The 57671-nt window shown below is 67.2% G+C and carries 45 protein-coding genes and 1 riboswitch (2 of these 46 cut by a window edge); of the genes, 23 read left to right on the forward strand and 22 right to left on the reverse strand.

Going from position 1 to position 57671, the window contains the following annotated elements:
- Positions 1–1000, forward strand: partial view of a [protein-PII] uridylyltransferase gene (gene glnD, locus AC3QL3_RS06070; RefSeq protein ID WP_492897465.1) — the end only. Its footprint begins 1670 nt before the window's first position; 1000 of the gene's 2670 nt are visible here — the last part of the coding sequence; the start codon falls outside the window, past its left edge; the stop codon is at positions 998–1000.
- 33 nt (positions 1001–1033) lie between these two features.
- On the opposite strand, the gene AC3QL3_RS06075 is transcribed toward glnD, so the two are convergent.
- The gene (locus AC3QL3_RS06075) at positions 1034–1681 is read right to left on the reverse strand and encodes a GNAT family N-acetyltransferase (protein ID WP_492897467.1); all 648 of its coding nucleotides are present in this window, start codon (positions 1679–1681) and stop codon (positions 1034–1036) included.
- Between the two features lie 161 nt (positions 1682–1842).
- On the opposite strand from AC3QL3_RS06075, the gene dapD reads away from it, so the two are divergent.
- The 8 genes from dapD (at position 1843) to AC3QL3_RS06115 (ending at position 13484) form a co-directional block, all read left to right on the forward strand.
- On the forward strand, positions 1843–2664 hold the full coding sequence (gene dapD, locus AC3QL3_RS06080) for a 2,3,4,5-tetrahydropyridine-2,6-dicarboxylate N-succinyltransferase (protein ID WP_492897469.1): 822 nt from the start codon (positions 1843–1845) through the stop codon (positions 2662–2664).
- Positions 2665–2680: 16 nt separating this feature from the next.
- Complete coding sequence (locus AC3QL3_RS06085) at positions 2681–3040, forward strand: Spx/MgsR family RNA polymerase-binding regulatory protein (protein WP_492897471.1); 360 nt, start codon at positions 2681–2683, stop codon at positions 3038–3040.
- Between the two features lie 155 nt (positions 3041–3195).
- Positions 3196–4335, forward strand: a complete 1140-nt coding sequence (gene dapE / locus AC3QL3_RS06090) for a succinyl-diaminopimelate desuccinylase (RefSeq protein WP_492897473.1) — start codon at positions 3196–3198, stop codon at positions 4333–4335.
- Positions 4336–4496: 161 nt separating this feature from the next.
- Positions 4497–6461, forward strand: a complete 1965-nt coding sequence (locus tag AC3QL3_RS06095; protein WP_492897475.1) for a hypothetical protein — start codon at positions 4497–4499, stop codon at positions 6459–6461.
- 160 nt (positions 6462–6621) lie between these two features.
- On the forward strand, positions 6622–8637 hold the full coding sequence (locus AC3QL3_RS06100; RefSeq protein WP_492897477.1) for a hypothetical protein: 2016 nt from the start codon (positions 6622–6624) through the stop codon (positions 8635–8637).
- Positions 8638–8692: 55 nt separating this feature from the next.
- Positions 8693–10630 carry a hypothetical protein gene (locus AC3QL3_RS06105; RefSeq protein ID WP_492897478.1) on the forward strand — a complete coding sequence of 646 codons (1938 nt, stop codon included), beginning with the start codon at positions 8693–8695 and terminating at the stop codon, positions 10628–10630.
- Positions 10627–11220: a hypothetical protein gene (locus AC3QL3_RS06110; protein ID WP_492897480.1), complete on the forward strand. Its 594-nt coding sequence runs from the start codon at positions 10627–10629 to the stop codon at positions 11218–11220. The genes AC3QL3_RS06105 and AC3QL3_RS06110 overlap by 4 nt, the downstream gene beginning before the upstream one ends.
- Positions 11217–13484 (forward strand): COG1470 family protein, encoded by a 2268-nt coding sequence (locus AC3QL3_RS06115; RefSeq protein ID WP_492897482.1) that lies wholly within the window; start codon positions 11217–11219, stop codon positions 13482–13484. Before AC3QL3_RS06110 ends, AC3QL3_RS06115 begins: the two co-directional genes overlap by 4 nt.
- A gap of 45 nt (positions 13485–13529) precedes the next feature.
- On the opposite strand, the gene AC3QL3_RS06120 is transcribed toward AC3QL3_RS06115, so the two are convergent.
- Positions 13530–15905 carry a penicillin acylase family protein gene (locus tag AC3QL3_RS06120; RefSeq protein WP_492897484.1) on the reverse strand — a complete coding sequence of 792 codons (2376 nt, stop codon included), beginning with the start codon at positions 15903–15905 and terminating at the stop codon, positions 13530–13532.
- Between the two features lie 468 nt (positions 15906–16373).
- Here AC3QL3_RS06120 and AC3QL3_RS06125 point away from each other — a divergent pair, with 468 nt between their 5' ends.
- On the forward strand, positions 16374–22556 hold the full coding sequence (locus AC3QL3_RS06125) for a beta strand repeat-containing protein (protein ID WP_492897486.1): 6183 nt from the start codon (positions 16374–16376) through the stop codon (positions 22554–22556).
- A 129-nt stretch (positions 22557–22685) separates the two neighbouring features.
- On the opposite strand, the gene parC is transcribed toward AC3QL3_RS06125, so the two are convergent.
- The 4 genes from parC to AC3QL3_RS06145 all read right to left on the reverse strand — a co-directional run bounded on the left by parC (position 22686) and on the right by AC3QL3_RS06145 (position 27520).
- Positions 22686–24926: a DNA topoisomerase IV subunit A gene (gene parC, locus AC3QL3_RS06130; protein ID WP_492897488.1), complete on the reverse strand. Its 2241-nt coding sequence runs from the start codon at positions 24924–24926 to the stop codon at positions 22686–22688.
- A gap of 185 nt (positions 24927–25111) precedes the next feature.
- Positions 25112–25267 (reverse strand): hypothetical protein, encoded by a 156-nt coding sequence (locus tag AC3QL3_RS06135; RefSeq protein WP_492897489.1) that lies wholly within the window; start codon positions 25265–25267, stop codon positions 25112–25114.
- 129 nt (positions 25268–25396) lie between these two features.
- Positions 25397–25792: a glutaredoxin family protein gene (locus tag AC3QL3_RS06140; protein ID WP_492897491.1), complete on the reverse strand. Its 396-nt coding sequence runs from the start codon at positions 25790–25792 to the stop codon at positions 25397–25399.
- A gap of 180 nt (positions 25793–25972) precedes the next feature.
- Positions 25973–27520 (reverse strand): hypothetical protein, encoded by a 1548-nt coding sequence (locus tag AC3QL3_RS06145; RefSeq protein ID WP_492897493.1) that lies wholly within the window; start codon positions 27518–27520, stop codon positions 25973–25975.
- Between the two features lie 340 nt (positions 27521–27860).
- On the opposite strand from AC3QL3_RS06145, the gene AC3QL3_RS06150 reads away from it, so the two are divergent.
- Positions 27861–30176 carry a choice-of-anchor Q domain-containing protein gene (locus AC3QL3_RS06150; RefSeq protein ID WP_492897495.1) on the forward strand — a complete coding sequence of 772 codons (2316 nt, stop codon included), beginning with the start codon at positions 27861–27863 and terminating at the stop codon, positions 30174–30176.
- 18 nt (positions 30177–30194) lie between these two features.
- On the opposite strand, the gene AC3QL3_RS06155 is transcribed toward AC3QL3_RS06150, so the two are convergent.
- A complete protein-coding gene (locus tag AC3QL3_RS06155) occupies positions 30195–31160 on the reverse strand; it encodes a LysR family transcriptional regulator (protein WP_492897497.1) in 966 nt (321 codons plus the stop codon).
- Positions 31161–31324: 164 nt separating this feature from the next.
- Between AC3QL3_RS06155 and AC3QL3_RS06160 the strand changes: the two genes are divergently transcribed.
- From AC3QL3_RS06160 to AC3QL3_RS06170, 3 genes are read left to right on the forward strand one after another with little or no spacing between them, the layout of a single operon-like run.
- Entirely contained in the window at positions 31325–31726 is a 402-nt protein-coding gene (locus tag AC3QL3_RS06160; RefSeq protein WP_492897498.1) for a DUF805 domain-containing protein, read from the forward strand.
- A complete protein-coding gene (locus AC3QL3_RS06165) occupies positions 31723–32016 on the forward strand; it encodes a hypothetical protein (RefSeq protein WP_492897499.1) in 294 nt (97 codons plus the stop codon). Before AC3QL3_RS06160 ends, AC3QL3_RS06165 begins: the two co-directional genes overlap by 4 nt.
- Positions 32016–32987, forward strand: a complete 972-nt coding sequence (locus tag AC3QL3_RS06170; protein WP_492897500.1) for a DUF8740 domain-containing protein — start codon at positions 32016–32018, stop codon at positions 32985–32987. The genes AC3QL3_RS06165 and AC3QL3_RS06170 overlap by 1 nt, the downstream gene beginning before the upstream one ends.
- A 397-nt stretch (positions 32988–33384) precedes the next feature.
- On the opposite strand, the gene cfa is transcribed toward AC3QL3_RS06170, so the two are convergent.
- The gene (gene cfa, locus AC3QL3_RS06175; RefSeq protein ID WP_492897501.1) at positions 33385–34503 is read right to left on the reverse strand and encodes a cyclopropane fatty acyl phospholipid synthase; all 1119 of its coding nucleotides are present in this window, start codon (positions 34501–34503) and stop codon (positions 33385–33387) included.
- Between the two features lie 103 nt (positions 34504–34606).
- A complete protein-coding gene (crcB, locus tag AC3QL3_RS06180) occupies positions 34607–34993 on the reverse strand; it encodes a fluoride efflux transporter CrcB (protein WP_492897502.1) in 387 nt (128 codons plus the stop codon).
- 87 nt (positions 34994–35080) lie between these two features.
- A riboswitch (Fluoride riboswitch) is annotated at positions 35081–35141 on the reverse strand.
- Positions 35142–35229: 88 nt separating this feature from the next.
- Here crcB and AC3QL3_RS06185 point away from each other — a divergent pair.
- From AC3QL3_RS06185 to AC3QL3_RS06200, 4 genes are all read left to right on the forward strand, one after another.
- Positions 35230–36441: a multidrug effflux MFS transporter gene (locus AC3QL3_RS06185; RefSeq protein WP_492897503.1), complete on the forward strand. Its 1212-nt coding sequence runs from the start codon at positions 35230–35232 to the stop codon at positions 36439–36441.
- Between the two features lie 78 nt (positions 36442–36519).
- Entirely contained in the window at positions 36520–37128 is a 609-nt protein-coding gene (locus AC3QL3_RS06190; protein ID WP_492897504.1) for a hypothetical protein, read from the forward strand.
- Positions 37125–37739, forward strand: coding sequence for a hypothetical protein (locus AC3QL3_RS06195; RefSeq protein WP_492897505.1), 615 nt, complete (start codon positions 37125–37127; stop codon positions 37737–37739). Before AC3QL3_RS06190 ends, AC3QL3_RS06195 begins: the two co-directional genes overlap by 4 nt.
- Positions 37736–38317 (forward strand): hypothetical protein, encoded by a 582-nt coding sequence (locus AC3QL3_RS06200; RefSeq protein ID WP_492897506.1) that lies wholly within the window; start codon positions 37736–37738, stop codon positions 38315–38317. The genes AC3QL3_RS06195 and AC3QL3_RS06200 overlap by 4 nt, the downstream gene beginning before the upstream one ends.
- Here AC3QL3_RS06200 and AC3QL3_RS06205 read toward each other — a convergent pair.
- The 12 genes from AC3QL3_RS06205 to AC3QL3_RS06260 all read right to left on the reverse strand — a co-directional run bounded on the left by AC3QL3_RS06205 (position 38307) and on the right by AC3QL3_RS06260 (position 52543).
- A complete protein-coding gene (locus AC3QL3_RS06205; protein WP_492897507.1) occupies positions 38307–39626 on the reverse strand; it encodes a hypothetical protein in 1320 nt (439 codons plus the stop codon). The genes AC3QL3_RS06200 and AC3QL3_RS06205 overlap by 11 nt on opposite strands.
- Before the next feature lie 40 nt (positions 39627–39666).
- Positions 39667–41034 carry an alpha,alpha-trehalose-phosphate synthase (UDP-forming) gene (gene otsA, locus AC3QL3_RS06210; protein ID WP_492897508.1) on the reverse strand — a complete coding sequence of 456 codons (1368 nt, stop codon included), beginning with the start codon at positions 41032–41034 and terminating at the stop codon, positions 39667–39669.
- A 7-nt stretch (positions 41035–41041) separates the two neighbouring features.
- Entirely contained in the window at positions 41042–42877 is a 1836-nt protein-coding gene (locus AC3QL3_RS06215) for a glycoside hydrolase family 15 protein (RefSeq protein WP_492897509.1), read from the reverse strand.
- Entirely contained in the window at positions 42874–43671 is a 798-nt protein-coding gene (gene otsB / locus AC3QL3_RS06220; RefSeq protein ID WP_492897510.1) for a trehalose-phosphatase, read from the reverse strand. The genes AC3QL3_RS06215 and otsB overlap by 4 nt, the downstream gene beginning before the upstream one ends.
- An 85-nt stretch (positions 43672–43756) precedes the next feature.
- Complete coding sequence (locus AC3QL3_RS06225; RefSeq protein WP_492897511.1) at positions 43757–44248, reverse strand: hypothetical protein; 492 nt, start codon at positions 44246–44248, stop codon at positions 43757–43759.
- On the reverse strand, positions 44248–44538 hold the full coding sequence (minE, locus tag AC3QL3_RS06230) for a cell division topological specificity factor MinE (RefSeq protein ID WP_492897512.1): 291 nt from the start codon (positions 44536–44538) through the stop codon (positions 44248–44250). The genes AC3QL3_RS06225 and minE overlap by 1 nt, the downstream gene beginning before the upstream one ends.
- Before the next feature lie 2 nt (positions 44539–44540).
- Complete coding sequence (minD, locus tag AC3QL3_RS06235) at positions 44541–45353, reverse strand: septum site-determining protein MinD (RefSeq protein ID WP_492897513.1); 813 nt, start codon at positions 45351–45353, stop codon at positions 44541–44543.
- A 125-nt stretch (positions 45354–45478) separates the two neighbouring features.
- Positions 45479–46270, reverse strand: coding sequence for a septum site-determining protein MinC (minC, locus tag AC3QL3_RS06240; protein ID WP_492897514.1), 792 nt, complete (start codon positions 46268–46270; stop codon positions 45479–45481).
- 13 nt (positions 46271–46283) lie between these two features.
- A complete protein-coding gene (locus AC3QL3_RS06245; RefSeq protein ID WP_492897515.1) occupies positions 46284–46895 on the reverse strand; it encodes a GNAT family N-acetyltransferase in 612 nt (203 codons plus the stop codon).
- A 132-nt stretch (positions 46896–47027) separates the two neighbouring features.
- Positions 47028–48215, reverse strand: coding sequence for an MFS transporter (locus AC3QL3_RS06250; RefSeq protein ID WP_492897516.1), 1188 nt, complete (start codon positions 48213–48215; stop codon positions 47028–47030).
- A complete protein-coding gene (locus tag AC3QL3_RS06255) occupies positions 48215–51301 on the reverse strand; it encodes an efflux RND transporter permease subunit (RefSeq protein ID WP_492897517.1) in 3087 nt (1028 codons plus the stop codon). Before AC3QL3_RS06255 ends, AC3QL3_RS06250 begins: the two co-directional genes overlap by 1 nt.
- Before the next feature lie 27 nt (positions 51302–51328).
- A complete protein-coding gene (locus AC3QL3_RS06260; protein WP_492897518.1) occupies positions 51329–52543 on the reverse strand; it encodes an efflux RND transporter periplasmic adaptor subunit in 1215 nt (404 codons plus the stop codon).
- A gap of 23 nt (positions 52544–52566) precedes the next feature.
- Here AC3QL3_RS06260 and AC3QL3_RS06265 point away from each other — a divergent pair, with 23 nt between their 5' ends.
- The 4 genes from AC3QL3_RS06265 to AC3QL3_RS06280 all read left to right on the forward strand — a co-directional run bounded on the left by AC3QL3_RS06265 (position 52567) and on the right by AC3QL3_RS06280 (position 56982).
- Complete coding sequence (locus tag AC3QL3_RS06265) at positions 52567–53598, forward strand: LysR substrate-binding domain-containing protein (RefSeq protein WP_492897519.1); 1032 nt, start codon at positions 52567–52569, stop codon at positions 53596–53598.
- A 74-nt stretch (positions 53599–53672) separates the two neighbouring features.
- Complete coding sequence (locus AC3QL3_RS06270; RefSeq protein WP_492897520.1) at positions 53673–54860, forward strand: sensor histidine kinase; 1188 nt, start codon at positions 53673–53675, stop codon at positions 54858–54860.
- An 11-nt stretch (positions 54861–54871) separates the two neighbouring features.
- Positions 54872–55513, forward strand: coding sequence for a response regulator (locus tag AC3QL3_RS06275; RefSeq protein WP_492898876.1), 642 nt, complete (start codon positions 54872–54874; stop codon positions 55511–55513).
- A 311-nt stretch (positions 55514–55824) separates the two neighbouring features.
- Positions 55825–56982 (forward strand): SRPBCC family protein, encoded by a 1158-nt coding sequence (locus tag AC3QL3_RS06280; RefSeq protein WP_492897521.1) that lies wholly within the window; start codon positions 55825–55827, stop codon positions 56980–56982.
- A 103-nt stretch (positions 56983–57085) separates the two neighbouring features.
- Here the strand turns inward: AC3QL3_RS06280 and AC3QL3_RS06285 are convergent, their stop codons facing one another.
- A complete protein-coding gene (locus AC3QL3_RS06285) occupies positions 57086–57472 on the reverse strand; it encodes a winged helix-turn-helix transcriptional regulator (RefSeq protein WP_492897522.1) in 387 nt (128 codons plus the stop codon).
- Positions 57473–57555: 83 nt separating this feature from the next.
- Here AC3QL3_RS06285 and AC3QL3_RS06290 point away from each other — a divergent pair, with 83 nt between their 5' ends.
- A protein-coding gene (locus tag AC3QL3_RS06290; protein ID WP_492897523.1) for an ester cyclase crosses the window boundary here: on the forward strand, positions 57556–57671 show its start. 376 nt of this gene lie beyond the right edge of the window; only the first 116 of its 492 coding nucleotides appear in the window; the start codon lies at positions 57556–57558; its stop codon lies beyond the right edge, outside the window.

A 57671-nucleotide genomic window follows, 5' to 3' on the forward strand; every position in this document is an offset into this window, starting at 1 on the left:
CGCGCAGCGGCAGGACATCACCGATCCGGAAGTGGTGCATCGCTTCGCCAGCCAGGTCGAAGAGGTCGAGCGGCTCGATCATCTTTATCTCCTGACCATCGCCGACATCGCCGGCACCAATCCGAAGCTGTGGAACGAATGGAAGGCGCGCCTCCTGGCCGATCTCTACGTCGCGGCGCGCTATGCGCTGCGCGCCGGACTGGATCGTCCGCCGCACGAGGAAGCACGCGCTGAGGCTTGTCGTGCGCGCGCGCTCGAGCTGCTCGCCGAAAGCGGCTTCGCGCCGGCGCGTGCCGAGGCCTTGCTGGCCGATTTCCCGGACGCGAGCTTCCTGCGCCATCGGCCCGAGCAAATCGCGGCGCAAGCGCGAACGATCGAGCAGGACAGTGGGGCTGAACTCGTCGTCGCGGTGCAGCCGCGCTCGATGCGCGGCGGCAGCAGCGAGGTGTTCGTGCACGCGCCCGATCGCGACGGCTTGTTCGCTGCGATCGCAGCGACTTTGGACCGGCTCGGCTTCGACGTGGTCGATGCACGCCTGCTCGCCTCGGCACATGGCCGCGTGTTCGACACCTTCGAGGTGCTCGACGCCGGCACTTCAGCGGCGCTCGATACGGCGCGCGCGGCGGAGTTGGAGGCCGCGTTGCGGCGTGTGCTCGCCGGCGAAACGCTGGATGCGCGCGTGCCGCGCCGCAGCCTACCGCGCCGCCTGCGCCACTTCCAGCGCGCGCCGCAGATCCAATTCAACGCGGTCGGCGCGGCGACCCAGCTCGCCCTGGTCTGCAGCGATCAACCCGGTCTGCTCGCGCAAGTGGCGCAGGCGCTGCGTGATGCGCGTGTACGCGTGCACGATGCGCGCATCGCCACCTTCGGCGAACGCGTGGAAGACTTCTTCGTGCTCACCGACGAGGACGATCGCGGCCTCGACGCGGCCGCGCAGACTCGCCTGCGCGACGTCCTGCTCGACCGTCTGGTGCGTGAGGAGATCGCCGAAAGCGGTTGATCGTCGCGCCCGCGAGAGGGTGATGCGCCGGAGCTAGTCCGCCGTCTCGTCGGGAATGACGGCGGTCGTCCACGGCGAACGCACGCTCCAGCCCAGACTCTCGTACAGCGCACGGCCTTCGGGCGTCGCCACCAGCAGCGGCAACGCCGTATCGGATCGACGCGCGGAGGCCAATGCGGCCATCAGCGCGCGTCCGAGTCCGCGCCGACGGTGCGCAGGCTCGGTCACGATGCGGTCGTACACGAACACGCCGCCGTCTTCGACCGCGTAGCCGCACGCTGCCGCCTCGCCGTCGGCATCGAGGATGCGCGCCGTCGTGGTCGCCTGCACGGTCGAGAGATCGAGCCGATAGCCGACAGGCAGCGGCGATGCGGTCACGACGACGGCCGCATCGCCGACCATCAGGAAACCCGGTTCGGCGATCTGCCAGCGCGGCGGCAGCAACGGCGCCATTTCCGCGTGCGTGCCGGCGAGCTTGAGCGGGATGCGCGGCGCATCGATCGCGTAGGCCAGCTCGCGCAGGTCCTCGCTCGGCCGGGCGAACGCGTAGCGGCGTGTTTCCGCTGCCGTCGCGGTATCGACGCGCAAACCGCCGCGGTCGCGGATCGGATGCGGCAAACCGCGACCGATCGAGCGTGCGCGCAGCCATTGTTCAATCAGATCGAGATCGACGCCGCGCAAGACTCAACTCTCCGATGTGGGCGCGCATTTTCGCAGAAGCCGGCAGCGGTGCGTGGCGACGGCCGGCGCGTTCGGTACACTTCCGCGCTGCCAAGCACTCGTTGCGACCGATGCGTGCGATCTTCCGCGCAGCGCTCGCACAGCCCCATCCGAGGACAGCAATGCCACTGCAGCAAACCCTGATCGACGACGCCTGGGAGCGTCGCAACGCGCTCGCCGCCGACGAAATTTCCGAGCGCCTGCGCCCGGCCATCGACGATATCCTCGATGCGCTCGAAGCCGGCGCGGCGCGTGTCGCCGAACCCGACGGCAACGGCGGCTGGCAGGTGCACCAGTGGTTGAAGAAAGCCGTGCTGCTGTACTTCCGCATCAACCCCAACCGCGTGATGGACGGCGGCCCAATGGCTGCATTCGACAAGGTGCCGCTGCGCTTCGCCGCGGCCGACGAGGCGGCATTTCGCGCTGCCGGCGCGCGCGTGGTGCCGGGCGCGCTGGTGCGACGCGGCGCGCACGTGGCCAAGGACGCCGTGCTGATGCCGAGCTACGTCAACATCGGCGCGCACGTCGGCGCCGGCACCATGGTGGACACCTGGGCCACGGTCGGTTCCTGCGCGCAGATCGGCGCCAACGTGCATCTTTCCGGCGGCGTCGGCATCGGCGGCGTGCTCGAACCCTTGCAAGCCAATCCGACCATCATCGAGGACGATTGCTTCGTCGGCGCGCGCTCGGAAGTGGTCGAAGGCGTGGTGGTCGAACGCGGCAGCGTGATCGGCATGGGCGTCTTCCTCGGCCAATCGACCAAGATCTACGACCGCGCCAGCGGCGAGGTCAGCTACGGCCGCGTGCCGGCCGGCAGCGTCGTCGTCGCCGGTTCGCTGCCGGCGGCCGACGGCAGCCATAGCCTGTACGCCGCGGTCATCGTCAAAAAGGTCGATGCGAAGACGCGCGCGAAGACCTCGATCAACGAACTCCTGCGCGCTTGAGGACGGGTTCCGAACCATGACCACGAAAATCTACGGCCTCGACAAATGCGACACCTGCAAGAAGGCGCGCAACTGGCTCGATCGAAAGCGCGTCGCGTACGAATTCATAGATTATCGCGAGCAAAAGATCGCGCCCGAATCGCTGAAGGCGTGGGCGCGCCAAATCGGCGGTTGGGAGAAGTTCGTCAACCGTGCCTCGACCACCTGGCGCAGCCTGCCCGATGCGCGCAAGTCGCCCGGCAGCGATGCCGAATGGACCTTGCTGATCAAGGAATACCCGGCACTGGTGCGACGCCCGCTGGCCGTGTTCGACGACGGCCGCGTGCAGCAGGGCTTCACCGACAAGCTGTACGCGCAAGCATTCGAGGAGAACTAGTGCGCTGCCCGTGAAGCGATTTGCCGCCTCGAGCACAGGTCACGACGAATTCCCGCGTTCGCGCGAATGACGAACGAGTAAGCTTGCTTCGAATCCCGAATCCCGAATCCCGAATCCCGAATCCCGAATCCCGAATCCCGAATCCCGGCTCTCCCATGTCCGCCGTCTTCGAACTCACCCGCGATCTGATCCGCCGCGCCTCGGTCACTCCCGAGGACGCCGGCTGCCAGGATCTGATCGCCGAAATCCTCGCGCGCGCCGGCTTCACCATCGAGCGCCTGCGTTACGGCGAGGTCGACAACCTGTGGGCGACGCACGGCGGCGACGGGCCGGTGCTGGCGTTTCTTGGGCATACCGACGTGGTGCCGAGCGGCCCGCCCGAGGTGTGGACGCATCCGCCGTTCGAGCCGGCCGTTCGCGACGGACGTCTTTACGGCCGCGGTGCGGCGGACATGAAATCCGGCGTCGCCGCGATGGTGGTCGCGCTGGAAGAGTTCGTGCGCGCGCAGCCGCGGCATCGCGGCCGCGTCGCGCTGCTGTTGACCTCGGACGAGGAGGGCATCGCGGCCGACGGCGTGCGCCGGGTCGCGACGGAATTCCGTGCGCGCGGCGAACGGCTCGACGCCTGCGTCGTCGGCGAACCGTCGGCACGCGTGCGTTTGGGCGACCTGATCCGCATCGGCCGGCGCGGCTCGCTGACCGGCCGCCTGCGCGTGCGCGGCGTGCAAGGCCACGTCGCCTATCCGGACAAGGCCGACAATCCGATCCACCGGCTCGCGCCGGCGCTGGCCGAACTCGCGGCCGCGCGTTGGGACGAAGGCAACGAAGCGTTCCCGCCGACCTCGTTCCAGATTTCCAATCTCAATTCAGGCACCGGTGCCGACAATGTGATTCCCGGCGATCTGCGTGCGGTGTTCAACTTCCGCTACGGCACCGCCAGCAGCGCCGACGGACTGCGCCAGCGCGTCGAGGAAATCCTGCATCGCCACGGCGTCGTCTACGAGATCGACTGGTGGTTGTCGGGCGAGCCGTTCCTGACCCGCACCGGTGTGTTGCGCGAGGCGACCATCGCGGCGATACGCGAGTTGTGCGGGGTGGAGCCGGAGCTGAGCACCGGCGGCGGCACTTCCGACGGGCGCTTCATCGCGCCGCTCGGCGCGGAGGTGGTCGAAGTCGGTCCGTGCAACGCGAGCATCCACAAGATCGACGAGCACGTCGCGCTGGACGAACTCGAGCGCTTGCCGCTGCTGTATCGCTCGATCGCCGAGCGCTATCTCGGCACGGATGCGATTTGACGGCGTTCGCGCGGCGTCGTCGCACGCGCAGCATGACGCGTTCGCACGGTTCCCCCTACACTCGGCGTCGGCGTGGGTGGAGTCGAAGCGTTGCAGGGGGCTGCGCGGTTCGGCGCTGCGACGCCGGATGCGCCCTCCCGCCACGAATTCGTAGCCCTAAGATGCGCTCGCTCAGCACGTTCGTCCCGCTTCGCGTTTTGTTCGTCCTCGGTTTGGCCGTGTTCCTGCTGCCGGCGCCGGCCGCAGCGGCCGATTGGTTCGGCGTTTCGCGCCGGCTGGCGCCGTCGGGCGCGACCGATTTCACGCCGCACGGCACGCAGCCGGGGCTGGCCAACGACCTGCAATACAACGAGCAATGCAGCAACTGCCACGGCAGCGGTGGCGGCGGCGTGGTCGCGGTCGATCGCACCTTGCGGCCATTCTCGACCTGGGCCGGCTCGATGATGGCAAACGCTACGCGCGACCCGGTGTTCTGGGCCGCGCTCGACGTCGCCAATCACGACGTTCCCGGAGTCGGCGACTACTGCCTGCGCTGCCACACGCCGCAGGGCTGGTTCCGCGGCAACGTGGTCAAGCAGGGGCTCAATCCGACGCCGAACGATCCGCTCAAGGGCGCCGCCGGCTGCCTCTTGTACGGCAGCTACGCCTCGCCCGACGACCGCAACAGCGATTTCGGCGGCACCGGCTGCCACTACTGCCACCGCATGCTGGCGCAAGGACCGCAGGGACAGCCGCCGTATGCCGAGAACGGCAATGCCTGGATCGACGATGTGGCCTGCGATCCGGACAACGGCATGTTCGAGCCTTGCCGCGGCGGTCCCTACGACTACGCCGGCGGTGGCACGCCGGCGCCGCATCCTTGGAAGTATTCGGCATTCCACACGCAGAGCGCCTTGTGCGGCACCTGCCACAACGTCAGCACGCCCGACACTGCCAGCGGTCCGTTGAAGACCTTGAAGCTCGCCGACGGCACCGATACGACGCGGCCGTTCCCGATCGAGCGCACCTACGGCGAATGGTTGCAGAGCCAGTACGCGCAGGCGCCCGAGCAGAGCTGCCAGTCCTGCCACATGCCCCCGAGCCAAGAAGCGGACGCCTACGCCTGCAGCTATCGCGAGAACAACCGTCAGGGCAACTTGCCGGTGCACGCGCTGGCCGGCGGCAATACCTGGGTACCGAAGATCATCAAAGGCGAATACGCCGCGCAGATCGAGAACAACGGCGGCCACTCCGATCGCACCAGCGCTTACGATCAGACGATCGATTGGGCGCGCAACATGCTTATGAACGCGGCTTCGGTGGCGACTACGATCACCTCGTACACGCCGGCTAGCGGCAGTGCCGGTGCGCTCGCCCTGCGCGTGAAGGTGACCAATCTCAGCGGTCACAAGCTGCCGACCGGCTACGCCGAGGGGCGCCGCATGTGGCTGAACCTCCAGGTGCGCGACGTCAACGGTTCTCTGGTCTTCGAAAGCGCCGCTTACGATGCCGCCAGCGGCGTGTTGACCCAAGACGCGCAGGCGCGGGTGTACGAGGCGCTGCAAGGCATCTGGAATCATCGCGGTGCCGGCGCTTGCGACGTCGACGACGTCGACGGCAAGCCGATGTTCCATTTCGTGCTGAACGACTGCATCGCCAAGGACAACCGCATTCCGCCGCTCGGCTTCAAGCCGGCGACTGTGGCCGACCCGAACGGTTACGAATTGCGTCCGGTCGGCGCGAGCTACGCGGAGACCGCGCCGGGCTCGGGCACCCTGGTCAACTTCGACGAGGTCGACTACGCCGTGACGCTGCCGCCGGGCACCTCCGGTCCGCTGACCGCGACCGCGCGGCTCTACTACCAGACCTCGAGCAAGGAATACATCGAGTTCCTGCGCGAGGAGGCGAGCGAGAACGCGTTCGAGGCCGAGAACGCGATGTGCGGGCCGGGCGACATCAACCGGCCGCGCCCGTTCACGGTCGGGCCGCAGGGCCAGACGCGCGGCCAATATCTGTTCGATCTGTGGAACGAACCGGTCGCCGGCGAGCGCATCTTCGCCGACGGATTCGACGGTGTCGTCGCGCGCACCGGCTACGGCAAATCGCCGCCCGAACTGATGCAAACGGCCGGCGCGACGACGAATTAGCCGTCGCGTCCGCCGGCTCGCGGCCGTGGCGCGTCGTTTTGCTGTGCATCACGACGTGCCGCGCCGACCGTGCTAGATTCGCCGCTCCGCCGTTCGGTTACATCCGCAACTTTCGGCTGCGTGTGCACCTCCGCGCGTCGCTCAATGGGGTAATTTCGAGATGAAACGAAGCATCAGCGTCCTATTCGGCCTGTGCGGCGTCCTGCCGTTCGCGCATGCCGGCGTCATCGAGAAGGCGCAACAGGAAGAAGCCGCCGCCGCACCACAAGCCTGGTCCGCCTGGGGCGGCGACATCGGCTTCCGCTGGAACCTGGGTCTGCTCGGCAACTTCGGCGTCACCGTCGAAGCGACGCCGCGCGACCGCTTGGAGAAAACCGACATCCGCCGCCACGAGTGGTTCGCCTTGCGCGACAGCGGCAGCCTCAAGTTCACCGTGCGCAACGGCGCGCTGCAGCAGTTCAGCGGCGGCTCGCTGCAGATGCGCGGCGGCTACGTGCTGCACTTGCCCGACGGCAGTCTGGTCGACCTGCGCCAGCTGACCCTGCGCGTGCGCGAGGACGGTTCCAACATCATCGACGTGGTCAGCGGCGACGGCAAGGCTTGGTTCTACATCGATCGGGTCATGTTCGAGCTGGCCGACGGCAAGCGCAGCCTGGCCATCCGCGCGGCCGACCTGCGCATGACGCCTGCGTTCGTGGCGCGCATCGGGCGGCCGGAAGCGAAGGGCTGGGCGGTTTCCGATCTGGCCCTCAATACGCAAGTGTTCGTGCAGGGCAGCGACGAAGTCGTCGGCGGCACCTGCGAACCGTATCCGTGGCCCGGCATCGCGGTACCCGGCGCGCCGGCCGGCACCAAGTACCAAGCCGACCTGTTCATGCGCGACATCGATTTCCAGACCGCGGGTTGCCGCAATTGCGACGGTCCCGGCGGCACTAACGACGGCACGGTGTCGTTCGTGCCCAATTCGACATTGCGCAACAACGTCAACAACGGCACCGCGCAGGCGACCATTCCGGGCGATCCGCTCGGCACCAGCACCGCGCTGTACACGGCCAACATCGCCTGGCACACGAAGTTCACCGGCGAAGCGCCGGCCTACAATCCGCCCTACAAGAACGATCAGCATCCGTACCTGATCTGGAACATGTATCGCATCAATCCGAACGGCGGCATCGAGCAGATCGGCCGTTCCGGCGTCAAGCATGCGTTCCTGACCACCAACGGCGGCTGCGCCGACAGCTGCAACGATCCCCATTCGCTCGGCCGCAGCTGCAGCGACACCTACGGCACCGGCAACAACGACAGTCCGAGCGATATGGGGCCGCGCTCGGAAATCGTTCCCGCCACCGGCATCTGGGGCCGTTGCGGGTCGATCTTCGATCCGGACTGCACCGGCAACCAGCAGAGCAACGGCAACGACGACTGGACCCAGCGCATGACGGTGCGCGAGTCGCAGCTCGATCCGGCCACCAACGCTGGCGCGAGCTATCTGCTCGACTCGTGGTACCTGGCGCGGCAGGACATCAACATCTACAACTCGATGGCGACCGTCACCGGCACGCCGCACTACAACGGCGGAACGTGGTCGTTCTCCAACCAGGCCAACTACCGCCTCGGCGCCGCGATCGATCGCTGGGTCGATCCGGCCGCGCCCGGCGCGAACGCGATGAACACCGAACTCGCGGTGACCGGCGGCCACGCCAAGATCGCGGTCAAGGTGACCGATCTGGGCGACGGCAACTGGCGCTACGACTATGCGGTGATGAACTTCGACTTCGCCCGCGCGGTGATCCAGGGCGCGGCCAACGGTCCCGATCCGCGTGTGGTCAGCAACAAGGGCTTCGACAGTTTCAGCATTCCGCTGCCGTCGACGAGCTCGGCCGGCACGATCACCTTCAGCAACGGCACCGTCGACAGCAGCAGCGCCTGGAACGTGACGCGGGACAACGACCGCCTGGCCTGGAGCGCGCCCGAAGGGGGTACGACCTTGGACTGGGGTACTTTGTACTCTTACTCGTTTACCGTGCCAGTGGGGCCGAAGAAGGGCACGGCGAGCTTGCGCGTGGCGCAGGCCGGCGACCCGGCGGCGTACGAAGTCGCCACGCTGGTACCCGATGTGGCCGAAACGGTGAACGATCGAATCTTCAAGGACGGATTCGATTCGACGGCACCGTGACGGCATCGGTTCGCGCGTGACGCAATAGCGAGCAAGGTTTTCCGGACGAGTCGGAATGATCCCAGCTAAGGCATCCGTACTGCGGTGGCGCATGGCCGCCGCCGCAGCGGCGTTCGTGCTGCTCGCCGTCACGGCGCGCGCGCTCGATTTCACTCCGCACGGCACCCAGCCTGGCCTCAATTCGACCTTGAGCCCGAGCAGCGAATGCGCCGATTGCCATCGCAGCCGCAACGCGCAGAACGATTCGTTCATGCCGCACTCGAGTTGGGGCGGCTCGATGATGGCCAATGCCACGCGCGACCCTTTGTTCTGGGCTGCGCTCGACATCGCCAACGCCGATGCCGCCGCGATCGGCAAGTCCGGTGTCGGCGACTACTGCCTGCGCTGCCACACGCCCGGCGGCTGGTACAAGGGGCATGTGGTCAAGACCGGTTTCGCCGGAGATCCGCCGCTGCCCAATGGCGAGAAGGGCTGCCAGCTGGTCGGCAACTACGCGCGCGACGATCTGAAGACCAACGACTATTCCGGCGTCGACTGCAACTTCTGCCACCGCCTGATGCCGACCGGCCCTGCCGGCGAGGCGAACATGGTCGGCAACGCCAACGTCTGGCTCGACGACGCGCTGCAATGCGTGACGCCGGGTAACAGCAGCGGTTTTGCCGGCCCCTGCCGGCGCGGACCGTACACCTACGCCGCGGGCGATCCGCTGGAGGCTCCGCACGGCTGGGTGCAGTCCAAGTACCACGAGCAGTCGGCGCTGTGCGGCAGCTGTCACGACGTCACCACGCCGGATACCGACGAAGGTCCGCTGCGCACGCTGATTCGCGCCGACGGCAGCGACAGCGGGCGGCCGTTTCCGATCGAGCGCACCTACACCGAATGGACGCGCAGCTTGTTCGCCGAAGCGATCTTTCGCGACGGCCTCGGCGATGCGCCGCCGGGCCGGCCGGCCTTGGCCAAGGCGCAGAGCTGCCAGAACTGCCACATGCGCATGTCGGAAGACCCGCTCGCCAAAGCCTGCGACATGAATCCGTCCGGCTCGCGCACCGGCAACCTGCCGCTGCACGAATTCGTCGGCGGCAACACCTGGGTGCCGGAGATCCTCAAGGGCGAGTACGGCCAGACTCTCGGCCGTCCCGACGACTTCGATCGCACGATCGGCTGGGCACGCGCGATGCTGCAGTCGAGCGCGGCGGTGGAGACGGCGGTGACTTCGTATCAGCCGCCCGTCTCGGCGACGCCCGGTACCTTGGCGTTGCGCGTTGAAGTGACCAATCTCTCCGGCCACAAGCTGCCGACTGGCTATTCCGAAGGCCGCCGCATGTGGCTCAACGTGCAGGTACGCGACGCCAACAAACAAGTAGTGGCGGAGAGCGGCGCATACGACACCGCCACCGCACTGTTGACCGAGGATGCGCAGGCGCGCGTCTACGAAATCCTGCAAGGCGTCTGGAATGCCGGCACGCAGGAGTGCGTGACGACCGAGGGCGGCAAGAAGCAGTTCCATTTCGTCTTGAACAACTGCGTCGCCAAGGACAATCGCATTCCGCCGCTCGGCTTCCGCCCGAAGTCCACTGATGATCCGCTCGGCGAGGAAGCCGCGCCGGTCGGCCAGATCTATGCCGAGACCTCGCCGGGCTCGGGCGTATTGGTCAACCGCGACGGCGTCGACTACAGCTTCAGCGTACCGGTGACGGCGGTGCCGCCGCTGAGCGTACGCGCGACTTTGTACTACCAGACCGCCAGCCGCGAATACATCGAATTCCTGCGCGACGAAGCCGTCGCCAACGCGACGCCGGGAGAAAACACGATGTGCGTCGACGGGCCGAACCGGCCGTTCTCGCTCGGGCCGCAGGATCGTTCGCGCGGCGAATTCGTCTACCAACTGTGGAACAACGCCGCGAACGATCCGCAGCAGGCCGGCTACGGCAAGTCGCCGCCGGAAATCGTCGCCAGTTCCGCGGCGCAAGTGACCGTGAGGAGAGCACGATGAAATGGGTCGTCGTTTCGGTTGCGGCGACGCTGCTCGCCGCCTGCGCCGCGCAGCCGCCGCCGAAGAGCGCGGCCGATGGACTTTTGGCCAGCGACGTACCGGCCGCCGGACGCATCCGCGGCTATGTGATCGAGCGTCGCCACAGCGATTTCACGATGGTCGACGGCAAGGAGATTCGGTTCGAGGTCGAGTACGGCTGGGACTACGAGCGCGGCGTCGGCGTGCGCAAGACCTACGATGCCGCGGGCCGGCTCAGCAAGAGCGAGGACGTGGTCGGCGCCGACATGCCGCTGAGCGAAGCGGAGGTCGAGCGCGTACGTGCGCTCGTGCGCAACCATCCGCAGCTGAAAGCGATCGCCGGCGCACCGGATGTGCGGATCTGGTCGGAGGGGTTCGTCTATCGCGTCCCCGGCGACCGCTATTGCGACAAGGGATCGCGCTGCATCCACGCGATCATTGCCAAGGATCAAGGCCTCAATGCGGTCGGCCATGCGATGGTCGACCTGCAAATCGATCGCGTCGTCTATCCGTTCTACGACGGCGTCGCGATGAACAAGGCAATGCATCATTCGACGGGGAGTCCGAAATGAAGAGCCGTATCGCAATACTGTTGCTGGCGCTGTTGTCGATCGGAGGCTACGCGGGGAGCGCGTACGCCGATTCGCCGACTTGCACCAGCCCGGAAAAGAAATTGAGCTGGCCGCTGGTCAATCCGACTTGGGAGATGTGCTGGCTGCCGCCCGACCAGAGCGCGGGTCCACGCGGGTCGGGCATGGAGCTGCGCAAGGTCTACTTCAAAGGACATCTGGTGTTCGCGCGCGCGCACGCGCCGATGCTGTTCGCCGAGTACAAGGACGGCGACGGCGGCGATTGCTACCGCGACTGGAAGGACGACACTACCCCGGTACTATCCGACCGCGCCGTGCAGAACAAGCTCGGCACCTCGGTCGATCCGCCCACCGCGACGACCGCGTGCGACCGCTCGCACGATCCGACCGCGTCCTACGGTACCTGCGCGTTCCAGCTGCCGGGCTATCCGAACACGACCGCTTCGTGTTTCTCCGGCGTCGCGATCGAAGACGGCGGCGACCACGTCACCCTGACCACGCAGTACCGCGCCTCCTGGTACATGTACGCCTCGCGCTGGACCTTCTTCAGCGACGGTCGCATCGAACCCTCGTTCGGCTTCGGCAACAACAACGGCACGTACAACAACGTCACCCATTGGCACCACAACTACTGGCGCATGGAGTTCAACATCGACGGCGGCAACAACACCGTCAGCAAGAACAACGTCGACCAGAGCACCGAGTTCACCGACCTGCGCAGCCTGACCGGCGGCCCCGGCGGCGTCGCCAAGACCTGGGAAGTGCGCAATCCGACCACCGGCAACGGCTACCGGCTGATTCCTGGCTCCGACGACTACACCGTGCCGACCAACCAGTCCGGACGCGGCTTCCACACCATCGACGTGATGGCGACGCGCCAGCACGACAACGAGTACGGCGACAATCCCAACTACGATCTCGGCGATTGCGCGATGGACAAGAACGCGCTCGTCAACAACGAAAGCCTGGCCAACAGCAAGATCGCGCTGTACTACCGCGTCGCCGTGCGCGACAGCACCTCGCAAGACTGGCCGCCCAATTGCTCGGGTGCGAACTGCATTCCGCAGGATTCGATGGAGTGCAAGAAGACCGGGCCGACCTTAGTCGCGTTCGGTCCCTGGGCGCAGTCGACACCGAGCAATCCGACCGCGGCGGTGGCACCGGGCAATGTCGAACTGACCGTCGACCAGGGCGCCACCGCCACCGACACGTTCGGCATTTCCAACAGCGGCGATCCGGGCAGCACGCTGAACTACACGATCAACCTCGCGGCGAGTTCGTGCGCCAATCCGGGCGCGGTCGCCTGGCTCAGCGCGACGCCCGCGTCCGGCGGCGTGCTGCAGGGCGCGACCGCGCCGATCACCGCGACGATCAATGCGGCCAGCCTCGCGCCGGGCCAATACTCGGCCGTCATCTGCGTGCACAGCAACGACACCGCGCAGCCGCTGATCTCGGTGCCGGTCAGCGCCACCGTCAACCAGGCCGTGCCGACCAATCCGACCGCGACGATCGCGCCCGGCAGCGTCGAAGTGACCGTCGACGCAGGTGCCACCGCCACCGACAGCTTCGCCATTTCCAACAGTGGCGCCGCCGGCAGCACCTTGAACTACACGATCAATCTCGCGCCGACCTCGTGCACCAATCCGAACACGGTCGCTTGGCTCAGCGCGACGCCGGCCTCGGGCGGCGTGCCGCAGGGCGCGGCCGCGCCGATCACGGCGACGGTCAACGCCGCCAGTCTCGCGCCCGGCCAATACTCGGCCGTCATCTGCGTGCACAGCAACGATCCGGCCCATGCGCTGATCTCGGTGCCGATCAGCGCGACGGTGAATGCGGTCGTCCCGCCGTCTCCGACCGCGACGATCAACGAAGGCGATCTGACCTTCGAAATCGTCGAAGGCGGCAGCGGCGCCAGCGACTTGACCATCCGCAACACCGGCGGAGCGGGCAGCACCTTGAACTTCACGCTGGCCTTGTCGAGCACCTCGCCGGCGCAATGCTCCAGTCCGGATTCGGTGCCGTGGCTGCACGTGACGCCGACCTCGGGCGCGGTCGTGGCCGGCGGCACACCGGTGGACGCGGCGGTGAATGTGGACGGCAGCGGGCTTGCGCTGGGCACCCACGCAGCGACGATCTGCGTCGGCAGCAACGACCCGGCGCACGCGATGATCGAAGTGCCGGTCAGCGTCACCATCTCCGCCGACCCGGACCTGATCTTCAAGAACGGGTTCGACCAAGGTCCTTGAGCGAACGCGCCGCGCGCCGGCTTCGGCGCGCGGCGCGGTTTTTCGTCAGCGCGGCGGCGACAGAGTCAGCGTGTGCTGCGCGGGTCCGGGCAGGAACGGCGTCGGCCGACCGGCGACCCAATCCGCGTGGCCGCTGCCGTAGTAGGGCGAAAGCGGGTGGCCGCTCTGGCCGCCCGCCATCATGAAGTAACCGTTCGCTTCGTCGCCCGGCGCGACCGCGAAGCGTTCCGATGCGCCGAAGCTCGGGCCTTGCACACGCGGCATGTTGCTGTCGCCCGGCAGCGGTTCGCGCGGCATGTCGAGCAGACGCGCGAGGAAGGCCGGCAGCGCGCGCGAGATCGGATGTGCGATGGCGGCGGTGTTGCGCTCACCCCAGCTGCGCGCGGCGAGTCCGCCGGGCTGCGCATCGAACTTGCCGCCGGCGCGCTCGGCGCAGGCGAGCAACAGCGCGCTCCAATCGGTATACCCGGGCGGCAGCAGATGCGCCGGCCGCTCGCTGACGATTTTCCAGACCGCGTATTCGCCCTGCATCAGCCTGGGCCAGACGAAATCGGGAAAGCGCCGGCGCACCGCCGCGGCGAAGCCGTCGAGCACGCGGTCGATCACTTCGTTGCGCCAGGCGCGCACGAAGCGATAGGCGACCGAGTCGATCGACGCGCGTCCGTTCCAATCCGCCAGCGCCTTGCGCATCGTTTCGTTCAAGGCCGACGCCGGCGCGTGCTCGAGTTCGCTTTGCAGCAGATTCTTCCAGCGCTTGAGAAACAGGGCGCGATCGTCGAGCTGGATCGCGAGCAGGTCGGCCGGCGCGAAGCGCTCACGCGCGGCGAGATCGTCGCGGATTTGCCGCGCGCGTGCGCCGAGATCGTAACCGCCATCGCCGAGTACACCAAGCCACGATGCGTCGGCGACGCGCTGGTTCGCCGTCCACAAGCGCTGCGCATCCGGATTGTCGATGCGCGGATAGTCCTGCGCGGGCAGCCAGCCGTCCCAACCGAGACCCGGCTTCGACCAATCCGCCGGTTGCGACGCGTCGTAGGCGCCGATGCGTTTGGGAATGCGTCCGGCCAAGGTCCAGGCGATGTGCCCGGCGCGATCGCCGACCAGGAAGTTCTGCGGCGGCAGGCCGCTGGCTTGCGCGATCGCGACCGCTTCGTCGGCGTCGTGCGCGAGTTCGAGCCGTTGCAAATCGAGATTGAACGCGCCCGACATCTGCGCGCTCCAGGCCAGGGCGAGCGAGCTGCCGTCGACGTCTTTGGCCAGGATCGGTCCCCAGCGCGTCTCTTCCACGCGCAGGGTTTCGTCCGTTGCGCCGCGGACGTGCAAGGTCTCGGTGATTTCGTCGATGGACGTCCAGCCGTCCACCGTGAGATAGCGCCGCGGATCGTTCGCATCGCGCGTCACGCGCACCCAGTCGACGTTGTCAATGTAGCTGTTGGTGAAGCCCCAGGCGATGTGACCGTTGCTGCCGGCGATCATCGTCGGCGTGCCGGGCAGGCTGGCGCCGCTGACGTCGACCTCACCGCCGCGCGGATCGGGATAAACGATGCGCGCACGGAACCACAGACTCGGCACGCGCAGGTCCAGATGCATGTCGTTGGCGAGCAGGGCGGCGCCGTTCGCGCGTGCACCGCCGACCGCGAAGCTGTTGCTGCCGGGAAGATTGGCGGGGTTGGTCGCATCCGGCCGCAGCAGACTCGGGTCGAGCGAGTGCAAATCGAGCTCCGCCGCCGTCGGCAGAGCCGGCAGCGGCAAGGCGTCGCCGGCCAGCGGTGCATCCCAGTCGCCGCCGCTGGCGGTGATGAGCCGAACCGCCGACTCCGGCAGCGCCGCGCGCATCCGCGTGAACGCGAGTTCGCGCCGGTTCTCGGCGTCGTTCAGAGTGAACGCCATCGCCGCGACCACCAGCAGGGTGTCTTCGCTGCGCCACGGCGCCGGCGTCGTGCGCGTCAGGAGGTAGGCGAACGGTCGCGCCGACAACGCGCCGAGGCCGGCATTGACGCCGTCGGCGTAGCGCTCGATCTGCTCGCGCTGTTCTGCCGGTGCAGCGGCGATCGTGGCCTGCATGCGCGCACGCATGCGATGCGCGCGCGCGCTGCGATCGGCCGGCAAGGCGACTGCGCCGAACAACTCCGCCAGTTCGCCGGCAGCGCGACGGCGCAGCAGATCCATTTCGAAATAGCGTTCCTGCGCATGGACGTAGCCGAGCGCCCAGCTCAGATCGCGGCGATCCGCGGCGCGGATCGTCGCGCTGCCGAGCGCATCGCGTTCGACCGTGACCGTTTGCGTCAACGCGGTCGACACGATGTGTCCTTCGTACTGCGGCAGGCTGCCGCGCAGAACAAACCAGCCGACCGCGACGGCGGCAACCAAAAGCAAAATCAATCCGGCAAGCAAAACCCACAAACGATTCCAGCGATGCATCGGCGCGCTCCCCCGAGGTAGGCGCATCCTAGTTCATCGGCCGCGCCATGCCGCCGCACGGCCTGCCCGACCTGCCTCGTACGACGGCCACCCTAGGCTCGGACGCGCGATCGATCGGCGCAGGAAAATGCTGCGTCGCAAGAGGATGTCAAAACCACGCGAAAAGTTGTTGCGGCTCACAAAACCGGCATATAGTCCGATCCGCCGGCGAATGGGTGTGGCGCCGGCGCTCAGCGGAAATCGATGCGTACGGCGTGGGATGCCGCACTGTGAGGTGCGGTCGTTCGGTGACGTACGCGAACCTTGGGGAAGGCGATGGAGCGACACCGCAGTAAGCAATCCGGCGGCCGACCGCGGCGGCGCCGATCTTCCGATTGACGAAATTTGCCTGGCGCCGCCTGGGCGGTGCGGTTGTGTCCGAATGGGCGGGTTGCGCTTGCCCGAATTGATTCTTGGGGAGTAAACGGCATGAGAAGCAGGTTGAAAGCGGCAGTCGCCTTGTTGGCGCTGGCGGGGGGATTGGCGGCGAGCGGTTCTGCGTTCGCGTTTCCCGAACCGTATTGCGTGCGCAACTACGGCGATGTCGAGCCGATCACGCTGGTCAATTTCGACGGCATCAACAACACGACCTCGGCGACTCTCGGCGGCACCGCCGATGAAGATTTCACCTTGACGGTCGGCCAGCTTCGGCCCGGAGCCACCTATCCGATCGTCGTCAAAGGCAATACGGGGGAGGACGGCGGCGGTCCCTATACGGACGCTGTCGCCGTATACATCGATTGGAATCGAAACTCGACGTTCGACGCCAACGAAGGCTATTTCATCGGCGCTCTGCAGAATTCCTCCGGCACGGACGCGAAGCAGGTTGCGGCCCTGATTTCGATTCCCGCTGCGGCGACCGCCGGTCAGACGCGCATGCGCGTCGTCAAGCAATACACGTCCGCGGCCAGCCCGACCATCGCGAACTCGCCCGCGTGCGGCACCACCGGTTTCGGGCAAGCCGAGGACTACACGGTCAACGTCGATCCCGGAGCGCCGGCGCCGGCGTATCCGAAGTTGTCCAAGACCTTCGCTCCCGCCGCCGGCGACGTCTCGCGTCCGACCACGTTGACGCTGTCGCTCGGTCAGTACAACGCAGCGTCGGCTTCTTTGACCTTGACGGCGAATCTCGTCGACACCTTCCCCATTGGCATGACGGTGGCGACCACTCCGAATGCCTCGACCACGTGTCCCGGCACCGGCTCGCTGATCGCGAACGCGGGAGCGAACACGATCACGCTGGGCAGCGGTGCGGAAATTCCGCCTGCGGGCTGCACCGTGCAAGTGGACGTGCGCGTCACCAATCCGGGCGTCTACGCCAATACGCTTCCTTCCAATTCGCTCAAGACCAGCGGCGGAGATTTCCCTTCGGCGGTGACTGCCTACTATCAGTCCAACGCATCGGGCTCGACCACCTACAACACCGGATTTGAAGCGCCGACGTTCGCGGTAGGCAATTTGGGTTCGCAAGGCGGCTGGGGCGTATCCGCAGCCGCTCTCGCGACCGACTTCAAGATCGCGACCACCAGTCCCGCCGTCGGTACGCAACACCTGCGCGCCAGCTGGACGGCCGCAGGCACCGATCCGGTTGCCGCTCTGTCGCCGACTCAGCCGGTCATTCTCACGCCCTACTCGGTGGCCGCCGCCAAACTCAAGCTCACCGTTTCCGGCAGCGGCGCGAATTTCGATTTCGCACCGCAAGATCCTGCCGCCTCTTCGGTCGTCGCGCGCGTGCGCTTCGCGCGCCCGGCAGCAGGCGTCAACAAGATCCAAGTGCTCGATCCGAACGGCGGCGGCGCCGGCGTGGCCGGCTACGTCGACACGGGTGCTCTGTGGACCGCTGGCGCCTATTTCGATCTAAAGATCGTGACCGACCGCGCCGCGCAGACCTACAAGCTCTGTCTGAACGGTGCGTCCATCTATACCGGTCCGGCCTTCGCCAAGAACACGGCGAACATCGCGATCATCGGCAACAAGGGCACCGGTACGCAGAACAACATTCTCGACGTCGACAATGTCGTCATCGACAACACCAACTACGGCACCTGCGACGGCCTGCCGCCGCCGCATGCAGTGACACCGAGCGTCGGCAACGGCACCGGCACGATCGCGCCGTCGACGGTGCAGACGGTGGTCGACGGAGCGACGACGAGCTTCACCTTGACCCCCGGCAGCGGCTTCCACATCGATACCGTCGCCGGCACCTGCGGCGGCTCGCTCGCCGGTAACGTCTACACGACCGCGCCGGTCACGGCGGATTGCACGGTGATCGCGAACTTCGCGGCCGATGTCGTCACGCATGCGGTAACGCCGAGCGTCGGCAACGGCACCGGCACGATCGCCCCATCCACCGTGCAGACGGTGAACGATGGCGCGACAACGAGCTTCACGCTGACGGCCGGCAGCGGTTTCCACATCGACACCGTCGCCGGCACCTGTGGCGGCTCGCTCGCGGGCAACGTCTACACGACCAGTCCCGTCACTACCGATTGCACGGTGATCGCGAACTTCGCCGCCGATACTGCGACGACGCATGCGGTGACGCCGAGCGTCGGTACGGGTACGGGCACGATCGCGCCTTCGACGGTGCAGACAGTCAACGACGGCACGACCACGAGCTTCACGCTGACTGCCGGTATCGGTTTCCACATCGACACCGTCGCCGGGACTTGCGGCGGCTCGCTCGTTGGTAATGTTTATACGACTGCGCCAGTTACGGCGGATTGCACCGTTATCGCGAACTTCGCGGCCAATACCGCGACGACGCACGCGGTGACGCCGAGCGTCGGCACGGGCACCGGCACAATCGCGCCGTCGACCGTGCAAACGGTCAACGACGGTGCCACGACGAGCTTCACGCTGACAGCCGGCAACGGCTTCCACATCGACACCGTTGCCGGCACCTGCGGCGGCTCGCTCGTGGGCAATGTCTATACGACCAATCCGGTCACTACCGATTGCACCGTCATCGCGAACTTCGCGGCGAATGTCGTCACGCATGCGGTGACACCGAGCGTCGGCACAGGCACGGGCACGATCGCCCCGTCGACGGTGCAGACGGTCAACGACGGCGCTAGCACGAGCTTCACGCTGACGGCCGGCAACGGCTTCCACATCGACACCGTTGCCGGCACCTGCGGCGGCTCGCTCACGGGCAACGTCTACACGACCAATCCGGTGACGGCCGACTGCACGGTGATCGCGAATTTCGCCGCCAATGTCGTCACGCATGCGGTGACACCGAGCGTCGGCACGGGCACCGGCACGATCGCCCCATCGACGGTACAAACGGTCAACGACGGCGCGACGACCAGCTTCACGCTGACGGCCGGCAACGGCTTCCACATCGACACCGTTGCCGGCACCTGCGGCGGCTCGCTCACGGGCAACGTCTACACGACCGCGCCGGTCACAGCGGATTGCACGGTGATCGCGAACTTCGCAGCGAATGTAGTCACGCACGCGGTGACACCGAGCGTCGGTACGGGCACGGGCACGATCGCCCCGTCGACGGTGCAGACGGTCAATGACGGCGCGACGACGAGCTTCACGCTAACGGCCGGAAACGGCTTCCACATCGACACGGTCGCCGGTACTTGCGGCGGCTCGCTCACGGGCAACGTCTACACGACGGCGGCGATCACGGCCGACTGCACGGTGATCGCGAACTTCGCCGCCAACACGAGCAACGTGGTCTGCTCCAATCCGCTCAACTACTCGATCGCGAGCGACAACGACGGCAGCTACTTCGGCTGGGTGTCCGGGCAGGTTTCCGACAACTCCTTCACCGGTTGGAATTTCAACCCGTACGGCAGCGGCGGCAATCTCGCGTTCTATTGGGGCGGCACCTCGACCGGCAACGCCGGCGTCGCCGCGAGCGCGACCGGGCGCGACTGGCTGGTGCTGCACAGCGGCGATTCGATCGGTCCTTCCTCGACGTTCTCGGCGGCGACCGGCCAGGCGATCAACTGGAACGCCGCGCTCAACGGCTACGTCGGCTTCAAGTTCAACTGCAGCGCCGGCGTCTGCTACGGCTACGCGCACATGACGACGACCGGCGCGACCGGCTTCCCGGCGACCTTGGTCGACTACTGCTACGACAGCGGCGGCGTCGCCATCACCATCGCCGGCGGCGGCAGCACGCCGCCGAGCGTGACGAAGGCGTTCTCGCCCTCGACCGTCGCTGCGAACGCGAACAGCACGGCGACGATCACGCTGGCGAACCCGAACGCGACGCTCGCGACCTTGAGCGCGAACCTGGTCGACAGCTTGCCGAACGGCTTGGTCGCCAGCGCGGCGTCGACCACCTGCGGCGGTACGGCCGGCTTCACTGCCGGCACGATCACGTTGCCGGCGGGTTCGACCATTCCGGCCAACGGCTCGTGCACGATCACCGCGACCGTCCATTCGGCCAATGACGGCAGCTACGTCAACACGATCCCGGTCGGCGGTCTCGCCACCGATCTCGGCAGCAATGCCGCGGCGGCCTCGGCCACGCTGACGGTATCGAGCACGCCGGTGTTCCCGGCGCCGTACTGCAACGTCGCCTTCCCGAGCGCGGTCGAGCCGATCACGCGTGTGGTGCTGACCGGTATCGACAACCCGAGCTCGGCCACGGTCGACGGCAGCCCGGTGCTGGAAAACTTCCTCGCGGTGGCCGGCGGAACCGTGTCACGCGGCGGTACGTATTCGATGGCGGTCGAAGGCAATACCGCCGGCGAATTCACCGACAAGGTCAAGGCCTACATCGACTGGAACCAGAACGGCACGTTCGAGGCGAACGAGGGCTATACGATCGGCGACATCGCCGACTCCAGCGGCACCGACGGCGTGCAGGCGGTGGCCGACATCCTGGTACCGACCGACGCGCTGCTGGGCACCACGCGCATGCGCGTGATCAAGAAGTTCAACTCGCTGCCCGATGCTTGCAACTCGGCCGGTTACGGCCAAGCTGAGGACTACACGTTGACGGTCAACGGCGATTCGATCCCGGCGCCGAACGCGAGCGTCACGCCGAGTTCGTTCACGCTGACGGCCGAACAAGGCGGCAGCGCGAGCGGCACGATGACCGTGTCCAACAGCGGCACCGGCCAGCTGACCTTCGACATCACGCGCGCGCTGCCGGCCAAGATCGCGTCGAAGCGAGTCGACGATGTGGCGCGCCGGCGCTTGAACGACGCGCGCAAAGCGGCGCTGTCGGGCGAGCTGCCGCCGCTGCTGCAGGCGAACTGGGCGGACGTTGCGGCAGGCGGGAAGCCGGTCGCCGGCACAGCGGTCCTGCTCGGCGGCAGCGATCCGCAATGCGATGTCGGAACGCCGGGATTGATCGTGCACGACCACGACGGCAATCCGGATAACGGCTACGGCTGGTTCCCAGCCGCGGGCAACGCTGGACGGCTGGTCGACAAGTTCACGCCGAGCGCGTATCCGGGCACGTTCAATACCGTCTGCGTGACCTTGATCAGCAATGCCGGACTTACCTCGGCGCCGGTGAAACTGGTCGTCTACGACGACGACGGCACCGGCGGCGGTCCGGGCACCGAACTCGGTTCGGTCAGCGCGACCGCGAACAACATCGGCAGCGGACTGGCGAAGCAGTTCCAGGCCTTCGACATCTCGTCGATGAACCTGTCGATTGCGAGCGGCAGCGTGTACATCGGCGTGGAATGGGACCCGGAGCAGGTTGCGGGACTGTTCGTCGCAGTCGATCTGACCTCGGCCATCACGCCGACCGGGCAGCAGTACACTGCCGCGGCCGGCGTCTGGAGCGCGATCGTCGAAACCACCGGGCGCGAGCAGTTCAAATCGCTCTACGTGCGCGCGATCGAAGGTTCGGGCGGCGAACCGGGCGAGGGCTGCGACGCGCCGAGCAACGTGCCGTGGTTGAGCGTGAATCCGGCCAGCGGCTCGATCGCCGGCGGCGGCTCGACCGACGTGACGGTGCTGGCGAACACCACCGGTCTCGCGGTGGGCACGCACACGGCCTTGATCTGCGTGAACACCAACGACGTTGCGCATCCGCGCTTCGAAATTCCGCTCAGCCTGACCGTCACCGCCAGCGTGCCGGAGCCGTGCAGCGCGTCGGACAAGATCTTCTGCGACGGCTTCGAGATCGTCGACACGAGCAATCCGAACGTCCACGACAGCGGCGTCATCGACCTCGCCATTCCCGACACCTTCGATGGCGTCTATCTGAACTGGGCTGACGGCAGCCACTGCACCGACGGTGCCTGCGGCGGCAACATCAACGCGTATTCGGTCGGCGACGCCCAAGATCCGCTCGATCTGCATTTCTTCTGGCCGAACGCGCAGAGCGGCAACGAAGGCGGTGTCGGCAGCGCGGCGAACAGCCGTTACACCGTGCTGGCCGCGGGCGCGACGGTCGGACCGAGTTCGGAGTTCATTACGGTGGCGGGCGATCCGCCGGCGGACATGAGCAACTGGATCGCCGGCGTCGACGGCTACCTCGGCTTCAAGTTCGGCTGCAGCGGTCCCGCCTCGGGCGTGTGTTACGGCTACGCGCATCTGACCACGACCGCGCCGCACGGTTTTCCGGCGAAGATCGTGCGCTACTGGTACGACACCTCGGGCGCGGCGATCACCATTCCGTAGCCGCGGCCCTCGATGCGGAAATGCAAAGGCCTCCCTTCGGGGAGGCCTTTTTCTTTTCCACCATCAACGCGAACGGCCATCGCGGCGCGGTCGGCGCAGGCGCGACCGCGAGCCGCTCGATCATGAGCTTCAGCCGCTGGTCTCGATCCGCTCCACGCGCTGCAGTCCGCGCGGCAAGAGACCGCCGCGCGCGGCGCGTGCGCCGCCGTACTCGACCAGGTCGTTCCATTTCAGGATCAGCTTGCGCTGGCCCGCGTACAGAGTGACCTCGCCCTTGCCCTCAGCCACGACCGCGACACCGGCGACGCGCTCGCCTTCGCCGAGCTTGGCCTTCGGGATTTCGATCAGCTTGTTGCCCTTGCCGCCCTTGTCGAGCTCGGGCAGGTCGGCCACCGAAAACATCAAAAGGTGTCCGGCGTTGGTGACTACCACGATGCGATCGCGTGCGGAGTCGGCGACGATCGCCGGCGCCAGCACGCGCGCCTTGTCTTCCATGTTGAGGATCTGCTTGCCGGCCTTCTTGTTCGCGATCAGCGTTTCGAAGCGGGTCAGAAAACCGTAGCCGAGATCGGAGGCGAGCACGAGCTTGGTCTGCGCGTCGGCGATCGCCACCGCGTCGAAGCGCGCGCCGGCGGGCAGGGTGAAACGGCCGGTCAAGGGTTCGCCGTTGCCGCGCGCGGAGGGCAGGGTGTGCGCCGCGGTCGAATAGCTGCGGCCGGTCGAGTCGATGAAGGCGGCTTGCTGTGTGGTGCGGCCTTGCGCCGCGGCGAGGAAGGAATCGCCTTCGCGATAGCCGAGTTCGCCAGCGACGACGTCGTGTCCCTTCGCCGCGCGCACCCAGCCCTTGGCCGACAGCACCACGGTGATCGGCTCGCTCGCGACCAGCGCGGTTTCGTCCAGCGCCTGCGCGGCGGCACGCTGCACCAGCGGCGAGCGGCGCTCGTCGCCGTACTTCTTCGCGTCCGATTTCAGCTCGTCCTTGATCAAGGTCTTCAGGCGAGCCTTCGAGCCGAGGATCACGTTGATGCGCGCGCGCTCTTCTTCCAGTTCGTCGCGCTCGGCGTTGATCTTCATTTCTTCGAGCCGCGCCAGCTGGCGCAGGCGCGTTTCGAGGATGTAGTCGGCTTGCTCCTCGCTGAGCTTGAAGCGTGCGATCAGCGCGGGCTTGGGTTCTTCCTCGCTGCGGATGATGCGGATCACTTCGTCGAGATTGAGATACGCGATGCGCAAGCCTTCGAGCAGGTGCAGGCGGCGCTCGACCTTGGCCAGGCGGAACTGCAGGCGCTTGGTCACGGTGTCGGCGCGGAAGCGCAGCCACTCGCTCAGGATCTGCTTGAGATTCTTGACCTGCGGCTTGCCGTCGAGGCCGATCATGTTGAGGTTGACGCGGTAGCTCTTCTCCAGATCCGTCGTCGCGAAGAGGTGCGTCATCATCTCGTCGACGTCGATGCGGTTGGAGCGCGGGAACAGCACCAGCCGCACCGGGTTCTCGTGATCGGACTCGTCGCGGATGTCTTCCAGCATCGGCAGCTTCTTCGCGCGCATTTGCGCGGCGATCTGCTCGGCGATCTTCGAGGGCGAGACTTGATAAGGCAGCGCGGTGATGACGACGTTGCCGTCTTCTTTCGCGTATACCGCGCGGCAACGCACCGAGCCGTTGCCGGTGGCGTACATCGCGGCCAGCTCGCCGGCCGAGGTGATGATCTCGGCCTTGCTCGGAAAATCGGGGCCTTTCACGTGCTCGCACAGCTCGGCCACGCTCGCGTTCGGCTCGTCGAGCAGATGGACGCACGCGCTGACGATCTCACGCAGGTTGTGCGGCGGAATGTCGGTCGCCATGCCGACCGCGATGCCGGTCGACCCGTTCAAGAGCACGTGCGGAATGCGCGCCGGCAGCCACGAGGGCTCTTTCAGCGTGCCGTCGAAGTTCGGCGTCCACTCGACCGTGCCCTGGCCGAGTTCTTCCAGCAGCAGCTCGGCGATCGGCGTCAGCTTCGATTCGGTGTAGCGCATCGCCGCGAACGACTTCGGATCGTCGGTCGAGCCGAAATTACCCTGGCCGTCGATCAGCGGATAGCGATACGAGAACGGCTGCGCCATCAGCACCATCGCCTCGTAGCAGGCGCTGTCGCCGTGCGGATGGAACTTGCCGATCACATCGCCCACCGTACGCGCGGACTTCTTCGGCTTGGAGGCGGCATCGAGGCCGAGTTCGCTCATCGCATAGACGATGCGGCGCTGTACCGGCTTGAGCCCGTCGCCGACGAAGGGCAGGGCGCGATCGAGCACCACGTACATCGAGTAATCGAGGTAGGCGCGCTCGGCGTAGTCCTTGAGCGGGATCTGTTCGTAGTTGGCTTGCAGGTTCATTCAGGCAGAAGATGGCGGGCGCCAGCGGCGCCGCGAAGCCCCCTATTCTGCCGGATACGCGTCGGTGGAGTCAGCGCCGGATGCGGCGCGTGCAGGACCCTGCACCGACAGCGAGCGATATCGCCTTTCCCCGTGCGATCCTCTTTCACCGGGGAAAGAGCGATATCGCCGCCGATGAATAACGGTCAGCAGCTCGGGGAGCAGATCGCGCAGCAGCGGCTGATCGGCGATTCGTCACAGTCGCCACAGGAGCTGCAGCACGGGCGTGCCAGCGCGGCTGCGCTGACGCCGATGCCGAACGCGAACGCGCAGCCGGCCAAGATCAAGCGATACTTTTTCATACGTTACTCCTCAGTTCGTATGGGAAAAGACGCCGGCGGGGTCGTTCCGCTGACCTGCCGACTGGGTGTCCGCTCGCATCAGCGAGCGGCCTTTCCCGCAGCCTCCGTGCGCGGGCGCGATCGCGCTCGTCAATGGCGAATGAGCGCCAGAGACTCGCGGATCGTGTCTTCGCGGAAGCCGACGATGCGACGGTCGCCGATGTACAGCACCGGCACCGTGCTGCCGCCGAGCGCTTCGAAGCGGCTCTTCGCTTCCGGCGATTGGTCGATCACGAAGTCTTGGAAGTCGACTTTCTCGCGCGTGAGGAATTCGCGTGCGTGCGCGCAGTGCGGGCAGGTCGAGGTCGAGTACATCACGACCGGCTTGTTGGCCGCCTGCCGGTACACCTCGGCGTAGTCGCCGGTGACGAAAGCCGGTTCGGGGAATGCGCGATCGTAGGCGCCGCGCAGATGCGGTCCGGCCCAAAGACCCAGGCCGAGGAATGCAGCGACCAAGACCACGTTGATGAGGATTTTCATCACCATGCGCACCTCCCTTGCGAGTTGCCGTCCCCAAGACCGGAGTACGTATACGCCCGTGGGCGAATCGAGATGCGAACTGCTTGGCAGTTCGGAAAAAGTTCATCTCGCCGCGGCGCCTACCTCAGCACCACGACCGATCGCCGCACGGCCGCGCATCCAGCGCGGCCGTGCGGCGTCATCGCATCAGCCGTAGCGCCGACGGCGCAGCAAGTTCATCGCGGCAAGACCTGCGAACGCGAAGATCAAGGCGAGCAAGGCGATGCTGCCGAGCGTGGGTACCGGCGTCGCGGTGCCGATCGGCGGAATGCCGTCGGCGATGACGCGGAAGGCGTCGGCCAAGGTTGCGCTGGCGCCGCCGGGCGCCTGAGTGCCGGTCACGTCGCGCAGCCCGGCGGCGGCGCCGGCGGCGATGTTCAAGCTCGCGCTGGCGTTGTTCGCATCGACGATGACGAGGTTCGCGACGGTGATGCCGGCGCCGAAGTCGAAGCTCGTGCCCGGCTGAAAGCCACTGCCGCGAATCGTCACGCCGAGCGTGCTGCCGGCGTTGCCGCTGGCTGGCGTCACCGCGGTGAGATCGAACGTCGGCACGCTGCCGCCGGTGACGGTGAAGCCGCGCGGCAAGATCGCGTCGAGCCCGCCCGGTGCCTGGCGGCCGGTCACGTCGCGCGGCCCGGTCGTGGCAGCGGGCGCGATCGAGAGCGTCGCCCGCGCCGTATTGCTGTCGACGATGACGAGATTGGAGACGGTGACGCCGCTGCCGAAATCGAAGGTCGTGCCGGCCTGGAAGCCGATGCCGCTGAGAGTCACCTCGACGTTGTCGCCGGCCGCGCCGCTGGACGGATTGACCGCGGTCACGTTGAACAGCGCGATCGGCGGGATGTCGCCGAACGAGACCGCCGTCTGCACCGTGACCGTGGCGCCGCCGGCCAGCGTCCGATTCCATTGCAGCGCGGCGCCGTTGTCCAGGCAGCCGCCGGCGAGCACGGCGCTGTCGAGCTGGGCGGCGCCGATCTGGCTCCAGATGTTGCTGTAGCCGTTCGCGCTGTAGGCGTCGGGCGGCGTCTGCGGAATCAGCAGAATCGTGTAGGACGGTACCGTGCCGCAGTCCTGACCGCCGGGGCTGGTCGAGGCGGTGGCGAGATAAGGCACGCCGCGATCGTCGTTGGCGAGATAGATGTCGGCGCCGAGAAAAATCTTCACGCTCTGCGCGGCGCCGTTGTTGGTCAGCGACAGAATCTTGGTGAAGTAGTTATCGCCGTTGACGTAGCGCACCTGCTGGGTGGCGGTTAGTCCGCTCGCGCCGAGCGTGGTGCCGACCGTGACCAGGAACGGGTCGGCTGCGCTGCCGCTGCCGCCGACCGTGCTGAGAGTGGTCGGCGTGAACGGCGTGTAGGCGCCGAGGTTGCTGGTCGCGGTGCTGGAGTGCTCGCTGAAATTGGGTGCATACAACGTGTCGGCCGTGCGCACGAACCAGCCCATGTCGGCGGTGCCGGTGGCATCGGAGGGGTAGATCTGACCGGTGCCGGGAACGTTGCTGTTGAAGATCTGGAACGAATTGTCGTCGCCGACGTGGACCTGCAGCGGCGCGCCGGTGATCGTCGCCACGACCGGCGCGGCGGTGATTCCGGCCGCGGTGGTGGCGGTCTTGGCCGAAAGCTCGGCCGCTCCGAACAGGGCAGCCGCGGCGAGCAGCGCTGCGCCGAGTCGGAGGTGCAGTCTAGGGTCGTACATGATTTCCACTTCCTTGAAAACGAACAGGGACCGGCCCAAGCCCGCGCGCGCGGGATGGAACTTGCCGAGGCCGGCCCATCCGACCTTAGGCGGATTCGCGCCCCGGGTCGGCACGAAACAGGAACGGCGAGGTAACGGATGGGTAACGGCGCGCGGCGTGGTGCGCGTGGCGGCCGCGGCGCCGCGCCGATAACCCGGCGTGATGCGCCGATAACGCCGACGCATGGCCATAAGCCGCGCTGATCGGCGGATGCAGAAGTTTGATTGGAACCGCGCCGGCGCAGCCTCTAGCGTCGGCCCTCGTCATCGGCGCCGTCGTCGCGCGAGGGAGGGAGCGGTCATGGACCGAAGGAGTGGATGGATTGCGTTCGCCTTAGCCTGCGCTTGCGCCGGCTCGGCGCAGGCGAATCAGATCGTGGTCGACACGACCGCCGATCAGTACGGATCGGACCTCGGGCATTGCTCGCTGCGCGAAGCGGTACGCGCGGCCAATACCGACGCGGCTTACGGCGGCTGCAGTGCCGGCAGCGGCCTGGATCTGATCGACCTGCCCAACGGCATCTTCCTGTTGACGCGCGCGGGACGCGGCGAAGATGCCAACAGCACCGGCGATCTCGACGTCGGCGGCAACGGCATCGTGGTGGCCGGCAACGGCGCCGGCGTCACCGTCATCGACGGCAACGGACTCGACCGTATCTTCCACACCCAGGCCGGTTCCGCCGCGCTGCTGGTGCTGAGCAACCTGAGTCTGCGCAACGGCGATCCGCTCGGCGGTTCCAGCGCCGACGACATCTACGGCGGCGCCGTCTACATGGACAGCAACGGCCTGCTTTCGCTGACCAACGTGCACGTCAGCGCGAGCCGTGCCGCGGAAGGCGGCGGCGTGTTCGCCGACGGCGCGGCATCCGCGCTGAGCATCTCGGGCAGTTCGTTCTCGCGCAATCGCGCCGTCGAGTACGGCGGCGCGATCCTCTCGCGGCGCCAGCTGAACGTGTCCAACTCGACCTTCAGCGGCAACAGCACCGGCTGCGTCGGCTCGGCCATCTATTTCAGCGACACCAGCGTCGAGCACACCCTGGCCAGCGTCACCGTGGCCGACAATCACGGCGGCACACGCAGCAACTGCGTCGATGCGCCGGCGCTGTGGAACGCGTTCAGCTCGTCCGCCACGGTGCGCGTGCGCAACAGCATCGTCGCGCGCAACTACTCCGGTTTCGTCGAGGCGAACTGCGACGAAATCACGTCCGACGACTACAACTTGTTCGGCAGCGTCGAAGACTGCGACCTGCTCGGTGCGCTCGGCAACACCTTGACCGATGTCGATCCGCAGCTGATGCCTCTGTTCGACTACGGCAACGGCACGCCGAGCCACATGATTTTGCCGGGCAGCCCGGCGATCGGCGCCGCCAATCCGGGCGCACCAGGCAGCGGTGGCAATGCCTGCAGCGCGACCGACCAGCGCGGCGTCGCGCGCAGCGATTGCGACATCGGTGCGTACGAATATCGGCCGACCTTCACGGTGACCCGTCAAGACGACGGCGCCGACGCCACGCCCGGCAACGGCCAGTGCGACGCGGTCGGCGGCGGCTGCACTTTGCGCGCGGCGATCGCCGAGGCCAACGTGCGCGAGGACCCGACCACGATCGTGTTGCCGGCCGGCACGTTCCGCCTGACCTTGCCCAACGTGCCGAACCAGGACAGCGGCGATCTTGAATTGAGGCCGGATGCGGCACTGGCGATCGTCGGCGCCGGCGCCGATCGCACCATAGTGCTCGGCGACGGTCACGACGATCAGATCTTTCAGCTCTACAGCGGCGCCAACGCCTTGCTGCGGCTGTCGGTTCGCGGTGGTACCGAGCATTCCCAGGTCAGCGCCGGCGGCGTCGCGGTGCTGAACGATCCGGCCCTGTTGGCCGAGGTCGAAATCGCCGGCAACCAAGGCTGCTTCGGCGGCTTGCACGTGCGCGACTATGTGATCGCCGAGCGCGTCAGCATCCACGACAACTTGGCCGATGTCGCCGGCGGCTGCCCCTACAACGGCGGCGGCATCTACATCGACAGCAACGGCGTGCTCGAGATGCGCAACAGCACCGTCAGCGGCAATCGCGCCAAGCAGGGCGGCGGCGGCGTGTTCGTCGACGGCGGCAGCGCGCGCTTCAGCCACGTGACGATCGCCGGCAACACCGCCGACTACACCGGCAGCGGCACGCAGGGGGGCGGCGGCCTCGGCCGCGGCAGCTCCGGCACCGTGTTTCTGAAGAATTCGATCGTCGCCGACAACGCTTCCGGCAGCGGCATCGCGCCGGACTGCGCCGCATTGGTGCAATCGCAGGACTTCAACCTGATCGAGAACACGACCGGCTGCACGCTGGGTGGCGCCGCCGCGCACGATCTCACTCATGTCGATCCGCGCCTGATGCCGCTCGGCCGCTACGGCGGCGCGCTGCCGGCGCAACCGTTGCGGCCGGACAGTCCGGCGCTCGACGGCGTCGGCGAGGGTCAGACGTTCGATCGCGAGATGGCCTGCCGCGACGATTCCCTGCGTTCGGTGGCGGAAGATCAGCGCCGCGCGCCGCGGCCCGCAGGCAATTACTGCGACATCGGCGCGTTCGAGGGCAGCGCTGATGCGATTTTCGCCGACGGCTTCGACGGCTAGGCGCGAGGCGGCCGCGCGCTAGAACTCTTCGCGCGTGCGCACGCCGCGCACGCGCCGCCGGTTTGCCGCGATCAAGGCGTCGTCGGCGAGGGCGCTGACGCCTTGGTCGAGCCGGCGATGCGATTCGTAGCGCTGCGTCGCTTCGCGTACCAGAGTGTCGATCACGCTGCGCTGCATCTTGGTGTAGTAGGGCTGGCTGTGATGGTGCAGGAACACCGGCACTTCGTACGGCCGGAAGCCGGGCACCAGGCGCACTTGATGCTCGGGGCGCAGCAGATGCACCGGCACGACCGCGCGGCCGACGCCTTCGGACACCGCATCGATCAGGCCGTAGATGTCGTCGAAGTAGGCGCGCAGCATTTTCGGTACGGTCGAGCCGGTCTGGATCAGAAAGAAGCGCTCGGTGAAGTTGTCGCGCGGATCGTGGTCGATGTAGCAGTCGCGGCGTTGCTCGTAGCGCGTCGATTCGATCAGCACGTTGCGCTCGGTGCCCACGCGCACGTTCTCCACGCCCATGCGTTCGCATTCCGACAGCGAGACGCTGAAATCGACCTTGCCCTCGATCAGCAGATCGTGCAGCTCGTGCACTTCGGCCTTGACGAATTGGCAGCCCAGGCGCGGGTTGTCGCGCAGCAAATCGCCGACTGCCGGGATCAGGATCGAGCGCAGGCAGGAGGAGAACGAAACCAGGCGGAAGAAGCCTGCGATCCCGCCGGAGCCTCCGATGAGATCGTCGAGCAGCTCCTGCTCCTGACGTTCAACCGAAGAAGCGTGCCGCTGCAGGATGCGGCCCGATTCGGTCAGCTGCAGACCGCCGCGCAGGCGCATGAACAGCGCTTGCCCCAGCGTCTCCTCGAGGTTCTGGATGCGCTTGGTCAAGGCCGGCTGGCTGACGTGCAGGAGTTCGGCCGCGCGCGAAAAATTCAGCTCGCGCGCGAGCGTCATGAACGACTCGATCTGCGCCGACGAAAGGCGTGTACCCATTGCGTCCTCCCCAGGCTCGCCGCGCCAGTATAACCACCGACTATCGCGCGATCACCGCGTTCTATGGCGATAAATCCGCACTATCGCCCGATCCAGAACATTCATTGGCGCGTGCCGCGCAAGCGTCGCAGAGTGCTTCGCACCAATGGGAGGGGAGGAGTTTCATGAACTGGTCGCATCTGTTGTTCTCGTTCGAAGGGCGCATCGGCCGCGCGCCGTACTGGTATTTCGTGCTGGTCGTCAGCGTGCTGCTCGGCATCCTCGGCGCGTTGGCCGGCGCTTCGCTGTTCAGCGGGGTCGGTCTGGACGGCGCGCCCGGTGCGGCGCCGAGCGCGGGCATGGCCGGCGTGCTGCTGCCGCTGGTCTGCCTCGCGCTGCTGTGGCCGAGCCTGGCGATTTCGGCCAAGCGCTGGCACGACGTCGACAAGTCGGCCTGGTGGATCCTGATCGGTCTGGTGCCGCTGGTCGGCGGTTTGATCGCGCTGGCGTTCAACGGTTTCGTCGCCGGCACGCCGGGCACGAACCGCTTCGGTCAGCCGTCTTCCGGCGCGAGCGTGGTGTCGTGATCCGGCATCCGCGATGGCGCTCGCGCGCCGGCCTCGTGCTCGCCTTGTCGGTGGGTGCCGGCGGCGTGTCGGCCGGCGACAGCTTCCTGCTGCGCGGCGCGGCGATTACCGGCGGCGGTGGCACGAGCCGCTCGGCACAGGACTGCTTCGCATTGGACGGCGCGCTCGCGGTACCTGCCGCCGGCGTGTCCGCGGCCGGCGAATTCGCCGTACACGCCGGCTTCTGGGCCGGCGCCGGCAGCCTGCGGCGCGATTCGCTGTTCCACGACCGCTTCGAGGGGTGCCAGTGATGACGACGCGATCGATTCTGCTGCGCTGGTTGCAGCGTCTGGCTCTGCTCGCGGTGGCCGTTCCGCTCGCCGTCGCGGTGGCGAGCGAACCGCAGTTGCCGGACTTCACCTATCAAGGGCAGCTGCAGCGCAACGGAGCGCCGGCCAACGGCAACTTCGACTTGAGCTTCGCGCTGTTCGACGCCGCCAGCGGCGGCAATCAGGTCGGGGTCGCCATCGACGAGGCGGACTATCCGGTCGCCGACGGCTTGTTTACGATCTCGCTCGCCTTTCCGGGCGCATTCACCGGCACCCAGCTGTGGTTGCAGGTCAGCGTCGAGGGCATTCCGATGCTACCGCGGCAGCCGATCGCGACTACGCCGGTGGCGCAGTACACCTTGAGCGGCGCGCTCGGCCCGGCCGGCGGCGATCTCAGCGGTTCGTACCCCGATCCGTCGATCAAGCCCGCGGCCGTCACCAATGCCAAGATCGCCACCGGTGCCGTCACCTCGAGCAAGCTGGCCGACAATTCGGTCTACGCCAACCACATCGCCGACGGGGCGATCGGTTCGGCCGAGATCGCCGGCGGCGCGGTCGGCAGCAGCGAAATCGCGGCCGGTGCGGTCGGCGAGAGCGAACTCGCCGTCGGCGCGGTGACGGCGGACAAGATCGCCTCCTCCGCGGTCGGCACGGCCAAGCTCGCCAACGACTCGGTCACGCGCGGCAAGATCGCTGGCGGTTACAGCAACGGCTCCATCACCGTGACGATTGGCGCCAACAGTTGCAACGACTACGACATCGCGGTCGGCGGCGTGCAGCCGGGCGACATTCCGTTCTTCTCGCTGCAAGCCGCAGGTTCGCTGCCTTCGAAAATGCTGGTGATGCCGATGAAGGTCGCCGCCGCCGGCTTGGTCAAGACGCGCATCTGCAACTTCGCCTCGACCACCCAGTCCGCTTCGGACGTACCGGTTTATCTCTTGACGCTGCGCTGATGATCGACGCGGGAGGAGTGCTGCGCTCCTCCCGCGCCGTGGTCGTTCAACAGCTCGGATCGCAATTGGTGCAACACCAGTCGTCTTCGGACATGCAGTCGCATTGCGTACAGCAGGTGCGACCGGCGATAGCGGTCGCGCTGAGGCCGATTCCGAAGGCGAACGCACAACCGGCCAACAGCAAGCGATATTTCCTCATACGTTACTCCTCGTCGGTGTTTGCCAGGTCGGAAGCGGATGGGTTGCCGCCTTCCGCCGTCTGCGTGCCGAATCGCGCGCGCGTTCGGCTTTCCGCGAGTGAGGTTCTACCTTGGTGATGGCTGCGCTGTCGGCACGCGGCGGAAACGGATGGGTAACGATGCGGTAACGACGCAAACGACGCGCGCTCGCGCGCGTCTCAGCGCGGCGCGCGATAGCCGCCGCGCACGCCGCGTGGGCTCAGCGCCAGCTGCCACAGCTGGTCGCGGCGCGTGCGGAACACGGCGGCGGAAGCGGACAGATAGAAGCGCCACATGCGGCGGAAGCGCTCGCCGTATTTTTCCGCGAGCCGCGGCCAGGCGGCGTCGAAGTTCGCGCGCCACGCCATCAAGGTGCGGTCGTAGTCGGCGCCGAAGTTGTGCCAATCCTCGATCACGAACAGGCCTTCGCTGGCCTTGGCGATCTGCTCGGCCGACGGGATCATCGAATTGCGGAAGATGTACTTCTCGATCCACGGATCGGTGTGGTTGGACGACACGTTGGAGCCGATCGTGTGCAGCAGGAACAGGCCGTCGTCGGCGGTGCAGCGGCGTGCGACCTCGAAATAGGTGCGGTAATTCTTCACCCCGACGTGTTCGAACATGCCGATCGAAAACACGCGGTCGAAACGCTCGTCGACCTCGCGATAGTCGGTCAGGCGGATCTCGACCGGCAGGCCGCTGCAGATCTCGCGCGCGTACGCGGCCTGCTCTTGCGACACCGTCACGCCGACGCCGCTGACGCCGTAGCGCTCGGCGGCGAGCTTGAGCGCCTCGCCCCAACCGCAGCCGATGTCGAGCACGCGCATGCCCGGTTGCAGGCCGAGCTTGCGGAAGATCAGGTCGAGCTTGGCTTCCTGCGCCGCATCGAGATCGGTGGCCTCATTCCAATAGCCGCAGCTGTAGACCAGGCGCTTGCCGAGCATCGCCTCGAACAGATCATTGCCGAGGTCGTAGTGCTGCTCGCCGACTTCGTACGCACGGCGGCCGCGCTGCAGATTGACCACGCGCGATTTCAGGAACAGCCAGACGTCCTCGGCGCCGCCGACGCGTTCGTCCAGATGCGCATCGAGCAGGCGGCAGAAGAAACCGTCGAGATCGTCGGCATCCCACCAGCCGTCCATGTAGCTTTCGCCCAGACCCAGCGAGCCGTGCGCGAGCACGCGCGAGTACAGGCCGCGGTCGCGCACCTGGATGTCGCTCGGCGCGGGTCCGTCGACGCGGACGCCGGCGAGGGCGAGTAAGGATTCGATGCGCGTCTGGGCGCGGGCTTCGTTCATCGGTTTCCCCCAAGCAGCAGTGGCGCGGCGCAGGCTATGGTCGGGACGCGCGGCGCGCGCTTCAAGCCTGTGCGCATGACGGCCTTGTCACCTGGCCGGAACGCTAGGCGCGCAACACCAGCCGCACCAGCGCGATGCCGGCCAGAGTCGCCAGGAGCGAGCCGAACAGATGCGTCGCGATGATCGTCGCGGTCCAGCCGTACTGCTGCCGCTGCAGCGCGATCACGGTCTCGGCGGAGAAGGTCGAGAAGGTGGTCAAGCCGCCGAGGAAGCCGGTGGTGAGCGCGAGCCGCCAGACCAATGGGATGGCTTGGTAGTGCTCGAACGTCCCCATCGCGAAACCCATCACCAGGCCGCCGAGCAGGTTCGCCGCGAGCGTGCCGAGCGGCAGCATCGGCAGGATCGGATTCAAGGCCAGGCCGAGCAGCCAGCGCAACACGGCGCCGGCGAACGCTCCGAAACCCACGGCGAGAACAGAAGCGAAATTCATGGCACTCCCGGTTCGGTCGGCAACGCCCGGAACACGGAACCGCGGCGGTGGAATCGTCCACCCAACCCACCGGCTCCCATGCGCGGGAATCGAGTAGGCATCATCAGCCTTGCGGCGGTTCGAGGAGAATGCCATCTCCCTGAGCCTCGATCTTAGCGCAGGCCGGGACGATTCCGCGCGTTCTCGCCGCCACCGCGTGCGCCGTGTAGCATGCAGGTCCATCCTGCGTCTCCTCGATGATCTCGGCCTCCGCTCCCCGCCGCCGTCTGCTCGCGCCGCTGCTCGCCGCGCTGGCGATGTTCGGCCCGTTCGCGATCGACACGATCTTTCCGGCCTTTCCGGTGATCGCCGCGGAGCTGCACGCCAGTCCCCTGGCGATGCAACAGACGGTCAGTGTTTACTTGGTCGCCTACGCGCTGATGTCGCTGCTGCACGGCCCCTTGTCCGACGCGATCGGCCGACGCCGCGTGATCCTCGCCGGCGTTGTGGTCTTCACCCTCGCCTCGATCGGCTGCGCGATGGCCAACACGATCGAGATGCTGCTCGGCTTCCGCGTGCTGCAGGGCGTGTCGGCCGGTGCCGGCCTGATCGTCGGCCGCGCGATCATCCGCGACTGCTTCGACGGCGTCGAAGCGCAGCGTCTGATGTCGGCGGTGTCGATGATCTTCGGTATCGCGCCGGCGATCGCGCCGATCATCGGCGGCTGGGTGGTGGCGGTGGCGCACTGGTCGATGATCTTCTGGCTGTTGGCCGCGTTCGCCACGCTGCTCTTGATCGCCTGCGTCGCCTGGCTGCCGGAAACTCACCCCGACGAGCGCCGCATGCGCTTCTCGCTGCGCGAACTCGGCGCCAGCTATCGCTTGATCTGCGGCGATCGCGCGTTCCTGCCGCTGGCTTTCGCCGGCACGCTGAACTTCAACGCCTTGTGGATCTACATCGCTTCCGCGCCGGCCTTCGTGCTCGACCTGCTCAAGCTCGACGCGCAGCATTTCGCTTGGCTGTTCATTCCCTCGATCAGCGGCTTGATGCTCGGCGCCTTCCTGTCCGGGCGCGTGGCCGGGCGATTGACCGCGGCGGCGACCGTGCGGCTCGGCTACACGATCATGCTCGGCGCAGTCGCGCTGAACCTGACGCTCGCCTTCGTGTTCCCGTCGCCGCGGCTGCCGTGGTCGGTGCTGCCGATCGGCTTGCATGCGGTCGGCATCGGCATCAATTCGCCGACCTTGACCTTGCTCCTGCTCGATCGCTTTCCGCTGCATCGCGGCGCGGTGTCGTCAGTGCAGGCCTTCATGAGCCTGGTGCTCAGCGCGCTGATCGCCGGCGTGCTGTCGCCGTTGTTGTCGGGCAGCGCACTGACGCTCGCGGCCGGTGCCGCGCTCGCGACCGTGCTCGGCGCGCTCGCCTGGCGTGCCTATCTGCAGCGCGAACGGGTGTCGGCAAGCAGCTGAACGGCCGCACCGCGAGTGGCGGAGCGCGCCGGGCGCTTGTGCTATAAGTCCGCCCCGTCATCGACTGCCGCGACGGGCATGCCGCTCGATCCCACTCTCAAACAAGCCTTGCGCAGCACGCGCTGGCGCGCCGCCGCCGTGGTCGCCGCGCTCGCCTTGATCGCGCTCGCCTTGCTCGGCGGATTCCGCTTCGCGCCCAAGCGCACCGGCCAATCCGGCGCCGGCGTACGCGCGACCGCCGGCGCGCTGGCGGTGCAGCCGCTGCGCGCCTGGGTCGATCATCGCGACCCGAAGGGGCGCGAGGATTCGGGCGGCAAGGACTTTCTGGTGCTCGAAGCGGTGGTCGAGAATCTGACCAAGAGCAGCAGCAACTATTACTTGTCCGACGATCTGCGCTGGCTGACCGGGACGGAGGATCAGAAGGGCAGCAGGCCGGATCTGATCTATCTCGCCGACGATCTGACCTTGCACGACTATCTGCATCCCAAGCTGCCCACACGCGTGCTCTTGTGCTGGAAACTGCCCAAGGGTCAGGCACTGACGCAGCCGCTGCGCTGGGGCTTGTACCAGCGCCGCTACGCCGAGAAGGCCTACATCAGCAACGAAAGCGGCTGGATCCAGGACGGTCCGGGCACCACGCTGAAGCTGCCGGCCGAAGACCGGCGCGCGCAGGTGCCGTCGTCGTGATCGGGCAGACGCTGCGCCGGCTCGGCTGGCGCGAACTTTTGTGGCTCGCGGCCGGACTCGTGCTGATCGTGCTGATGCGCGAGAACTTGCTCAGCTACGAAGACAAGCTGGCGCCGCTGAGCGTGGCCGGCGCGCTGAAGCAGCGTGTGGTCGCGCGCGAGTTCGCGGTGACGGTCGATGGCTTCCGCCTGGCGCGGCGTTACAAGACCGGCGGCGATTACGCCAGCGACAACAGCACGCGCGAATTGAAGACTTCCGGCATCTGGCTCGCCTTGCCGGTCAAGATCGAGATGCTGCAGCGGCCGGGTTACCTCAGCGCGCGCCTGCGCACGCGCGACGGCATTTATTACCGCGCCAACAGCGAGCAGCGCCCGCGCGTGCGCGGGGTGAATCTGGCCGGTCAGCAGTTCGTGCCGGGACTCGGTTACGACGGCGCGTTCTTCTTCGAACTGCCGCCGGAGCAGTTGCCCGGCGCGCACGTCGAGTTCTTCGTCGGCACGCTGACGCCGCCGTCGAACGACGGCTTGATCGACGTCGATCTCGGCACCGGCAAGGCGAGCAGCGCCGAACTGCTCGCGCGCGCGTTCGAGGAGGTCGACCTGCGGCCATGAGCACGAACGACAGCAACGCTTCCACCTGGTGGCGACGCCAGCGCTTTTATCTACTCGGCGCCTTGCTGCTCGGCGCTTGGGCGTTGTACGCGCCGTATCGCGAAGCCTGGCATCGCTATGCGCGCATGCATCCGATGCAGCCGATCGAGGTTGCGCACGAAGGCTGGGGCCAGTACGAGGGCGCGCGCTGGCGCTTGCTCAACGTGACCGCGCGCGACAAGCCGGATTTGCGCGAGGACGCGATGGTGCTGGTGGCGCGCTTCGAGATGATCGCCGACGCCGGCGCCGACATCAAAAAGCTCGATCGCTGCAAAGGCCGCCTCACCGACGCGCGCGGCCGCGTCTGGGACGCCGATCCGTTCATGTCGTTCCGCCAGCCGCGCACGCTGCCGTCTTCGTGCGCGAGCGGCCGCGGCGCCAAGTTCGAAGAGATCCAGGCCAAGCCCGGCGAACCGTGGCAGTTCGAATTGCCGTTCGTGGTGCCGCGAGGGCTGGAGGTGAAGACGCTGCGGCCGGAAATCTTCATTCCGTGGGCGGACCTGAAGGCCAGCGGCACCTATTTGCGCTTCAACCCGTAGCGGGCACCGGCACGGCTGTTTGCTCGCTAGCCGGCGCGGCGGGCGCGCTCTGCAAGCGCGCGATGGCGCAGTCGCAGGTCGCCGCCAACAGCGCGATGCGCACGATCTCGGTCAGCAGCGCCGGTCGGGTGGAGATCGGCGCGCCGATCAAGACCGAGATCGGTTGTCCGATCACATCCCACCAGCCGCTCTCGTGCGGGCCGAGCAGGGCGACCATGCCGCGCCACGCATACGAATCGATCCAGTCGAGCAGCTGGAAGCAGACGCACAGCACGACCACCGCCGGCAGACCCGCGCGCAACACCAGGCGCAGGCTGTTGGCGATCGGTACGCCCTTGCTGGTCCAGCCTTCGCTGGCCTTGCCGGCGATCTTGCGCACCAACAGCGGCAGCGCGCTGTAGCGCGTGCTCAGGCGTTCGAGCGAGGCGTCGGCAGCGTCGAGCTTGTGCGCGCGGCGCATGTCCATGCCGTAGATGATCGCGGTGATCGCGAGCCAGACCATCGGCGTGACGATGCCGCCGAACGCGGTCGTGGCCAAGCTCACCACCGGCGCCAACGCTTGCTTCAACGGCGCCAGCAGATGGAACAGCGCGCGCGGGTCTTCCCACCAGTTCATCAGCCACTGATGCGCCGCGCGATCGCCCCACCAGTCCTTGCCGAGGCCGATGCCTTGCGCGATCGCGCGCGCGCCGACGAACACCCAGTACGCCTCGCACGCGGTCGCGAGCAAGGTCCAGCCGATGCCGCCGACGCTCTTCGCGCGCTTGAGGCTGACGTGGCGGACGAGGAAGGACAGCGCCAGCGCCAACCACAGCCACGGCAGATTCAGCACGTCTTTCAGCGACACCTTCTGCTCGCCCGGAATCGACCAGATGTAGTTGATCTGGAAATCGCGGCGCAGGCCGTCGAGCAGACCCCAAGTGGTGTAGTAGGCGAAGAACGGCAGCAGCGCGACCGCCAGCGCGCGCATCCACGCGGCATGGCGGCTGCTCGATGCGACCGTCTGCGGCACGTCGCGCCGCGCCAGCATCGGCAGGCTCGGGCGCAGGCACAGGAACATCGCGATCACACTGGCCAGCTGGCTGACCACGAGCAAGGCGATCACCGCGTAGGCGAGCAGCAGCGAGGGCCCGGCCAGCGCGATCGCCGCGTCCATCAGCAGGTCGTACACGACCCGTTGCAGGAAGAACCAGAACAGCAGCGCCGGCCAGTGCCGCGCGAGCAGGCGGCCGCTCAGGCGCAGGATGTCGAGCCAGGCACCGGCCGAAACGGTGGAGGTGTTTTCGTGGCTGATGGGCGCGTTCGACATGGCGCGCATGGTAGTCGATCGCTGCGCGGCGGTCGCCTCGTCAGCGCTGCGCCAGTGCGTGCAGGAAGGCGTTGCGCCAGGCCGTGATGTCGTGCCGGCGCAGGTGTTCGATCATCGCCGACCAACGCTCGCGGCGCTCGTTCAGAGGCATTTCCAGTGCAGCTTCGAGGCTTTCGACGATATCTTCGGGATCGAGCGGATTGATGATGATCGCCTCGCGCAGCTCGCGCGCCGCGCCGGCCTGGTTCGACAGCACCAGCACGCCGGGATCGTCGGCCGCCTGCGCGGCGACGAATTCCTTCGCCACCAAGTTCATGCCGTCGCGCAGCGGCGTGACCAAACCGACGTGTGCGCTGCGATAGAAGCCGGCCAGCGTTTCCTGCTGGAAGCTGCGGTTGACGTAGCGGATCGGCACCCAATCGGGTTCGGCGTAGCGGCCGTTGGTGGCGCCGGCCAAACGTTCCAGGCGCGAGCGCAGTTCGCGATACTCGAGCACGTCCTCGCGCGAAGGCGGTGCGATCTGCAAGAGCGACACTTTCGAGCGCCATTGCGGATGCTTGGACAAGAAGCGCCCGAACGCCTCGAAACGCTGCGGCAGCCCTTTCGAATAGTCGAGCCGATCGACGCCGATCGCGAGCCGGCGCTGCTCGAGGCTGGCGATCAGTCGCTTGTTCGCGGCGCTGCCGACCGCGCGCTCGGCCTGGCGCGCGACGCGTTCGGTATCGATGCCGATCGGAAACACGCCGGCGCGAAACCGCTGCCCGTTCGGCAAGCGCACGTTGCCGGTGTCGTCGATCTCAGCTGCCTGCTCGTCGCGGAAGTAGCCGAGCAAGGCGCGCAGATCGGATTCGGTCTGCACGCCGATCAAGTCGTACGCGGCAAGCGCGCTGAATACCTGCTCGTGGTGCGGCAGCGCGGCGATCAGCTCGCGCGGCGGCAGCGGCACGTGCAGGAAGAAGCCGATCGGCGCGTCCACGCCGAGCCGGCGCAGTTCCGCGCCGAGCGGAATCAGGTGATAGTCGTGCACCCACAAACGGTCGTCCGGGCGCAGCAGGCGCGCGACCTGCTCGGCGAACAAGCGGTTCACGCGCAGGTAGCCGGCGAGATCGCTGCGGTTGAAGTCGAGCAGCGCCTGGCGGAAGTGCAGCAGCGGCCACAGCGTGCGATTGGCGAAGCCGAGGTAGTACTGCTCGTACTCGGCGCGGGTCAGGTCGAGCAGGGCGTAGTCGACGCGCTCGGCGCTCGCGCGTTGCAGCGTGCGTTCGCTTTCATCGACCAGTCGGCCGCTCCAGCCGAACCAGAGGCCACCGTTCTCCGCCAGCGCGGCCTGCATCGCCGAGGCGAGTCCGCCCGCGCGCGCTTCCTTCGGCTGCGCGACGCGATTGGAGACGACGACGAGACGGCTCATCGCGTCCTCACAGCACGCTCTCCCAGCTGCGCGAGAGCCGCGTCGCCGCGTTGATCAGGCCGACCAGAGAATAGGTTTGCGGAAAATTGCCCCACAACTCGCCGCTGCCCGGATGCACGTCTTCGGACAACAGCCCGAGCGGATTGCGCCGCGCCAAGAGCTGCTCGAACAAAGTGCGCGCCTCGTCGGTGCGGCCGATCGAAGCGAGCGCGTCGACGTACCAGAAGCTGCAGATGGTGAAGCTGGTTTCGGGCGCGCCGAAGTCGTCCGGTACGATATAGCGGAACAGATAATTGCCTTGGCGCAGCACGCGGCCGACTGCTTCCACCGTCGCCACGAAGCGCGCGTCGTCGGCGCGCACGAAGCCGAGATCGGCGAGCAGGAGCAGGCTGGCGTCGAGCCGTTCGCTGCCGAACGCATCGACGAAGTGACCGTGCACCGGATGCACGGCGCGTTCGAGGATCAGCGCGCGCACGCGTTCGGCGCGTTCGTTCCAGAACGCCGCGCGCTGTTCGAGCCCCAGATGCGCGGCGATGCGGCCGAGGCGGTCGCAGGCGGCCCACGACATCACGCTCGAATAGGTGTGCACGTCGCTGCGGCCGCGGAATTCCCACAATCCGGCGTCGGGTTGATCGTGCAGCCGAAACGCGGCCTCGCCGGCCGGTTCGAGCCGCGCAAAGGCGGCGGCGTCGCCGCGCACGTTGAGGCGGTGATCGAAGAACAGCTGCGTCGCCGCCAGCACCACGCTGCCGTAGACGTCGTGCTGGCTCTGGCGCCAGGCGTCGTTGCCGATGCGAACCGGCCCCATGCCGCGATAGCCGGCCAGATGTTTCGCCTCGCCTTCGAGCAGCTCGCGTTCGAAATGGATGCCGTACACCGGCGCCAGATCACCGTCGGCGGAGGCGGCGAGATTGGCCAGGTAGCGCAGGTATTCCTCCATGCTGCGCGTCGCGCCGAGGCGGTTCAGCGCACGCACGACGAAGGCCGCGTCGCGCAGCCAGCAATAGCGATAGTCCCAGTTGCGCACCGTGTGCGGCGCTTCCGGAATCGAGGTGGTCAGCGCGGCGACGATCGCGCCGGTGCCTTCGTATTGGCTCAGCTTCAGCGTGATCGCGGCGCGGATCACTGCGTCCTGCCATTCGGCCGGGATCGACAAGTAGCGCACCCACTCGCGCCAGTAGTCGACCGTGGCATCGAGCGCCTCGCGCACGTGCAGCGCCGGCGCCTGCGCCAGCGTCTCGTCCGGCCCGAGCACGATCGCAAGCTCGCGATCGAGCAGGAACGGCAGCTCGTCGCGCAGCATCGGCAGCGGCGCGTCGGTGGTCGCACGCAGCACGACGCCGTCGAACAGGAAGCGCAGATGGTTCGAGCCGAAGCTGCGTTCCGGTCGGCGCGCGCCGTAGTCGGCCAAAGGACGCAGGCGCAGGGTGATGCGCGGCGCGCCGGCCAGCGGCCGGATCGTGCGCAACAGGCTCATCGGATGGAAGATGCGGCCGTTGAGTTTGTAGCGCGGTGCGAAGTCGACGATCTCGACCGCGCTGCCGTCGGCGGCATTGAGCTGCGTCACCAGCACCGGCGTGTTGTCGAGGTAGCGCTGCGAGCGCGTCGTTTCGCCCTCGAGCACGATGTCGAAATAGCCGAGGTCGCCGGCGGTCGGCGACAACAGCGAACAGAACACCGGATCGCCGTCGAACGCGGGCAGGCAGCACCAGACGATGCGGCCGCGCGCATCGATCAGGGCGCCGATGCTGCCGTTGCCGACGACGCCGAGATCGAGATTGGCCGCAGTTGACGTGTCCGCTACGAGCGGCTCTGTGGCGAGAGTGGTTTGAGTGGGTTTCATCCGGTCTCCGTTCTCGAGTCGGTTGCCGCGGCGAGCGCGGTGAGCCAGCGGCGTGTCGCCGGCGGATCGGCCAGCGCGTAGCGCGCGCGTGTGGGGCGGCGCGAGCCGACGATGATGCCGAGGCCGCCGAGTTGCTCGGCGCGCACGAAGGCGTGCTCGTCGGTGTAATCGTCGCCGATCATCCACGGCTGGCGGCCGGCGAAAGGCGGCGTCTGCATCAAAGCGGCGAGTGCGACGCCTTTGTCGACACCGGCCGGTTTGATCTCGACGACGCGATTGCCCGGCTGCAATTCGAAACCCGCGCCGGCGACGTGCAGCAGTTCGGCCGCCGCGCGCTGCACCTCCGTTTCGGCCGCCGGCACGTTGCGATAGTGCAAGGCGAAGGCGATGTCCTTGTCCTCCAGCAGCACGCCGGGCAGGGCCTTCGCGACCGCGTGGGCAGCGTCGCGCAACGCGGCCACGCGCGCAGGATCGGCACGCAGTTCGACCAGGCTGCCGTCGGCGCGGCGCAACTCGGCGCCGTGCAAGCCGGACGCGGCCGCTTGCGGCAAGCCGAGCAAGTTGTCGATCTGCTGCAACGGGCGGCCGCTCACCAGCGCGAGCGCGCCGCCGAGGGCTCGGTGCAGGCGCTGCAAGACGGCACGCAGTCCCGCCGCGACGACGACGGCATCGGGTCGTGCGGCGAAGTCGAGCAAGGTGCCGTCGAGATCGAGGAAGAGCGCGGTGGTCGCGACCGCCGCGCGCGGTGGCGGCGGCAGCGCGCCGGCATTCGCCACGGGATCGTTGCGACTCATGGATGGCCAGGCGAGTTCACCCGCCCGAGTTCACACGCCGCCACATGTATACCGACTGACCGCGCACGCATTCGTGCCACCGATGTCATGCCGGCGCGACGTCTCGTTGCGGCAGCAATCCGCGTTGAAGCAGCCAGGCGCGCGCGTCGTCGGCATCGTGCTCGAACCAAGCGCGGGTGGAGCCGAGGCGGAAGGTGTAGCCCCAGGTGTCCATGTCGCGCATCAGTCGTGCGCTGCCGACGCCGGGCAACTCGTCGGCGAGCAGGATTTGCAGATAGCAGGTGGCGTCTTCCTCGGCCTGCGAGTCGGACGCGTCGGTGTGGATGCCGGCGCGGCGCTCGCTCGGCGCGACGATCAAGTGACAGGCTTCGTGCAGCAGCGAATGCACCGGCGTGTCGTCGCGCGCATAGACGGCGTGCGCGATCACGCCGGCCTCCGGTTCGCCCCAGTAGCTGCCGGGGATCGATGCGCCGGCGTCGACACGAACCAAGGTCAGCGCATGACGCGCGAGCAGCGCGTCGATCGCGGCGATGTCGAGATCAGCCAGCGTCAGCACGCCGGCTTCGTCGTCGTGCATCAGGTCTCGTCGGCGGGCGCGCCCGGCAGCTCGGACTCTTGCTTGTCCGGCAGCGCGACCGACAGCTCCAGCACTTCCTGATCGCCGTCGCGCTGCACGTGGATCTCGATCGCGTCCGGATCGATGTTGACGTACTTGCGGATGACTTCGAGCAGTTCGCGCCGCAGCAGCGGCAGGTAGTCGGGGCGGCCGCTCTGCGCCCGTTCCTGCGCGACGATGATGCGCAGACGTTCCTTGGCGACCGACGCGGTGTTCTTCTGGCGTGCACGCAGGAAATCGAACAGTCCCATGCTCAGCTCCCGAAGATGCGTGCGAGGAAGCCCTTCTTCTGCGCATCGATGAAGCGCATCGGCCGCGTCTCGCCGCTGAGGCGCGCGACGGCGTCGGCATAGGCCTGACCGGCGGCGGATTCCTCGTCGAGGATGACCGGCACGCCGGCGTTCGACGCCGTCAACACGCCGGGCGATTCGGGAATCACGCCGATCACTTCGATGCCGAGGATTTCCTTGACGTCGTTGACGCCCATCATGTCGCCGTTGGCGACGCGATCGGGGTTGTAGCGGGTCAGCAGGAGATGCTGCTCGACCGCACCGTTGCCGAGTTCGGCGCGGCGCGTCTTGCTCGACAGAAGACCGAGGATACGATCGGAGTCGCGCACGCTCGATACTTCCGGATTCACCACCACGACGGCGCGGTCGGCGAAATACATCGCCAGTGAAGCACCTTTTTCGATGCCGGCGGGCGAGTCGCAAATGACGTAATCGAAACCTTCTTCGGTCAATTCATTCAGCACGCGCTCGACACCTTCCTTGTTCAGCGCATCCTTGTCGCGCGTCTGCGAAGCGGCCAGCACGTACAGCGTCTCGATGCGCTTGTCCTTGATCAATGCCTGCTTCAGCGTGCACTCGCCTTGGATCACGTTGACGAAGTCGTAGACCACGCGGCGTTCGCAACCCATGATCAGGTCGAGGTTGCGCAGGCCGACGTCGAAGTCGATGACCGCGACCTTCTTGCCGCGCTTGGCGAGACCTACGCTCAGCGAGGCGCTGGTCGTGGTCTTGCCGACGCCGCCTTTGCCGGAAGTGACGACGATGATTTCAGTCAATGTGAGTCTCCTGGAAAACGGGATCGGTGATTGCGGATCGCGGATTGGGCGCAAACGCGGCCCATCGAATGCGACGCTCATTATCCGTCATTTGTTCTCCCCGCATCCCTGAGCGCAAATTCCCATCACATTTTTTTCAAAAGCAGCTTGTCGCCGTCGAGCCAGGCTTGTACCGGTTTGCCGCGCAATTCGGCCGGAATATCTTCGAATACGCGATAGTGCCCGGCGATCGAAACCAGCTCGGCGTGAAATTCCTGGCAATAGATGCGCGCGCTCTCGTCGCCTTGCGCGCCGGCCAGCGCGCGTCCGCGCAAGGCGCCGTAGACGTGGATCGAGCCGTCGGCGATGACTTCGGCGCCGTTGCCGACCAGAGCGTTCAAGATCAGGTCGCGCCCGCGCGCATAAATCTGCTGGCCCGAACGCACCGGCTTGTCGTGCAAGAGGCCGGAGGAGGACGCTGCAGCCGGCGCAGTCGCGCTCGGCGGCGGCGGCGTGGCGCGTTCGACCCGCGCCGGTTCGCGCGAAGGCGGGGGCGGCGTATCGCGCGGCGACGGCGGCGCTTCCGCGCCGCGCTCGTAGGCGGCACGGAATTTCGCGAACACCGGCACGCCGAGTGCCTGCGCCAGCGCGTCGTTCTCGCTGGTGCCGTAGGACAAGCCGACCGGCAGCATGCCGCTGGCGCGGATGCGTTCGAACAGATCGCGCACCGTGTCGAGGTCGGGCAGCGCCGGCAGATGGCTCAGGTCGAGCACGACGGGCGTGCGCAGGAACAATTTTTCCGCGCTTTCGACTTTCTCGCGCAATTCGGCGGCGAGCGCATCCGCGTCGAGCCGCTTCAATTTGAGATTGGCGAGACCGACTTGACCGAACTTGATCTCGGCGACGGCTTCGAGGGTGCCGATCGAGGCTGCTGTCATCGTCGGCGCAGGCTCAACCGCCGCCTGCTGCGCGCACGGCCGGGCGTCCGGAGTTCAGACGGCCGCGCTCGGCCAGCCACGGCAGATCGGGCAGGCCGGCGCCGTCGAGATAGGTCGAGCGCACGAACGGATAGCTGCACAGATTCTTCGCCAGCAGCGAGACGCGGCGGCCGTTGCTGGACATCGTCTGCTGGCCGACTTCCTGGAAGCCCCAGGTGCCGTGGAACAGCACCGACACGTCGTCGCGCGGCTCCAGGAATACCTCGCAGGCGAGCAGCGGCACGCGCGTCTCGGCGTAGCTGGTCACGTCGGCATAGAACACACGGCCGAGGCCGAGGCCGCGATACGGCTTGGCGATGACGATGCGGTCGATGTAGACGAACGAGGGATAGCGCTCGCGAAACCACTGATAGTTCGGACTCTCGTAGTCGGCGCCTTCACGCATCGCCGGCAGGAACCCGGCGGCGTGGCCGTCGACCTCGGCGAGACGGAAATAGCTGGCTTGCTCGTACAGCGTATGCAGGCCGGCGGCGTCCAGCGGCAGGATGGTGGAGCCGGCGGCGTTGTTGAGGGCAAGCACCGAATCCAGTTCCTGCGGCGACACGTCGCGGATGCTCAAAGACATCGTGTAACTCCATGGAAATCGTACCCAGCCCGACGGTCATGCGCTCGGCATGGCGGGTCCGCGGCGGCGCAATTATCGCACGTGGCCGCAGCAGGGTCATGGCGCGGTGCGGGCGGCGAAGTTAGCGAAGCGTTAGCGCGCCGGGGTGCGCGGCAGCGCCAGTGCCAGAGCGATCACGCTCGCCGCCGCCAGTCCGATCACCACCGCGGCCGCGCTCCAGCCGTCGCGGCTGGCGACGAATGCGGCCGCGATCGGCGGCAGCACGAACTGGCCGACGGCCGAGCCCTGCATCATCAGGCCGTTGACGCTGGACAAGAGTTCCGGCCGCGGCGTGTGCTCGGGCGCCAGCGCGAACAGGCTGCCCGGGATCAGGCCGCCCAAGCCCGAGAACAGCAGGCCGCCGGCGACGCGCATCGCGGCGGCGCCGCTGTCGGCGAAGGCCAGCGCGGCGCCGAGCCCCATCGCCGCGGAGGCGACGATCAAGAGGTACCGCGCCGGCACGCCGGCACGCAGCGCGAAGCCGGCGGTGGCGTTGCCGAGCACGTTGGCGAGCACCACCAGCGCGCTCAGCGTGGCGGCGGTCGCTGCGGTCAGGCCGCCGGCGTCGACCAGGATCAGCGGCAGGAAACCGACCACGACCAGATATTCGCCGGCGTACAGCGTGAAGATCGCGGTCAGCAGCCAGGGGCCGCGCTGACCCGCCAGCGCACGCAGCTGCTCGCGCAGTGGCGGCCGTTTCGGCGCATCGTCGGCACGGATGCCGCGCGCCGCGCCGAACAGCGCGACTGCAGCCAGTAGGGTCAGCGCCGCCGCCACCAGCCAGACCCCGCGCCAGCCGATGCGGTCGAGCAGCGGCGCGCCGAGCAGCAGCATCAGGCCGATGCCGAGCGGCACATTGGTACCCCACAAACCGAGCGCGACGCCGCGATCGGCCGGTGTGGCGGCTTGCACGATCAAAGACGGCAGCGACACGGCGGCGAGGATGAAGCCGAAGCCTTCCAGCGCGCGGCTGCCGAGCAGCGCGGCGGTATTGGGTGCGGCTGCGCCGAGAGCGGAAGCGAGCGCCATCAGCAAGAGGCCCGCCAGCGCCACGCGCGCCTGGCCGTAGCGATCGGCGAGCAGGCCGACCGCGATGCCGGCGAGGGCGGCGATCAGACTGAAGATCGACACCACCCAGCCGGCCGTGGTCAGGTCGAGGCCGAAGCTTTCGCGCAGCAGCGGCATCGCGCCGGGCGCCTTGCCGATGTGCAGCGCGACCGCGACACCGGCACCGACCAGCACCGCGACCACGACCCAGGGCGTGCGCGCATTCGCGTTCATCAGGCGGCACCGGTCGCCGGCGCGAGTTGCGGTGCCGGTGTGACGTCCTCGTGCTCCGGCACGGCGCGATGTTCGGCTGCGATCAGGGAGTAGAACACCGGCACCACGAACAAAGTGAACAATGTGCCGATGATCATACCGGCAACCAAGACCACGCCGATGCTGTGGCGCGCGGCGGCGCCGGGGCCGCTGACCATGACCAGCGGCAACGAACCGAACACCATCGCGGCGGACGTCATCAGCACCGGGCGCAGACGCGTCAGCGCCGCTTCGCGCGCGGCGGCCAGTCGATCGAGGCCGAGCGCCTGGCGCGCGTTGGCGAACTCGACGATCAGGATGCCGTTCTTGGCGATCAGTCCGACCAAGGTGATCAAGCCGACCTGCGAGTAGATGTTGATCGTGGTCAGCCCGAGAAAGCTGAAGACCAAGGCGCCGGAAATCGCCAGCGGCACCGAGCCGAGCAGCACGATCAACGGGTCGCGGAAACTCTTGAACTGCGCCGCGAGCACCAGGTAGATCAACACCACCGAAAACCCGAGCGTCACGGTCAGCGCCGAGCCTTCCTTGCGGATCTGGCGCGACTCGCCGGCATAGTCGATCGCGACATCGGCGCCGCCGGCGGCGGCCGCGGCGGCTTCCAGCACGGCGAGGCCTTCGGCCTTGGTCACGCCCGGCTGCACGCCGCCGAAGATGCGCACCGAATTGCGCTGCTGGAAGCGGTTCAAGGTGCGCGGCGCGGTGCTGGTTTCGATGTGGGTGAAGGAGGACACCGGCACCAAGCGGCCTTCCGGTGTCTTGATCTTGAGGTCGAGCAGCGGCTCCAAGGTAGCGCGGTCGGCGTCGCCGAGCTGCGGGATCACCTTGTAGCTGCGGTCGAAATAGTTGAAGCGGTTGACGTAATTGCCGCCCAGCAAAGTGCCCAGTTCGCGGCCGACGCCGGCGAGATCGAGACCGAGATCGGCGATGCGCTCGCGGTCGAGCACGACGCGCGCTTCGGGCAGGTCGATCTTGAGGTCGGTGTCGACGTAGAGGAACTTGCCGCTCTTCATGCCGGCGTCGAGTACGGTTTGCGCGGTCGCCAGCATCTGTTCGACCGGCGCGTCGTTCTGCAGCACCAGCTCGACGTCGTACTGGCCCGGTGTCGGCAGCGGCGGATCGAGGCGCGGGAATACGCGCAGGCCGGGCACTTGCGACACTGCTGCGTAGACGTCGCCGTACATCTGCTCCGTGGTCAGGCCGCGCTGCTTCCAATCTTTCGCCACCAGGCCGCCGTAGCCGCCCCAGGCAGCGGTCAGCGACCACACGTAGTCGGCTTCGGCGAACGTCTTCAGCGCTTCGACCACGTGCAGCGAATCGCGATCGGTCGCCGCCAGCGAAGAGTCGGGCGAGGCTTCGTAGTACAGGCTGATGTGGCTTTGGTCTTCGACCGGAGCGAGTTCCTGGCGCGAATTGAGATACAGCGGCCACGCGGCGAGCGTCAGCAGCAGCGCCGCGGCGACGATCGCCGCGCGCATGCCGAAGGCCACTTCGAGCAATCGCGCATAACCGCGCCGCACGACCTCGAAGCCGCGGTTGACTAGGGTCGTCAGGCGGCCTTCGTGACCACGCTCGTGCACGAAGCGCGAGCTCATCACCGGCGACAGGGTCAGCGCGACCACGCCGGAGACGATCACCGCCATGGCAAGGGTGATCGCGAATTCGAGGAACAGCGAACCGGTCAGTCCGCCCTGGAACGCGATCGGCGTGTACACCGTCGCCAGGGTGATCGTCATCGCGATGACCGGGCCGATCAGTTCGCGCGCGCCGATCATCGCCGCCTGGACGCGCGAGCGGCCTTCCTGCACGTGACGCTCGACGTTCTCGACCACCACGATCGCATCGTCGACCACCAGGCCGACCGCGAGCACGATCGCCAGCATCGTCAGCAAGTTCAGGCTGAAGCCGAACGCGAGCATCGCGATCGCGGTGCCGACCAGCGAAACCGGCATCGCGATCAGCGGCACCAGGGAGGTGCGCAGCGAGCCCATGAACAGGAAGACGGCGAGGCCGACGATCAGGATCGTTTCGGTCAGGGTCTTGGTGATCTCCTTCAGCGCGCTGCGCATGAACATGGTGCCATCCCAGACCAGGCGCATGTTGATGTCCTTGGGCAAGGTCGGGCGCAGGCGTTCCATCTCGGCCTGCAGGCGGTCGGCGACCTCGATTTCGTTGCTGCCGACCAAGGGCCAAATGCCGAGGTAGACCGCTTCCTGCGCGTCGTATTTGGCGACCAGATCGGCCTCTTCGGCGCCGAGTTCGACGCGCGCGACGTCGGACAGACGCACGATCGCGCCGTTGCGGTCGGTCACGATCAGGTTGGCGAATTCCTCCGCCGAACGCAGGTCCGTGTTCGCCAACAGGTTGACCTGCACCAGATTGCCCTTGGTCTGGCCGACCGCGGCGAGATAGTTGTTGCGCTCCAGTGCCGCGTGCACGTCGCCCGGCGAGAGGTTCAGCGCGGCCAGGCGCGCCGGATCGATCCACACGCGCATCGCGATCTGCTGGCCGCCCTCGAACGTCACGCGCTGCACGCCTTCGAGCGTGGCCAGCTGCGGCTGCAAGGTGCGCAGAAGCCAGTCGGTGATCGCCGGCACGCTGCGTTCCTTCGAGGCGAAGCTCAGATAAAACGTGGCGTAGGGGCGGTCCGCACGCTGCACTTCGACCGTCGGCGGTTCCGCCTCGGCCGGCAGCTGCGAGCGCACCTGTTGCAGGCGCGCGGTGATCTCGGCGAGTGCGGCGGTGCTGCTGTGGTCGAGCTTGAGCCGCACGGTGACCGTGCTCTGGCCGGCGCGGCTGGTCGATTCGATGTGGTCGACGCCGCCGATCGAGGACACCGCGCGCTCGATCGGAGTGGTCAGAAAGCCGCGTACCGTCTCGGCGCTGGCGCCGTAGTAGACCGTGGTGATCAGCACCGAGGAACTCTCGATCTGCGGATACTGCTGCACCGGCAGCGACGACAGCGCGCGCCAGCCGACCAGCAGGATCATCAGGTTGATGGTGATCGCAAGGACCGGGTGTTTGATGAAGACATCGGTGAAGGCGCGCATGGCAGCGGTTCCGGATTCGCGATGGAGTTATTGCGGTTGGCCGGCGCGAGTCGCGCCCGCTGCGGCGTCGCCGGCCTCTGAGGCGCGGACCGCGATCAAGGCGCCGTCGCGCAGCTTGAACGAACCGGATGCGGCAACTTTCTCGCCGGCACGAAGGCCCGACTCGATCACCGCTTCGCGCTCGAGCAGCGCCTCGACGCGTACCGTGCGTTGCTGCGCGCGCGTCTTGCCGTCGGCGGCGGTGGCGAGCACGAACACCTGATCGCCGCCGGGCCCCTTGCGCACGGCACTCAGGGGAACAGCCACGGCCAGGCGCGCATCGCCGACCGGCACGCGCACGCGCACCGAAGCGCCCGGTGCCGGTGCGTCGGCATCGTTGACGATGCGCGCACGCACGGTCGCGTTGCGCGTGGCCGAATCGACGCGCGCATCGACCGCGACGATCTTCGCCGCGATCGGCGCGGCGGCGTTCGCCGCGATGACCTGCACCGTGTCGCCGGCACGCAGGGCGTGGCCGATCTGCTGCGCGACCGCGAAGTCGACGTAGGCGGCGTCGTCGACGCCCTGCAAGGTCGTCAGCAAGGTGCCTTCGGCGAGGAATTGGCCCGGATGCACGTCGGCAATGCCGACGCGCGCGCGGAACGGCGCGCGAATGGTCTTGCGTGCGATCACCGCCTTGGCGCGCGCAATCTGCGCCAGGGCGACGTCGCGTTCGGCGCGCTGGCGATCGAGATCGGCTTTGGAGGCGAATTGGCTCTGACTCAGGCGCTGCATGCGCTCGAGCATGCTCTGCGCCAGCGTCGCCTGGGCTTCTTGCGCCTTGAGCTCGGCGCTTTCGACCGAAACATCGAGTTGCACCAGCACGGCGCCGGCTTCGACGACTGCGCCCGGCGCCAGTTCGACGCGGTGCACGGTGCCGGCCAGTTCGTTGCGCAGCGTGATCGAGCGCAGCGCGACGACGGTACCGATCGCGGTCGTGCTGGCGCCGTGTTCGCGTTCGACGGCGGTCGCCGCCACGACGGTTTCGGTTGGCTCGGTCTGCTGCGCGGATGCCACTTCGGCGGCGCGCAACGAGGCCTGTTTCCACAGCGTCAGCGCCACGCCGACGCCGATCAGGGTCGCCAGCAAGGCGGCCGACGGAATCCATACTCGACGGGACATCGGAGTTCCTTGCAAGATGAGCTGAAATAATCCTAAACTTGAAAATTCCACAAATCGAATGATCATTTCTAACGCGATCATTAGCTGAACTCATGGGGTGAGTCATGCCGAGTCCCTATCGCGCGACCCCGCCGCTGCCGGCGTTGCGCACCTTCGAGGCGGTCGCGCGGCTGTCGAGCTTCACCCGCGCGGCGGAGGAGCTGGCGATCACGCAAAGTGCGGTCAGCCACCAGATCCGCGCGCTGGAAACGTTCGTCGGCGGCACCTTGTTCCTGCGCCGCAATCCCGGCGTCGAGCTGACCGCGGAGGGACGCATCCTGGTCGAGGGCGTGCGCGCCGGGCTCGATCTGATCCTGCGAGCCACCGATCGGATCCGGCTGCCGCGTCAGATCGGCGTGCTGACGGTGGCCGCGCCGATGGCGTTCGCGAGCTGGTGGCTGGTGCCGCGCCTCGGCCACTTCGCCGCTCTGCATCCGCACATCGAGATCCGCATTTCGACGATGGAATGCCCCGAAGTCGATTTCGAGCGCACCAATGTCGACGTCGCGATCATCACGCGTCCCGCGGCCGAGCCGCCGCGCCGCAACGAAACGCCGCTGTTGCGCGAGAACATCTTCCCGGTATGCAGCCCGGCTTTGGCCGAGCGCGGCCATCTGCGCCAACCGGCCGATCTCCTGCGCCAAACGTTGATCGAAGAAGACTCCGAGCCGTTCGAGGCCTCGCGCTGGGCGCCGTGGCTGCAGATGCTGGGCGTGTCGGACCGCCCGGCGTTGCCGCGGCTGCGCTTCAGTCATTACGGCGTCGCGCTGTCGGCGGCGATCGACGGGCTCGGCGTCGCGCTCGGACGCTCGCCGATGATCGATTGCGAAATCGCGGCCGGACGCCTGGTGCGACCGTTCGGCGACAAGCTCGAATTGACCGCGCCGGACACGCACCTGCTGGCCTGGCCGGAAGGAGCCGAGCGGGATCAGCGCTTCCTCGCCTTCCGCGATTTCGTGCTCGATGAGACCTGCAATTGCGAACTGGCCGCCGGCCCCTGCGGCGATCCGCCGCCCAAGCAGCCGCCCGAGACCGACTGGCCGGCCGAGCGCGCAGCGCGGCGTCAGGCGGCGAGCGATCCCTCGCTGGTCGGATGAGCGCGGCCGCGCGCGCCGAGCCGCGTGACTTTCGGACAGGTTACGTCGTTCCGGCGCGCGCCTATGATGGCGCCATGCCTTGGCCGAACTTCAACCACATCCAGCTCTTGCGCTACGCCGGCCTGTTCCAATACGCCAGCGTCGGCACGCCGTTCCTGCGCTACCAGACCCTGGTCGAGGACCTCGCGCAGAAGCAGCTGCCGACCTCCTACGTGCACCTGTGGCTGGGCTGCTACATCGTGTTCGGCATCGTTTATTGGTATGTCACGCGCGATCTCGGCGACCGCCGCCGCACGCCGCTGCGGCGCGCTCTGCAGATCGTGCTGCTATTGGTGTTGAACACGACTGTCGTCGCAATCGGCTGGTTCAGCCAAGGCGGCATCGGCGCGCTGCTGCTGGCGGTGATCGCGGTGGCACTGCCGTGGCTGCTGCCGCTGCGTGTCGCGCTCGCGTGGATGGTGCTGCAGAACTTCTCCTTGGTGCCGGTGTTCGCCAGCATCCGCGAACCGGTGTTCAGCCTCAGCGACGCGTTCCTGCAATCGAGCCTGTATTTCGGCTTCATCGTGCTCGCCTTCGTGACCTCGTTCGTGACCAAGCGCCAGGTCGAGGCACGCGAAGAGCAGCGCCGGCTGAACTCGGAACTGCGCGCGACGCGCACCTTGCTGGCGGAATCGAGCCGGCTGGCCGAGCGCATGCGCATCTCACGCGAGCTGCACGATCTGGTCGGGCATCATCTGACCGCGCTCAGCCTCAACCTCGAAGTCGCCAGCCATCTGGTGCAAGGGCCGGCGCAGGAGCACGTGCGTCAGGCGCAGTCGGTGGCCAAGCTCTTGCTCGGTGACGTGCGCGAGGTGGTCAGCCAGCTGCGCGAAGACGACAATATCGACTTGACGCAGGCGCTGAAGAACCTGATCGAGGGAGTACCGGGCCTGGACATCCATTTGGAACTGCCGCCGCGCTTCGGCGTCGACGATCCCAAACGCGCACAGGTGCTGTTGCGCTGCGCGCAGGAGATCATCACCAACACCGTGCGCCACGCCGGCGCGCGCAATCTGTGGCTGTGCTTCGAGCGCAGCGCCGATCGCGAGATGGTGATCCGCGCGCGCGACGACGGTCAGGGCGCGATCCAATTCAAGCAGGGCAACGGCCTCACCGGCATGCGCGAGCGCCTCGCGCAGTTCGGCGGGCGACTCGACATCGCAACCGGCAAGGGGCAGGGCTTCGCGCTCGACGCCTCGCTGCCCCTGGAGAGCAGGGCATGAGCAAGGAAGAGATCATCAAGGTCTGTCTGGTCGACGATCAGACCCTGGTGCGCCAGGGCATCCGCTCCTTGCTGGAGCTGTCCGACTCGATCCGCGTCATCGCCGAGGCCGGCGACGGCACGCAGGCGGTCGAGGTCATCCCGCGCGTGAAGCCGGACGTGGTCCTGCTCGATCTGCGCATGCCGGGCATGTCCGGCATCGACGTGCTGAACGCGCTGGCCGGCGCCAACCGCTTGCCGCCGACGATCATCCTGACCACCTTCGACGACGATCAGCTCGTGCTGGCCGGACTCAAGGCCGGCGCGCGTGGCTATCTGCTCAAGGACGTCTCGCTCGATCAGCTGGTCGACGCGGTCAAGACCGTCGCCGGCGGCGGCTCGCTGGTCGCGCCGGTGGTGACGCAGCGGCTCTTGTCGGGCCTCGAGCGCATGCACAACGACTTCGTCAGCCTCGATCGGCCCGACCCGTTGACCGAACGCGAAACCGAGATTTTGCGTCTGATGGCGGGCGGCTACAGCAACAAGGAAATCGCCAATTCGCTCGGCGTGGCCGAGGGCACGGTCAAGAATCACGTGTCCAACGTGCTCTCCAAGCTCGGCGTGCGCGACCGCACGCGCGCGGTGCTGAAGGCGTTCGAGCTGGGCATCGTCTGAGACCTGCCGAGAACCGCTCGCGCCACGGCGCGGCGGCTGCTGTACGAACGGATTCGTGGCTTTCCGAGCGGTTTCGCCGTTGCAGATCCGCCACTTGGTGCGATCGATCGAGCCTCTTTGCGATGCGGGCTGGTCGGTGCGAATGGGACGGACGTAGCGTTTCCGGCCCGGACTCCGTTACCATCCGGCCCTTGGCCTGCGCCTTCGTGGGCCGTGTCGGTGCTGGCAGGCAGGGGACGCCGGGCGAAACCCGTCGCGTTCCTGCCACGCGCCGATGTCTGTAACGGCTGACGCCCTCGGAGATGGCTCGGATGATTCGTATCCTCGAAGTACTGGTTTCGCTGGTAATCGTGTTGGTGCTGGCGGTGTTGATCGGCTTGCTGCTGCCGAGCCACGGTCACGTCAACCGCGTGGTCGAGGTGTCGAGCCCGGTGCGCCAGGTCTACGACACGTTGAACACGTACCGGCGCTTCCCGCAGTGGTCGGCCTTCCGCGGCCTCGACCCGCAGACCCAGTTCAAGATCGAGGGCGCCGAATCGGGTCCGGGCGCCAAGGTCAACTGGACCAGCTCGAACGCGCGCGTGGGCAATGGTGAGTACGAGATCACCAAGGCCGATCAGGACAGCAAGATCGAAATGGCGGTCAAGAACAATTGGACCGGCGAGAACAAGAAGTTCACGATCGAATTGGAACCGTCGGCGAACGGCAAGACGCTGAAGATTCATTGGGCGTTCGACGCCGATTACGGTTGGGACCTGTTGGCGCGTTATGCCGGCCTGTACATCTACGGCGATCCGGCGCAGACGATCCAGTCCGACCTCAACAACGTCGCCGCGATGCTCGCCGGCTTCCCCAACACCGACTACAAAGATCAGAAGATCGACGTGGTCGACGTCGCCGCCAAGCCGGTGCTGCTGGTCGCGACCAAGGCCAAGCGCTCGCTCGAAGACGTGGCCGACGCCACCGACACCGCGATGGCCGAAATCGAAGCGGTGCTGAAGAAGGCCGGGCTGACCGCCGCCGGTCCGCGCATGACGATCACCACCAACTGGGGCGATGAAGACTACGCCTTCAGCATCGCGGTGCCGGTCGATCGCGCGACGTTCACGCTGGACAAGCAGGATTTCACCATCGACGCGCCGGTGCCCAAGCCCAGCGAGACCGAAGGCGACAGCGAAGGCGAAGAGAAGACGCTCAACCCGGGCGATCGCGATGATCACGGCTTGCTCGTCGTCGGCGGCAACGTGCGCGCCGCGCTGTGGTACCAGGGCAAATCCCTGATGAGCGAATACACCGGCAGTCCGGCGGCGTTGCCGCTGTATCGCCTGAACCTGAAGGCGTATGCGGAGACGCACGGCTATCGCTACACCGAAGCCGGCCTGACCCGCTTCTGGGACGAAATCACCTCGGCGCCGGATGCGGCCGCGGATCAGGAATCCTTCCGCGTCTATCTGCCGATCCAGCAGTAGGATTTCCTTCCGGTAATAACGAAAAAGCCGCGCCCCGAGCGCGGCTTTTTCGTTTCGGCGCTTCGCGCCGCGCGTGCAGCGGCTTCGCCGCGAGCGCAACGATTCAGCGCGACGTGCGCGCGCTGCCTCTGCGCCGCGCCTGCGCCGCGCTCAGTTCGGCGTGATGCTCCTCGGCCCAGCGGTCGACCGCGCGCAGTGCGCGGCTCAGCGACTGGCCCAGCTCGCTCAGGCGGTATTCGACGTGCGGCCGCACCGTGCGATGGTCGATGCGTTCGACCAGCCCGTTCTGCGCCAGCTCGCGCAAAGTCTGGCTGAGCATCTTCTGCGAGATGCCGTCCACTTCGCGCAGCAACTGGTTGTTGCGCAGCGGGCCGCGCGCGAGCAGCGGCACGATCAACAGCGGCCATTTGCCGGAAATCAGCTCCAGCGCCGCGCGCGAGGGACAGTCGGCGTCGTAGACGTCGCCGCCGACAGCTGCGTCCTTCTTCATGGTTACCAAAAGGTGTGTACTTGACCGGCGGATAGCGTGGGACAAAATACCGGCACGAGCAAGTCGATCGCAGGAGTGCCGTCATGCGCCACGTTTTGGCTGGATTGTTTCTGTTCTTCCCGCTGCTCGCCGCGGCGGCGGATACACCGGCGACAGCTGCCGCCGCACGTAACGAAGCGCTGGTGCGCGAGTACTTCGA

The organism is Dokdonella sp. GW821-FHT11D02 (genome assembly GCF_058808595.1).

Coding starts and splice junctions, on each gene's coding strand:
- AC3QL3_RS06145 (WP_492897493.1), bottom strand. CDS start 27,520: ATGTACGACCCTAGACTGCACCTCCGACTCGGCGCAGCGCTGCTCGCC.
- cfa (WP_492897501.1), bottom strand. CDS start 34,503: ATGAACGAAGCCCGCGCCCAGACGCGCATCGAATCCTTACTCGCCCTC.
- AC3QL3_RS06110 (WP_492897480.1), top strand. CDS start 10,627: ATGAAATGGGTCGTCGTTTCGGTTGCGGCGACGCTGCTCGCCGCCTGC.
- AC3QL3_RS06170 (WP_492897500.1), top strand. CDS start 32,016: ATGACGACGCGATCGATTCTGCTGCGCTGGTTGCAGCGTCTGGCTCTG.
- AC3QL3_RS06190 (WP_492897504.1), top strand. CDS start 36,520: ATGCCGCTCGATCCCACTCTCAAACAAGCCTTGCGCAGCACGCGCTGG.
- AC3QL3_RS06185 (WP_492897503.1), top strand. CDS start 35,230: ATGATCTCGGCCTCCGCTCCCCGCCGCCGTCTGCTCGCGCCGCTGCTC.
- dapE (WP_492897473.1), top strand. CDS start 3,196: ATGTCCGCCGTCTTCGAACTCACCCGCGATCTGATCCGCCGCGCCTCG.
- AC3QL3_RS06125 (WP_492897486.1), top strand. CDS start 16,374: ATGAGAAGCAGGTTGAAAGCGGCAGTCGCCTTGTTGGCGCTGGCGGGG.
- minC (WP_492897514.1), bottom strand. CDS start 46,270: ATGACAGCAGCCTCGATCGGCACCCTCGAAGCCGTCGCCGAGATCAAG.
- AC3QL3_RS06140 (WP_492897491.1), bottom strand. CDS start 25,792: ATGGTGATGAAAATCCTCATCAACGTGGTCTTGGTCGCTGCATTCCTC.
- AC3QL3_RS06245 (WP_492897515.1), bottom strand. CDS start 46,895: ATGTCTTTGAGCATCCGCGACGTGTCGCCGCAGGAACTGGATTCGGTG.
- otsA (WP_492897508.1), bottom strand. CDS start 41,034: ATGAGCCGTCTCGTCGTCGTCTCCAATCGCGTCGCGCAGCCGAAGGAA.
- dapD (WP_492897469.1), top strand. CDS start 1,843: ATGCCACTGCAGCAAACCCTGATCGACGACGCCTGGGAGCGTCGCAAC.
- AC3QL3_RS06135 (WP_492897489.1), bottom strand. CDS start 25,267: ATGAAAAAGTATCGCTTGATCTTGGCCGGCTGCGCGTTCGCGTTCGGC.
- AC3QL3_RS06205 (WP_492897507.1), bottom strand. CDS start 39,626: ATGTCGAACGCGCCCATCAGCCACGAAAACACCTCCACCGTTTCGGCC.
- AC3QL3_RS06285 (WP_492897522.1), bottom strand. CDS start 57,472: ATGAAGAAGGACGCAGCTGTCGGCGGCGACGTCTACGACGCCGACTGT.
- AC3QL3_RS06250 (WP_492897516.1), bottom strand. CDS start 48,215: ATGAACGCGAATGCGCGCACGCCCTGGGTCGTGGTCGCGGTGCTGGTC.
- AC3QL3_RS06160 (WP_492897498.1), top strand. CDS start 31,325: ATGAACTGGTCGCATCTGTTGTTCTCGTTCGAAGGGCGCATCGGCCGC.
- AC3QL3_RS06255 (WP_492897517.1), bottom strand. CDS start 51,301: ATGCGCGCCTTCACCGATGTCTTCATCAAACACCCGGTCCTTGCGATC.
- AC3QL3_RS06215 (WP_492897509.1), bottom strand. CDS start 42,877: ATGAAACCCACTCAAACCACTCTCGCCACAGAGCCGCTCGTAGCGGAC.
- otsB (WP_492897510.1), bottom strand. CDS start 43,671: ATGAGTCGCAACGATCCCGTGGCGAATGCCGGCGCGCTGCCGCCGCCA.
- parC (WP_492897488.1), bottom strand. CDS start 24,926: ATGAACCTGCAAGCCAACTACGAACAGATCCCGCTCAAGGACTACGCC.
- AC3QL3_RS06280 (WP_492897521.1), top strand. CDS start 55,825: ATGATTCGTATCCTCGAAGTACTGGTTTCGCTGGTAATCGTGTTGGTG.
- AC3QL3_RS06100 (WP_492897477.1), top strand. CDS start 6,622: ATGAAACGAAGCATCAGCGTCCTATTCGGCCTGTGCGGCGTCCTGCCG.
- AC3QL3_RS06150 (WP_492897495.1), top strand. CDS start 27,861: ATGGACCGAAGGAGTGGATGGATTGCGTTCGCCTTAGCCTGCGCTTGC.
- minE (WP_492897512.1), bottom strand. CDS start 44,538: ATGGGACTGTTCGATTTCCTGCGTGCACGCCAGAAGAACACCGCGTCG.
- AC3QL3_RS06095 (WP_492897475.1), top strand. CDS start 4,497: ATGCGCTCGCTCAGCACGTTCGTCCCGCTTCGCGTTTTGTTCGTCCTC.
- AC3QL3_RS06105 (WP_492897478.1), top strand. CDS start 8,693: ATGATCCCAGCTAAGGCATCCGTACTGCGGTGGCGCATGGCCGCCGCC.
- AC3QL3_RS06085 (WP_492897471.1), top strand. CDS start 2,681: ATGACCACGAAAATCTACGGCCTCGACAAATGCGACACCTGCAAGAAG.
- AC3QL3_RS06265 (WP_492897519.1), top strand. CDS start 52,567: ATGCCGAGTCCCTATCGCGCGACCCCGCCGCTGCCGGCGTTGCGCACC.
- AC3QL3_RS06115 (WP_492897482.1), top strand. CDS start 11,217: ATGAAGAGCCGTATCGCAATACTGTTGCTGGCGCTGTTGTCGATCGGA.
- AC3QL3_RS06225 (WP_492897511.1), bottom strand. CDS start 44,248: ATGCACGACGACGAAGCCGGCGTGCTGACGCTGGCTGATCTCGACATC.
- AC3QL3_RS06155 (WP_492897497.1), bottom strand. CDS start 31,160: ATGGGTACACGCCTTTCGTCGGCGCAGATCGAGTCGTTCATGACGCTC.
- AC3QL3_RS06270 (WP_492897520.1), top strand. CDS start 53,673: ATGCCTTGGCCGAACTTCAACCACATCCAGCTCTTGCGCTACGCCGGC.
- AC3QL3_RS06200 (WP_492897506.1), top strand. CDS start 37,736: ATGAGCACGAACGACAGCAACGCTTCCACCTGGTGGCGACGCCAGCGC.
- AC3QL3_RS06120 (WP_492897484.1), bottom strand. CDS start 15,905: ATGCATCGCTGGAATCGTTTGTGGGTTTTGCTTGCCGGATTGATTTTG.
- AC3QL3_RS06260 (WP_492897518.1), bottom strand. CDS start 52,543: ATGATCGCGTTAGAAATGATCATTCGATTTGTGGAATTTTCAAGTTTA.
- crcB (WP_492897502.1), bottom strand. CDS start 34,993: ATGAATTTCGCTTCTGTTCTCGCCGTGGGTTTCGGAGCGTTCGCCGGC.